The sequence below is a fragment of the Cellulomonas sp. KU4C genome (assembly GCF_056868065.1).
Window position 1 is genome coordinate 2,570,366 of record NZ_CP200322.1, and the last position, 57,671, is coordinate 2,628,036.

Consider the following 57,671-nt stretch of genomic DNA (forward strand, 5'->3'; position numbering starts at 1 on the left):
CGGCTCCGACGCCCAGGAGGGTCCGGCGCTCGCCGGGCTGCGTGCGGCCGGGGTGACGGTGCACGTCGGGCACGACGCCGCGCACGTCGAGGACGTCGACACCCTGGTGGTGTCCAGCGCCATCCGGGAGTCCAACCCGGAGCTGGTGCGGGCGCGCGAGCGCGGGCTCCCGGTGCTGCACCGCTCGGAGGCGCTGGCCGCGCTGATGACCGGCCGGATCGGCATCGCCGTGGCCGGAGCGCACGGCAAGACCACGACGTCCACGATGGTCGCCACCGCGCTGGCGGCCGCGGGCCGCGAGGACAGCGTGCTCGACCCGTCCTACGCGATCGGCGGCACGGTGCTCACCGCCGACGGCGCGACGCCGGGCTTCCGGACCGGTGCGGGCGAGGTGTTCGTCGCCGAGGCGGACGAGTCCGACGGCTCCTTCCTGGCCTACGCCCCGGCGGTCGCGGTCGTCACCAACGTCGAGCCCGACCACCTGGACCACTACGGCACCACCGAGGCGTTCGAGGCGGCGTTCGAGCAGTTCGCCGACCGGGTGCTGGACGGCGGCGCGCTGGTCGCCTGCCTCGACGACCCCGGCGCCGCCCGTCTGGTCGCAGCGGTCCGCGACCGGCTCACCCGCCGGGGCGTGCGGGTCCTGACCTACGGGTCGGACGCGGCCATCGGCGCGGACGCCACGGGCCCGGACCTCGTGCTCGGGCCGCTGCGCGCCCAGGGCGGCGCGTGGCACGTCACGCTGACCTCGCGCACCGCGGAGGTGCCGGGCGCGGACCTGGTGCTGGCCGTCCCCGGGGAGCACAACGCCGCGAACGCCGCGGCCGCGTACCTCGCGGCGTGGGCGGTGGGCGCCGACGCGGCCGCCGTCGCGCGCGGGCTCGGGGAGTTCCGCGGCACGGGCCGCCGGTTCGAGGACCGCGGCACCGTCGCGGGCGTGCGGGTCGTCGACGACTACGCGCACCACCCCACCGAGGTCGCCGCGCTGCTGCGGACCGCCCGCACGGAGGTCGGCGACGGGCGGGTGCACGTGCTGTTCCAGCCGCACCTGTACTCCCGCACGCGCACCTTCGCCGCGGAGTTCGGCGCGGCGCTCGACCTGGCCGACTCGGTCGTGGTCACCGACGTGTACGCGGCGCGGGAGGACCCGGACCCGGAGGTCTCCGGCGACACCATCGTGCAGCGGGTGCCGACTCCGGGACGCGCGCGCTACGTCGCCGACGCGCACGACGCCGCGCGCGCGGTCGCCGAGGCCGCCGGTGCCGGGGACCTCGTGCTCACCGTGGGCGCGGGCGACGTGACGCGGCTCGGCGCGGAGATCCTGACCGCGCTGGGGACCGGGTCCCCGACCGCCGACGGGTCGGAGCCGGGGCCGGCGTGACCCCGCAGCGACCCCGCCCGCCCGCACCCCGCCCGGCACCGCCGCGGCGGGGCCGGGGCGTGCCCGCCGGAGGGCCCCGCACCGCCGAGCAGCCGGTCGCGCCGGCGACCGCCGCGACGCAGACGACCGCCGCCCGGCCGGCGACCTCGCCGACACCACCCGCCACCGCCCCGCGCCGCACCTCCGGGTCCGCGCTCACGCCGCGGACGGGCGCGTTCCCGGTGCGCCCGCCCGTGGTCAGCCAGGGGTCGGCCGCGCGGTTCGCGGAGCGTGCGCGGGCCCGGCGCCGGCTGGCGTGGCGGCAGATCGTCATCGCGGCCGGCTCGGTCGTGGCGGTCGGCGCGCTGGCGTGGCTGCTGCTGCTGTCGCCGGTGCTCGCGCTCGACGCCGAGCAGGTCCGGGTCACCGGGGCCGGCACCGTCGTCGCGGTGGACCAGGTGCGCGCGGTGGTCGACGCCGAGGCGGGCACCCCGCTGACCCGGCTGGACACCACGCGTCTGCGCGGCGCCCTGCTGGACGTCCCGGGCGTGCGGGACGTGGCCGTGCGGCGCGACTGGCCGAACGGCCTGCTCGTGCAGCTCGTCTCCCGCGAGCCCGTGGCCGCCGTGCCGGAGGCCGACGCCGCCCAGCCGGACCGGCCGGACGACGCACCGCGGCCCGACGACGCCGAGGAGCCGGACGGGCAGCCCGCCGGCCCGGGCTACGCCCTGGTCGACCAGGACGGCGTGCAGGTGGGTCGCACCGACGCCGCGCCCGAGGGGCTGCCGGTCGTGCAGGTCCCGGTGGGCGAGGGCCGGATCCTCGCGGCGGCGCTCGGCGTGCTCGAGTCGGTGCCGGAGGCGCTGCGCGCGGACATCGGCCAGGTGTCGGCGGGGACGCAGGACACCGTGCAGTTCGTGCTGCGCGACGGGGCCGTCGTGGAGTGGGGGAGCGCCCAGGAGCCGGACCTGAAGTCGGCCGTGCTCCAGGCCCTGCGGGCCGCGCCCGAGACCGCGGGGTCCGCGCGCTACGACGTGTCCGCGCCGACCATGCCCGTCGTCGGGTGATCCCGTCCGACGCCACACCGACACGCGCGGGCGGGTGTTTGATCGCCCCGACCGCGCGCCTTACCGTCACCCCTAGACAGAACTGACATAACTATAACCCTCTAGTTGAGGGTGAAGGTTCGTCGACATCGCAACGAGAGGCACCCACCGTGGCAGCTCCGCAGAACTACCTGGCGGTCATCAAGGTCGTCGGCATCGGCGGCGGAGGCGTCAACGCCGTGAACCGCATGATCGAGGTCGGCCTCAAGGGTGTCGAGTTCATCGCCATCAACACCGACGCCCAGGCCCTGCTCATGTCCGACGCGGACGTGAAGCTCGACGTCGGCCGCGAGCTCACCCGCGGGCTCGGCGCCGGCGCCGACCCCGAGGTCGGCAAGAAGGCGGCCGAGGACCACGCCGAGGAGATCGAGGACGTCCTGCGCGGCGCGGACATGGTGTTCGTCACCGCCGGCGAGGGCGGCGGCACCGGCACCGGCGGCGCGCCCGTCGTCGCGCGCATCGCGCGGTCGCTCGGCGCCCTGACCATCGGCGTCGTCACCCGCCCGTTCACGTTCGAGGGCCGGCGCCGCACGGTGCAGGCCGACTCGGGCATCGAGGCGCTGCGCAGCGAGGTCGACACGCTCATCGTCATCCCGAACGACCGGCTGCTGTCGATCTCCGACCGCTCGGTCTCGGTGCTCGACGCGTTCCGGTCCGCCGACCAGGTGCTGCTGTCCGGTGTCCAGGGCATCACGGACCTCATCACCACCCCGGGCCTGATCAACCTCGACTTCGCCGACGTGAAGTCCGTCATGCAGGGCGCGGGCTCCGCGCTCATGGGCATCGGCTCGGCCCGCGGCGAGGACCGCGCGGTCCAGGCGGCCGAGCTGGCGATCTCCTCGCCGCTGCTCGAGGCCAGCATCGACGGCGCCCACGGCGTGCTGCTGTCCATCCAGGGTGGGTCCGACCTCGGCCTGTTCGAGATCAACGAGGCCGCGCGCCTGGTCCAGGAGGCCGCGCACGCCGAGGCGAACATCATCTTCGGCGCGGTCATCGACGACGCCCTCGGCGACGAGGTGCGCGTGACGGTCATCGCCGCGGGCTTCGACGGCGGCGCGCCCGCCCAGCGCCGCGACGCCCGGGGCATCGGCCAGGTCAGCGCCGGGGGAGCGGGCCGCGCGCCCGCCGCGATCCCGCCGTCCGCCGCCGTGCCGACCACGACCGCCGCGCACGCCGCGGTGCCGCCGCGCCCGGTCAACCCGGACGAGCAGCACCAGCAGCAGCCCGCGGGGGTGCCCGCGTTCCTCAGCACCGAGCAGCCGACCACGAGCCAGCTCGAGGTCCCGCGGATCTTCGAGGAGGAGGTCGCGCGCCGCAAGGACGACGACCTCGACGTGCCCGACTTCCTCAAGTGACGCCGTGACCCCGTCGGTCCTGGAGGTGGACCTCGGCCCGGGCGTCCGGGCCGGGTTCACCACCCGCGCCGGCGGGGTCAGCGGCCCGCCCTGGGACACGCTCGACCTCGGCCTGCACGTCGGCGACGACCCCGGGCACGTGCGGACGAACCGCGCGCGCGTCGCGGCGTGGGCCGGCGGGCCGGTGGCCTGGGCCACCCAGGTGCACGGCACGCGCGTGCACGTGCTCGACGGGCCCGTCGAGGCCCGGCAGGACACCGTCGGGGAGGCCGACGCGCTCCTGACCGCGCTGCCCGGCACCGGCGTCGGCGTCCTGGTCGCCGACTGCGTGCCGGTGCTGCTCGCCGACCCGGTCGCGCGGGTGGTCGCCGCGGCGCACGCGGGCCGCCGCGGGCTGGCCGGCGGCGTCGTCCAGGCGACGCTCGCCGCGATGGTCGCCCGCGGGGCGGACCCCGCGCGGGTGCGCGCCGCGGTGGGCCCCGCCATCAGCGGACCGCGCTACGAGGTACCCGCGGCGATGCGGGACGAGGTCGAGGCGGCCGTACCCGGCACGGCGTGCACCACCGAGCACGGCACGCCCGGCCTCGACCTGCCCGCGGGTGTCGCCGGGCTGCTGCGGGCCGCGGGCGTCCGCGACGTGCACCTGACGGGGTGGTGCACGGACGCCGACCCGCGGTTCTTCTCCCACCGGCGAGCCCAGCGCGCCGGGACGACCACGGGGCGGTCCGCCGGGGTCGTGGCTCTCATGAATGTCTGATATGTCGTCCGTGGACACCGGAAATGCGGTCGACACGCCGCGTGTCGCGACGCGCGGCTGCCGCCGTGCATTGCTAGCGTGACCGCGCAGGGCATGTGAGTAATTCGGGGATGGAGTGATCGCGATGGCCGGAGCGCTGCGCAAGACCATGTTGTACCTCGGGCTTGCCGACGACCGGGGCGAGCACGACCAGTACGTCGACGAGTACGACGAGCCGGAGGCGACGGTGGCACAGGACTACGAGGCCGAGGTCACGCCGCTGCACCGCACGGCGGCGCCCGTGGAGCGGGAGCGCCCCGTGGCGCCGGCACCGCGGCACGACGGCGAGGTGCGCCGGATCACCACGATCCACCCGCGCTCGTACAACGACGCGCGCAAGATCGGGGAGGCGTTCCGCGAGAACACCCCCGTCATCATGAACCTCTCGGACATGGACGACTCGGACGCCAAGCGCCTCGTCGACTTCGCCGCGGGCCTGATCTTCGGCCTGCACGGCGCCATCGAGCGGGTCACCAACAAGGTGTTCCTGCTGTCGCCGTCCTCGGTGGAGATCACCGGCGACGGCCGCCCGACCGGCGAGGGATCCCGTGCGGGCTTCTTCAACCAGTCCTGACCGCGGATCTCGGGGAGACTGGGGCACGTGACCTTCGTCCTCGGACTGCTGCAGCTCGCCGTCGTCGTCTTCGTCCTCATCCTGCTCGTGCGCCTGGTCCTGGACCTGGTGCAGAACTTCGCGCGGGACTGGCGCCCCACCGGCGCCGCGCTCGTGGTGGCGGAGATCGCCTACTCGGTGACCGACCCGCCGCTGCGCGCCCTGCGCCGCGTGATCCCGCCGCTGACCCTCGGTCCGGTGCGCCTCGACCTGGCGTTCCTCGTGCTGATGCTCGGCTGCTCCTTCCTGATCTCCCTGCTCGGCTGGCTCGCCGCATGACGCGCGCCGGCGGGCACCGGAGCGACCCGCACCCCGTGTCGGCCACCGGCCGCACCGGGCGGGTCGCGTGCACAACCCGCAATGTCCGCTACGGTGGCCCGAGGTGGTCGGCGGACAGCCACCGGCTCGACCCAGTACGACCGAAGAGGTGACGACGATGGCACTGCTCACAGCAGACGACGTCCTGAACAAGAAGTTCCAGGCGACCAAGTTCCGCGAGGGGTACGACCAGGACGAGGTCGACGACTTCCTCGACGAGGTCGTGAACACCCTCCGGGAGACCCAGAGCGAGAACGAGGACCTCAAGGCGAAGCTCGCCGCGGCCGAGCGCCGCATCGCGAAGCTGAGCCGCCAGGGCGCCCAGGCCGCGCCGGCCCCGAAGCCGGAGCCCGTGGTCGAGAAGCCGGCGCCCGCGCCGGTGCCCGCCGCGGCCCCTGCGCCCGCCCCGGTCGCGACCGCCCCCGTGGCGCCGCAGCGCCAGAGCGAGCCCGAGTCGGCGACCGGCATGCTCGCCCTGGCCCAGAAGCTGCACGACGACTACGTGCGCAGCGGCCAGGAGGAGGGCGACCGCATCGTGAACGAGGCGAAGGGCCAGGCCCAGCGCATCGTCCGCGAGGCCGAGGAGACCTCCGCCCGCACGCTCAGCGAGCTCGAGCAGGAGCGCTCGATCCTCGAGCGCAAGATCGACGAGCTGCGCGTCTTCGAGCGGGACTACCGCACGCGGCTCAAGAGCTACCTCGAGAACCTGCTCGGGGACCTCGACAACCGGGCGAGCGCGCTGCCGCAGCGTGGCACCCCCGGCGCGGCGCCCACCGGCGACCGCATCTGACGCACCGGCACCACCGGCGCGCCGCCAGTCGTCACCCACAGCACACCACGCCCGCACGGTCGGGCGTGGTGTGTTGTGCGTCCGGGGCGGGGCGCATAGTCTCTGCGGACTCATGAGGAAAGAGGACCCCGTGGCCATCAACGACTCGCTCAGCGCGCCGACCCCCCGCACGCTCCCCGACCTGACGGACGCGGCCACCCGGTTCCCGGTCCGGCCCGGCGAGGACCCCTGGACCGACCAGGAGGTGCAGGAGATCGCGGCCGAGCTCGTCGCCGAGATCGACCGGCTCACCTCCGAGCTCGCCGCCGCCGACGAGGGGCTGTCCGAGCTGCTGCGCAACTCCGGCGACGGTGCCGGCGACGACCAGGCCGACTCCGGCTCGAGCGCCCTCGAGCGCGAGCACGAGCTGACGCTGGTGAACAACACCCGCGACATGCTCGAGCAGTCCAACCGCGCCCTGGCGCGGATGGACGCCGGCACCTTCGGTCGCTGCGACTCCTGCGGCGAGGCGATCGGCAAGGCCCGCGTGCAGGCCTTCCCGCGCGCGACGCTCTGCGTGGCCTGCAAGCAGCGCGAGGAGCGCCGCTGACGCACGCACCCACCCACGACGACGACCCCCGGCGGCAGGACCGCCGGGGGTCGTCGCGCGTCCGGGGCTGCGTAGACTCCTCCGCGATGTCCGACACCCCCGGGCCCGCGCCCGTCCCCGCCCGCCGCCGACTCGTCGCCGGCCTCGTCGCGCTCGCCGTCGTCACCTACGTGCTCGACCAGGCGACCAAGGTCTGGGCGCTGGCCGCCCTGGACGAGGGGGTGCGGCACCCGGTGCTGGGCGACCTGCTCGGCCTGCAGCTGCTGTTCAACCCCGGCGCCGCCCTCGGGCTCGCCACCGGGACGACCTGGCTGCTCACGCTCGTCGCGATCACCGTCGTGGTCGTCATCATCCGGGTGTCGCGCCGGCTCGGCTCGCGCGGCTGGGCGGTCGCGCTCGGCCTGCTGCTCGGCGGGGCGCTCGGCAACCTCACCGACCGGCTGGTCCGCGAGCCCGGGGTGTTCCGCGGGCACGTCGTCGACTTCATCGCCTACGGGGACCTGTTCGTGGGGAACGTCGCGGACATCGCGATCGTGGCCGCGGCGGGGCTGCTGATGCTGCTGTCGCTGCGCGGGCTGCGGCTGGACGGGACGCGCGAGGGCCGGGCCGCCGCGGGCACAGAGGACGACGGCGGACCCGGCGCCGCACCCACGACCGACGGGGTCGACGTGCCCGCCGAGGGGGTCCGCCACGATGGCTGACGTCCGCACCCTCCCCGTCCCCGACGCGCTCGCCGGCGAGCGCGTCGACGCCGCGCTGTCCCGGATGCTCGGGCTGTCCCGCACCCGCGCGGCCGAGCTCGCCGAGGGCGGGTTCGTGCGCGTCGACGGCGTGCCGGTCGGCAAGTCCGCGCGCCTGCTCCCGGAGTCGTGGCTCGAGGTCGAGATGCCCGCGCCCGAGCCGGTGCGCGCGATCAGCTCCGAGGACGACGTGCCCGCCCTGCGGGTCGCCTACGAGGACGACGACGTCGTGGTCGTCGACAAGCCGGTCGGGGTCGCGGCGCACCCGTCGCCCGGCTGGACCGGGCCCACCGTGGTCGGCGTGCTGGCCTCGCGCGGCTACCGGATCTCCACGTCGGGCGCCGCCGAGCGCCAGGGCGTCGTCCACCGGTTGGACGTCGGCACCTCGGGTCTCATGGTCGTCGCGAAGAGCGAGCACGCCTACACCGAGCTCAAGCGCGCCTTCAAGGAGCGCACGGTCGACAAGATCTACCACGCGCTCGCCCAGGGGCACCCGGACCCGACGACCGGCACCGTCGACGCGCCCATCGGCCGGCACCCGGGCTCGGACTGGAAGTTCGCGGTCGTCGCCGACGGCAAGCCGTCCGTGACGCACTACGAGGTGCTGGAGATGCTGCCCGCGGCGTCGCTCGTCGAGGTGCACCTCGAGACCGGCCGCACCCACCAGATCCGGGTGCACATGGCCGCGCTCCGGCACCCCCTGGTCGGCGACCTCACGTACGGCGCGGACCCCGCGCTCGCGCAGCGCGTCGGGCTGTCGCGGCAGTGGCTGCACGCGATGCGCCTCGGGTTCGCGCACCCCGCGGACGGGCGTCGCCTGGAGGTCACGAGCGAGTACCCGGCGGACCTGGCGCGGTCGCTGGAGAGCCTGCGCGACGGGTACCGCTGACCCCTCGCGTGTGACGTCGGTCGGCACGGGGCGGGGCTGACCGGGAGCGTCGGACGGGCGACCTAGGATGGCTCGCATGGCTTCAGCAGATCCCGGTTTCGTCCACCTGCACGTCCACTCCGAGTACTCGATGCTGGACGGCGCGGCGCGGGTGGGGGAGATGCTGGCGGAGGCCCAGCGGCTGGGCCAGGACGCGATGGCCATCACCGACCACGGGTACCTGTTCGGGGCGTTCGACTTCTACTCCCAGGCCCGCAAGCTCGGCATCAAGCCCATCATCGGCGTCGAGGCCTACGTCACGCCGGGCACCAGCCGGTTCGACCAGACGCGCGTCCGCTGGGGCGAGGCGCACCAGGCGTCCGACGACGTCTCCGCGCGCGGCGCCTACACGCACATGACGCTGCTGTCCCGGACCACCGAGGGCATGCACAACCTGTTCCGGATGGGGTCGCTGGCGTCCCTGGACGGGCAGATGGGCAAGTGGCCCCGGATGGACCGCGAGCTGCTGCAGACCTACAGCGAGGGCCTGATCGCCACGTCCGGCTGCCCGTCGTCCGAGGTGCAGACGCGGCTCCGGCTCGGCCACTGGGACGAGGCGGTGCGCGCGGCGGGCGAGCTGCAGGACATCTTCGGCAAGGAGAACTTCTTCGTCGAGGTGATGGACCACGGCCTCGAGATCGAGCGCCGGACCATCAAGGACCTCATCCGGGTCGCCGAGACCATCGGCGCCCCGCTGGTCGCCACCAACGACCTGCACTACACGACCAAGGACGACGCGCACGCGCACGAGGTGCTGCTCGCGGTGCAGTCCGGGTCGACCCTCGACGAGCCGACGTACGACCAGGGCGGGTCGCGGTTCGCGTTCGGCGGCGACGGGTACTACGTGAAGTCCGCGGCCGAGATGCGCCGCACCTGGGCCGAGCTGCCCGAGGCGTGCGACAACACGCTGCTCATCGCCGAGCGGTGCGAGGTCGAGTTCCCGACCGGCGCGAACTACATGCCCCGGTTCCCCGTGCCCGCGGGCGAGGACGAGAACTCGTGGTTCGTCAAGGAGGTCGAGCGCGGCCTCATGCGGCGGTACGACGGGGTCATCCCCGACGACGTGCGCGCGCAGGCCGAGTACGAGACCGGCGTCATCGTGCAGCTCGGGTTCTCCGGCTACTTCCTCGTCGTCGCGGACTTCATCAGCTGGGCCCGCGAGCAGGGCATCCGCGTGGGACCGGGCCGTGGCTCCGCCGCCGGCTCGATGGCCTCCTACGCCATGGGCATCACCGAGCTCGACCCGCTGCGGCACGGCCTGATCTTCGAGCGGTTCCTCAACCCCGAGCGCGTGTCCTGGCCCGACGTCGACGTCGACTTCGACGAGCGCCGGCGCGGCGAGGTCATCCGGTACGTGACGGAGAAGTACGGCGACGACCGCGTCGCCCAGATCGTCACCTACGGCACCATCAAGGCCAAGCAGGCGCTCAAGGACTCGTCGCGCGTGCTCGGCTTCCCGTTCGCGATGGGGGAGAAGCTCACCAAGGCGATGCCGCCCGCCGTGATGGGCAAGGACATCCCGCTGTCCGGCATGTACGACCCCGAGCACCCGCGGTACGCGGAGGCCGAGGAGTTCCGGCAGGTCGTCGCCGCGGACCCGGAGGCGCAGCGCGTCCTGGAGACCGCGCGCGGCCTGGAGAACCTCAAGCGCCAGTGGGGCGTGCACGCCGCCGGCGTCATCATGTCCAGCGAGCCGCTGATCGACATCATCCCGATCATGAAGCGGCCGCAGGACGGCGCCGTCATCACGCAGTTCGACTACCCGACGTCCGAGGGCCTCGGCCTGATCAAGATGGACTTCCTCGGGCTGCGCAACCTCACGATCCTCGACGACGCCCTGCGCAACATCGTCATGAACGGCAAGCCGCAGATCGAGCTCGAGGACATCGAGCTCGACGACCGGCCCACGTACGAGCTGCTCGGCCGGGGCGACACGCTCGGCGTGTTCCAGCTCGACGGCGGCCCGATGCGCGCCCTGCTGCGCCAGATGCGCCCCGACAACTTCGAGGACATCTCCGCCGTCATCGCCCTGTACCGGCCCGGGCCGATGGGCATGAACTCGCACACGAACTACGCGCTGCGCAAGAACGGCCTGCAGCCCAACACCCCGATCCACCCGGAAGCTCGAGGAGCCCCTGGCGGAGGTCCTCGACGGCACCTACGGCCTCATCGTGTACCAGGAGCAGGTGCAGAAGGCTGCTCAGGTGCTCGCCGGCTACTCGCTCGGCCAGGCCGACCTGCTGCGTCGCGCGATGGGCAAGAAGAAGAAGGAGATCCTCGACAAGGAGTTCGTCCCGTTCGAGGCGGGGATGAAGGAGCGGGGCTACGGCACCGCGGCCATCAAGGCCGTGTGGGACACCCTGGTCCCGTTCGCCGGGTACGCGTTCAACAAGGCGCACTCCGCCGGCTACGGCGTGGTGTCCTACTGGACCGCCTACCTCAAGGCGAACTACCCGACCGAGTACATGGCCGGGCTGCTCACCTCGGTGGGCGACGACAAGGACAAGTCGGCGCTCTACCTCGGCGAGTGCCGCCGCATGGGCATCACGGTGCTCCCGCCGGACGTGAACTCGTCCTCGGCCCTGTTCACCGCCGTCGGCGCCGACATCCGGTTCGGCCTCACCGCCGTGCGCAACGTCGGCGCGAACGTCGTCGACGCGATCGTCCGCACCCGCGAGGAGAAGGGCGATTTCACGTCGTTCACCGACTTCCTCGACAAGGTCCCCGCGGTGGTCTGCAACAAGCGGACCATCGAGTCGCTCATCAAGGCCGGTGCGTTCGACTCGCTCGGCCACGCGCGGCGCGCCCTGCTGCTCGTGCACGAGCAGGCCGTCGAGTCCGTGATCGGCGTCAAGCGCAAGGAGGCGGAGGGCCAGTTCGACCTGTTCGCCGACCTCGGCGGCGACGACGGCCCCGGGTTCTCCGTGCAGGTCCCCGACGTCCCGGACTGGGACAAGAAGCAGCGGCTCCAGTTCGAGCGCGAGATGCTCGGCCTGTACGTCTCGGACCACCCGCTGTCCGGCCTGGAGCACGTGCTGTCCGCGGCGGCCGACGTCTCGATCGCCGCGCTCAACGCCGATGAGGCGCGCCCCGACGGGTCGACCGTGGTGGTCGCGGGCCTGGTCACGTCGCTGCAGCGCAAGATGTCCAAGCAGGGCAACCCGTGGGCCGCCGTCACGCTGGAGGACATGGAGGGCTCGGTCGAGATCATGTTCTTCGGCGAGACCTACCTCGCGTACTCGACGGTGCTCGCCGAGGACGCTGTGATCGTGGTCCGCGGGCGGGTCCGCCGCCGGGACGACCAGATGCAGCTCCAGGCGATGGAGGTGTCGCTGCCCGACCTGTCCGCCGTCGCGGACGCCCCCGTGGTGGTGACGCTCGCCGAGTCCCGGTGCATCCCGCCGGTCGTCGAGCGGCTGCGCGAGGTCATCACCACGCACCCGGGCATCACCGAGCTGCACCTGCGCGTCACCCGCCCCGGCGGCCGCACCACCGTGCTCCGCGCGGGGGAGGCGCTGCGCGTCGAGCGCTCCCCGTCCCTCTACGGCGACCTCAAGGCCCTCCTGGGCCCGGGCTGCCTGGTCTCGGCGACGACCCCGGTCGGCGTCTGACCCGTCGCGACGCGCTCCGCCCCCGCCGCGCGGGCGCCTCGGGCGCACGAGTGGTCACGACACGCTGGTCCGCGCCGCGCGGCGCCCGCGTGTCGTGACCACTCGTCAGCGCCCGGGTGCCTCGGGCGGTGAGGTGGCAGGGCTCGCCTGTCGCGCGGGAGTGCGGCGCAGGCGGGCAGTGCCATCTCGGCGTGCGCCCCGGTGGGGGCGACGGGTGGCGGGTCAGCCGACCTGGGCCTCGTTGGAGCCGCGGGGGTCGTCCACCGCGACCACGTCGCCCTTGTGCAGCTGCCGGCCCCGGCGGGCCTCGGGCTCGCCGTTGACCGTGACCTCGCCCTCCTCGAGCAGGGTGCGCGCGTCCGCGCCCGAGTCGGCCAGCCCCGCGAGCTTGAGGAACTGGCCGAGGCGGATGGAGTCGTCGGAGATCGGCACGATGGTCACGGGCCCATCCTGCCAGCGCCCCGCGCGGCCGGTGGACGCCGGGCGGTCGAGGGCGGCGGACCGCCCTAGACTCGGGGGGTGATCTCCCGCATCGACCTGCGCGGTCGCAGCCTGTCCCGCCGTGAGCTCCTCGAGGTGCTGCCCCGGCCCGAGCTGGACGTCGAGTCCGCGACGGCGGCCGTCGAGCCGATCCTCGCCGACGTCCGCGCCCGCGGTGCCGCGGCGCTGCGCGACCTCGCCGAGCGGTTCGACGGCGTGCGCCCCGAGCACCTGCGCGTGCCCGCCGACGCCGTCGCCGCGTCCGTGGGCGTCCTCGACCCCGAGGTCCGTGCCGCGCTGGACGAGACGATCCGCCGGGTCCGGCTCGTGCACGCCGCCCAGCGCCCCGCCGACCACACCGTGCAGGTCGGCCCGGGCGCGCAGGTCCGGCAGCGCTGGATCCCGGTCCGGCGCGTCGGGTTGTACGTGCCGGGCGGGCTCGCGGTCTACCCGTCGTCGGTCATCATGAACGTCGTCGCCGCTCAGGAGGCCGGTGTCGGCTCCCTGGTCGTGACCTCGCCGCCGCAGCAGAGCAACGGCGGCCTGCCCGACCCGGTGGTGCTCGCCACGTGCGCGCTGCTCGGGGTCGACGAGGTGTACGCGGTCGGCGGCGCCCAGGCGGTCGGGATGCTCGCCTACGGCGCGCAGGGCAGCGACGACGTCGACGGCGAGACGCTGTGCGAGCCGGTCGACGTCATCACCGGCCCCGGGAACGTGTTCGTCGCCGCCGCGAAGCGCCTGGTGCGCGGGGCGGTGGGCATCGACTCGGAGGCCGGCCCGACGGAGATCGCGGTGCTCGCGGACGCGACCGCCGACGCCGACCACGTCGCCGCCGACCTGGTGTCCCAGGCCGAGCACGACCCGCTGGCCGCGTCGGTGCTGGTCACCACGTCGATCGAGCTCGCCGGCGCCGTCGAGTCGAAGCTGGTGCACCGGGTGCAGACCACCCGGCACGCGGAGCGGGTCGCCCAGGCGCTCAACGGCCCGCAGTCGGCGATCGTGCTGGTCGACGACCTGGACGCGGGGCTGGACGTGGTCAACGCCTACGGCGCGGAGCACCTGGAGATCCAGACCGCCGACGCCGCCGCGGTCGCGGAGCGCGTCACCAGCGCCGGCGCGATCTTCGTGGGTGCGTACTCGCCGGTGTCGCTCGGCGACTACATGGCCGGGTCCAACCACGTGCTGCCGACCGGCGGGTGCGCGCACTTCGCGTCCGGGCTCGGGGTGCACTCGTTCGTCCGGGCCGTGCAGGTCATCGAGTACGACGCGGACGCGCTGCGGGAGATCGCCGGGCGGATCGTCGCGCTGGCGGACGCCGAGGGGCTGCCGGCGCACGGCGAGGCGGTCCGCGCCCGGTTCTGACCGCTCGCCGGGTGTGGGGAGGCACCCGGCGCCCGCCTCCGACCGCGGGTGCTCACCGCGAGGCGTGCGCCCCGTCCGGCGGGTCAGCCCACGCCGAGCACGAACGGCAGCACCGCCGAGGCACCCGCCTGCCGGAGCAGGCGCGCCGCGACGGTGAGCGTCCACCCGGAGTCCGTGCGGTCGTCGACGAGCAGTACCGCGCGCCCGGGGAGTCCCGCGGCCGTCGCGGGGTCGAGGTGAAGCTCCAGCCGACGGGCGACGGCCGCCAGCCGGTGCGCGGAGTTGACGTCGTGCCGGGTCGGCGGGCTGTCGGGGCGCGGCGCGACGGCGCCGACCAGCGGGATGCCGAGGTGCCGGGCGACGCCCTGCGCCAGGTGCTCCACGAGGGCGGGACGCGTGCTGGACCGGACGAGCACCACGCCCTCGGGCCGGTGCTCGGGCCGCCACGCGTCCAGCGTCGCGAGCACCGGGTCCCGCAGCGCGGTCGGCAGGCCCGCCGCGGGGTCGGCCTCGCCGCCGAACAGGTCGCGCAGCAGCCCGCCCCAGCCGACGGAGTCGAGGCGCGCGACCGCTCGCCCGGGCTCGGCGTTCTCGTCCGCGGCGATCCGGCCCTTGCAGCTCAACGCCCAGCGTGGCCATGCCGGACGGCCACTGCCGCCGCGGGTCGACGGCCACGCCGGCCGACGTGAGCAGCGCCTGCGCGCCGGCGACGTGCGCGGCATCGGGCGCGGTGCCGACCGACGTGCCGGTGCAACGGTCGCAGCGGCCGCACCGCCAGTCCGCGCCCGCCGGCCCGGTCAGCTCCGGGTCGTCGAGCGCGCGCCGCAGGTGCGCCATCCGGCAGCCCTCGGTCGCCACGTAGTCGACCATCGACTGCTGCTCGGCGCGGCGGGTCGCGGTGACCCGGTCGTAGCGCTCGGCGTCGTACGACCAGTCCGCGCCCGTCGACTCCCAGCCGCCGCGCACCCGACGGACCGCGCCGTCCACGTCGAGCACCTTGAGCATCTGCTCCAGGCGCGACCGGCGCAACGACACGTGGGTCTCGAGCGCGGCCGTGGACAGGGTGCCGCCCGCGCCGAGCGCCCGCAGCGCCGCCCGGACGTCGTCCTCCGGCGGGAACGCCGTCGACGCGAACCACTCCCAGATCGCCCGGTCCTCGCGCCCGGGCAGCAGCACCGCGGTCGCGCGGCCGCCGACGGCCTCCGCGGCGCGGCCCGCGCGGCCGACCTGCTGGTAGTACGCGATGGGGGAGGACGGCGCGCCGACGTGCACGACGAACCCGAGGTCCGGCTTGTCGAAGCCCATACCCAACGCGGACGTCGCGACCAGCGCCTTGACCCGGTTGGCGAGCAGGTCGTTCTCGGCGACCTCGCGCTCGGCCGGGTCGGTCTGGCCGGTGTACGTCCGCACGTCGAGCCCGGCGCCGCGCAGGTGCTCGGTGACCTGCTGGGCCGCGGCGATCGTCAGGCAGTAGATGATCCCGGACCCCTCCAGGGCGGGGAGGTTCTGCGCGAGCCAGGCCAGCTGCCCGGCGGTGTCGGGCAGCCGGACCACGGACAGGTCGAGGCTCGACCGGTCCAGCGGGCCGCGGAGCACGAGCACGTCGTCGTGCACGGCGGAGGCCAGCTGCTCGGCGACGTCGGCGGTGACGCGGGCGTTCGCGGTGGCCGTCGTCGCGAGCACCGGGATGCCGTCCGGCAGCTCGGCCAGCAGGGTCCGGATCCGGCGGTAGTCCGGCCGGAAGTCGTGCCCCCAGTCGGAGATGCAGTGCGCCTCGTCGATCACGACCAGCCCCGCGTCGGCCGCGAGCCGCGGCAGCACCTCGTCCCGGAACGCCGGGTGGGTCAGCCGCTCCGGCGACACCAGCAGCACGTCGACCTCGCCCGCCGCGATCTGCGCGTGCACCTCGTCCCACTCGGTGACGTTCGCGGAGTTGAGGGTCGCCGCACGCACCCCGGCGCGCTGGGCCGACTGCACCTGGTTGCGCATGAGCGCGAGCAGCGGCGACACCAGGACGGTCGGACCGGCACCCCGGGCGCGCAGCAGGGCGGTCGCCACGAAGTACACGGCCGACTTGCCCCACCCGGTGCGCTGCACGACGAGCGCCCGGCGGTGGCCGGTGACGAGCGCGTCGATCGCGAGCCACTGGTCGTCGCGCAGGCGGGCGTCGTCCCGGCCGACGAGGCGGCGCAGGACGGCCTCCGCCTCGTCGCGCAGGGATCCGGTCACGGGGTGCTGCTGGGTCTCGGTCATCGCCCCCGACCCTAGCCACGACCCCCGACACCACCGCATCCCGCCGTGACGCCCTGTGGACGACGACGTCGCGCCCGGGAGTCGCGGATACGATCGCCCGGTGACCGCACCCCCGACGCCACCCGACGCCCCGGCCGCCGCGCCGTCCGCGCGCCCGGCGCTGCCGCTGCGCCCGGAGCTGGCCGGCGACGTCCCCTACGGCGCCCGCAGCTCGACGTGCCGGTGCTGCTCAACGTCAACGAGAACCCGTACCCGCCGTCGCCGCAGGTGGTGGCGGACGTCGCCGCCGCCGTGGCCGAGGCCGCCGCCGGGCTGAACCGCTACCCGGACCGGGAGTTCCTGCCGCTGCGCGCCGACCTCGCGGACTACCTGGCCGTCGAGTCCGGCGTGCGGGTGGCCCCCGAGCAGGTGTGGGCGGCCAACGGGTCGAACGAGGTCATGCTGCACCTGCTGCAGGCGTTCGGCGGGCCGGGCCGCACCGCGCTGTCGTTCGCGCCGACGTACTCGATGTACCCGGAGTACGCCCGCGACACCCACACCCGGTGGGTGGCCGGTCGGCGGACCGAGCAGTTCGACGTCGACCCCGCCGAGGCGCGCGCGCTGATCGCCCGCGAGTCGCCGTCCGTCGTGCTCCTCACCAGCCCGAACAACCCGACCGGCACGGCGCTGGAGCTCGACACGGTGCGCGAGGTCCTCGCCGCGGCCGCCGAGGTGCCCGGCGGCTGCGTGGTGGTGGTCGACGAGGCCTACGGCGAGTTCCGCCGCGAGGGTGTCGAGTCCGCGCTCACCCTGCTCGCGGACCACCCGCACCTCGCCGTGAGCCGGACGATGTCGAAGGCGTTCGGCCTGGCCGGCGCGCGCGTCGGGTACCTGGCGGCGTCGCGCGAGCTCGTCGACGCGCTGCGCGTCGTGCGGCTGCCGTACCACCTGTCCGCGGTGACCCAGGCGGTCGCGCGCGCGGCGCTGCGGCACGCGCCGGAGCTGATGGCCCAGGTCGGCTCGCTGCGGGCCGAGCGGGACCAGCTGGTGCTCGACCTGCGGGACCGCGGCATCCGGGTCGCCGAGTCGGACGCGAACTTCGTGCTGTTCCAGGTCGGCGAGGACCGCCACGCCGTCTGGCAGCAGCTGCTGGACCGCGGGGTGCTGATCCGCGAGGTCGGTCCGGAAGGATGGCTCCGGGTGTCGGTCGGCACCCCGGAGGAGACAGCGGCGTTCACCGCCGCGCTGTGGGAGGTGCTGGGGACTTGAGCGGGACCACGGGCGGGCGCACCGCACGCGTCGAGCGCACGACGAGCGAGTCGAGCGTCGTCGTCGAGGTCGACCTCGACGGGACGGGGCGCACCGAGATCAGCACGTCGGTGCCGTTCTACGACCACATGCTCACGGCGCTCGGCAAGCACTCGCTCATCGACCTCACGGTCCGGGCGACGGGTGACACGCACATCGACGCGCACCACACCGTCGAGGACGTCGCGATCTGCCTGGGTGAGGCCCTCCGCCAGGCGCTGGGCGACAAGCGGGGCATCGCCCGGTTCGGCGACGCGACCGTGCCGCTGGACGAGGCGCTCGCGCAGGCCGTCGTCGACGTGTCCGGCCGTCCGTACCTGGTGCACTCCGGCGAGCCCGAGGGGCAGGAGTACCACCTGATCGGCGGGCACTTCACCGGCTCGCTGACCCGGCACGTGCTGGAGTCGATCGCGCACCACGCCGCGTTCGGGATGCACGTGCGCGTGCTGGCCGGCCGCGACCCGCACCACATCGTCGAGGCGCAGTTCAAGGCGCTGGCCCGTGCCCTGCGCGCCGCGGTCGCGCTCGACCCGCGCGTCGACGGGATCCCGAGCACGAAGGGCGCCCTGTGACCGACGACCGCCGGCCCGACGACGACCTGCCCGACGACCTCGGCTTCGAGATCCCGGACGACCTGTCCGGCCTGGACGCCGCGGCCCCGCCGCCGGACGAGGCGCGTGCGTCCGCCGGGACCGCGACCAGCGGCGTCCCCGACGACCTGTCGGGTCTCGACGCCGCGGCCGCCCAGCCCGACGAGCCGGTCGTCGCCATCGTCGTGACCCAGGTCGCGGGCGCGAAGGCCCTCGCGGCGGCGTGCTCGCTGGCCGGTGTGGCCGTGGACGCGGTGCCGTCGCCCGTCGGGGCGCTCGCGGTCCTGCGGGACGCCGGCGACGCCGCGCGCACCGCGTCCGCCGCGGAGGCGCTGTCGCGCATGCTCCGGACGTCCCCGGTCGTGCTGCTCGACCGCCGGTCGGGCCGGATCTCCGCGAGCCGGTGGTCGGCGGGCGAGCGCGAGGACGACCTCGCCCCCGGGCTGGTGCTGTCCGGCGCCCCCGAGGTGCTCGAGGAGATCCTGGTCGGCGGCACGCCGGTCGCCGACGTCCCCGGCGTGGTCACGAGCGTCGGGATGTCGCGCTGGGCCGCCATGCGGGCGCTGTCGGCGGGCCGGCGCAAGGGCGACTAGCCTGGACCGGTGCCCAGCCAGCCTCGTGTCGTCGTCCTCGACTACGGATTCGGCAACGTCCGCTCCGCCGTGCGCGCCCTCGAGCGGGTCGGTGCCGAGGTCGAGCTGACCGCCGACCCGCAGCACGCCGCCGACGCCGACGGGCTCGTGGTCCCGGGCGTGGGCGCGTTCGCCGCGGTGATGGCCGGGCTGCGTGAGGTCCGCGGCGACCAGATCGTCGACCGGCGCCTCGCCGGCGGTCGTCCCGTGCTCGGCATCTGCGTCGGCATGCAGGTCATGTTCGGCCGCGGCGAGGAGCACGGCGTCCAGACCGACGGCCTCGGCGAGTGGCCCGGCCTGGTCGACCGGCTCGAGGCCGACGTCGTGCCGCACATGGGCTGGTCCACCGTCGACGCCCCCGACGGCACCCGGCTGTTCGCCGGCGTCGAGGAGGAGCGGTTCTATTTCGTGCACTCCTACGCGGCGCGCAGCTTCCCGCTGCTGGACACCGCCGACCCCGAGCGGCTGACCCCGCCGCAGGTGACGTGGTCCGACCACGGCGGCCGGTTCGTCGCCGCGGTCGAGAACGGTCCGCTGTCGGCCACGCAGTTCCACCCCGAGAAGTCCGGCGACGCCGGCGCGCAGCTGCTGGAGAACTGGGTCCGCTCGCTGAGCTGACGCCCGCCCCGGCACCACCACCCGCGGCCCGTGGCCGCACCCCGAACGAGGAGACCCATGTCCGACCGTCTGCAGCTCCTGCCCGCCGTCGACGTCGCCGACGGCCAGGCCGTCCGCCTCGTCCAGGGCGAGGCCGGCTCGGAGACCTCCTACGGCGACCCGCTGGCCGCCGCGCTCGACTGGCACGCCGGCGGCGCGGAGTGGATCCACCTGGTCGACCTGGACGCCGCGTTCGGCCGCGGGTCCAACGCCGACCTGCTCGCGGACGTCGCGCAGGTGCTGTCCGGCAAGGGCGTCAAGGTCGAGCTGTCCGGCGGCATCCGCGACGACGCGTCGCTCGAGCGCGCGCTCGGCACCGGCGCCACGCGGGTCAACCTCGGCACCGCGGCGCTGGAGGACCCGGAGTGGACCGCCGACGTCATCGCCCGGTACGGCGAGGCGATCGCGGTCGGCCTGGACGTGCGCGGGACCACGCTCGCCGCGCGCGGCTGGACCCGTGAGGGCGGCGACCTGTGGGAGGTGCTCGCCCGGCTCGACGCGGCCGGCTGCGCCCGGTACGTCGTCACCGACGTCACCAAGGACGGCACGCTGCGCGGCCCGAACGTCGAGCTGCTGCGCGAGGTCTGCGCCCGCACCGACGCGCCGGTGGTGGCGTCCGGCGGCATCTCCTCGCTGGAGGACCTGCGCGTGCTGCGCGAGCTGGTGCCGGTGGGTGTCGAGGGCACGATCGTCGGCAAGGCCCTGTACGCGGGTGCGTTCACGCTGCCCGAGGCCCTGGACGTCGCCGGGCGCCCGTGACGGGCCGCGAGCTGCCTCCGACGTCCGCGTTCGCGGGCGACGACGGCAGCGCGGACCCCGGGGTCGCCGCGGCGCTGGCGGCGCTGGGCGACGGCACCGGCACGCTCGCCGAGGTCGTCGCCGCGCTGGTGGGGACCCGGGTGCTGGTCCCGGTCCTGGCGGAGCTCGAGGTCGGCGAGACCGTCGACGTCGGCGGGCACGCGCACACGGTCGACAAGGAGGCGTCCGCGGGGATCGTCGCCCTGCAGGCGCCGGACGGCCGCACCGCGCTGCCGGTGTTCTCGTCCGTCGCGGCGATGGCCGCGTGGCGCGCCGACGCGCGCCCGGTGCCGACCGAGGTCGCGCGGGCGGCGTTGTCGGCGGTCGACGAGGGCTGGGAGCTGCTGGTGCTGGACGCCGGCGGGCCCGTCACCGCGCTGCTGCCGCGGCCGGCGGTGTGGGCGCTCGCGCAGCAGGGGACCTGGCGGCCGGCCGTCCCGGGCGCGGGGGAGGCCCGCAGCGTCGACCCCGAGGTGCGGGCCGCGGTCCGCGCCGCCGTCACCGGCGCGCTCGGGGGTGGCGCCGTCGAGCACGCCCCGGCGGCCCGGTCGTGGTTCCGTCGCCGGGCGACCACGACCACGACCGCGACCCCGCCCGGTCCGCTGGTCGACGCCGACGCGCTCCCGGGCGGCCGGGCCGAGGTCGCGGTCGTCCTGACGCTCGTGCCCGGGCTGGACCGCGACGCGGTCGACGCGGTGCTCCAGCGGGTCGGTGCGGCGCTGGCGGCCGACGAGACCGTCGCGCAGCGGGTCGATTCGGTCGAGGTCCGGCTGCGCTGACGGGTCAGCGGCGGCGGTGCCCCCACGCGAGGGCGAGCGCCACCCCGACCGCCGTGCCGACCACGGCGCCGACGGCCTGCCCGCCGAGGATCACCCGGTTGAGGTCGAGCGCCGGCTTCCACGTCACCTCGGTGCCGCTGATCACGTAGACGCCGACCGGCTTCACCCGCACCGCGAACCCGCCGGTGTCGGCGTGCGCGCCGCCGCGACCCGCGGGCCGGCCGGGGCCGAACGGCCACTGCGGGCCGCGGCGCGCGGGTCCGGGCAGGTGCGCCGCGGGCTCGTCCCCGGTCGGGGGCGACGCGTCGGCCGGGCCCGCGGGCTTGCGCACGCCGAGCCGGCCGTCGCCGTGGGCGCCCGCCAGCGCGTGCGAGCCCAGCACCTTCGCCACCGGGACCACCACGGTACCGCCGACCTCGTACGCCTCGCCGAACACGCGGCGCACCGAGAGGGCGTCGCCCGCCGCGCGGGTCAGCGCGGACAGGTCGGGGCGGGCGCCGGTCGCGTCCGGGTTCTCGTCAGGCATCGTCGTCCTCCGCGGGTCGGTCGGCTGGTCCGTCCACCGTGGCACGGCGGCCACGCCCGCACCAGGCCCCGCCCGCACCAGGCCCCGCGAGCAGGTCAGCCCGCGCAGGTCAGCCCGCGCAGGACGTGCTGGGCGTGAACGCGGTGTCGTCCGCGAGCAGCTGGCGCAGGGTGCTGACCGGCACCACGAAGCTCTGCCCGGTGGAGTTCTTCGCGTACACGACCCCGATGACCCGGCCCTCGGTGTCGAGGACCGCGGAGCCGGAGGCTGCCGGGCTCGACCTCGGCGTTCGTGACCAGCACCTCGCCGAGGTTCTCGTTCAGCGGGTCGGTCGTCGCCCCGATCACCTGCCCCGTGGTGACGCTGAGCGCGCCGCCCTGGGGGTAGCCCACGACCGTCACCTCGTCGCCCGGGTCCGGGTCCGCCTCGGCCAGGCCCGGCGCGGACGGCAGCGCGTCGGCGGTGCGCACCACGGCCAGGTCCGCGATCGCCGCGGTCGACGACGCGGTGACCGCGACGTCCCGGCCGTCGTAGGTGCTCAGCTGGAGGTCGGCCGAGTCCGCCACGACGTGCCGGTTCGTGATGAGGGTGGTCTCGTCGATCGCGAAGCCGGAGCCGGTGGACAGCGAGTTGCAGCCGACGTTGCGGATCCGCACGGCCATCCGCTGCGCCGAGTCGAAGCCGTCGGGGGACAGGTTGCCGGTGGACGACGGCGTGGCGACCGGGGCCGACGACGGGACCAGGTCGGTCGGGACGGGTCCGGGCATCGCCGGCAGCACGCCGCAGCCCGCGAGGAGCAGCACGGCCACCGCACCCGCGGCGCCGGCGCGACGTCGCGTCACCCGCGCGTCCCGGCGGCGAGCTGGCGCTGGAGCTCGGTGTTGGCCTCGGTCGCGGTGGCGCAGACCCCCTGGACGTCGCCCTTGAACCGCTCGAGGTCCGCGGGGTCGTACGCGGCGGCGTTGCCGAGGTACGTGATGAGCTGGTTCTGCGCGTCGATGCAGGTGGACAGCGCGGACGCGACGTTCGCGGCGGCCTGCGAGATCCGCGCCTGGTAGTCGACGAGCTGGCGCTGGACCTCGCGGTCGTCGCCGACCTGGGCCTTCTCGTCGGCCAGCTCGGTGATCCGGCCCTGGGCGGTGGTGAGCTGCTCGTTCACGGCGGCGAGCTCCGCGAGGGTGCCCTCGTGCTGGGACCGCAGCGTCGCCAGGTCGGAGCCGATCGCCCGGCCCTGGTCCTCGACGTCCTGCGCGTACTCCTCGTAGCGGACGGTCCGGACCCACAGGTAGGCGCTCAGCGCGGTGACGAGCACCAGCAGCACCGACAGCGCGATGACGGCCCAGGGGCGGCGCCGGTGCCGCGGGGGTGCGGGCGGCGGGGCGACGTGGGCGTGCTCGCCCGGGGTGGCCGGCGGCTCGGCGGGGTGGGTGGTCGTGGCGCCCGACGGAGCCCACGACGAGGACCCGTCCGGCCGCGGCGGGCCGATCGGGTCGTGCGGCCCGGTCGCAGACGTCACGGCACCACCATACGGTCGCCGGTCGCCACCGTGCGCAAGATCACGGCCGCGCGCCCACCCGCTCGGCGCAGCGCGGGCGTCGACGGGTGTCGCCGCACGGGAGAATCCAGGGGTGTCCCTCGCCCCCTACGCCCGGCTGCTGCGGCTGCCCGGCGTGCTGCCCCTCGTCCTGGTCGCGTTCGTCGCGCGCATCCCGCACGCGATGACCGGTGTCGTGCTGACCCTGCACGTCGTGGGCCCGCTCGGCCTCGGGTACGCGAAGGCGGGCCTGGTCGCGGCGGCGATGACGGTCGGCGTCGCGATCGGCTCGCCGTGGCGCGGCCGGCGGGTCGACCGGCTGGGTCTGCGGCGGGCGCTGCTGCCCTCCGTGCTCGTCGAGTCCGCCGTCTGGCTGATCGCGCCCCGGCTCGGCTACGAGGCGCTGCTCGGCGCGGCGGTCGTCGCGGGTGTGTTCCTGGTGCCGGTGTTCTCCGTCGTGCGGCAGTCCCTCGCGGTGCTGGTGCCGCCGGAGCAGCAACGGACCGCGTACGCCCTGGACTCGGTGGGCACCGAGATGACGTTCATGCTCGCGCCGACGCTCGGCGTGCTCGTGGCGACGCAGGTCTCGACGACCGCGGCGCTGACGCTGGTCGGCGCGTCGACGGTCGCGGCGGGGCTGCTGCTCATGTGGTTCGACCCGCCGACGCGGTCCGCCGACGGCGCCGCGGCTCCCGAGCCGGCGGGTCGGCGCCCGCGCCTGCTGACCCCGGGCCTGCTCGTGGTGCTCGCCGCCGCCTCCGCGGCCGCTCTGATCCTCAACGGCACGGACGTCGGCATCGTCGCCGCGCTGGAGGGCTGGGACCGCGAGTCCGCGGTCGGCTGGATGATCGCGCTGTGGTGCGTCGGGTCGGTCGTCGGCGGTCTGGTCTACGGCGCGCAGAAGCGCGAGCTGCACCCGCTCGCCCTCGTCGCGCTGCTGGGTGCGGCGACGCTGCCGGCCGCGCTCGCCCAGACCCAGCTGCAGCTCGCCGTCGCGGTCGTGGTGGCGGGCCTGCCGTGCGCGGCGGCGCTGTCGGCGATCAACGCGTCGCTGGTGCGGATGGTCCCGGAGCACCGGCGCGGGGAGATCATGGGCTGGAGCGGCACCGCCAACACCGTCGGTGCCGCGCTCGGGGCGCCGCTCGTCGGCGCGGTGATCGACGGGACCGGCCCCTGGGGCGGGTTCGCCGCCGCGGGCGGGGCGGGGCTGGTCCTCGCGGTCGCCGGGCTGGTCGTGCTCGCGCTGGTCCGGCGGCGGAGCGCGGCCCGGCGGGCGTCGGCGGGCGGGACCCCGGCGGACGGGACCGCGGCGGACGGGACCGCGGCGGACGTCGCCCCCGAGGCGCTGCACCTGACGGTCCCGCGCGACCCGTCGACCGCGCCGGGCGGGATCGTGCCGAGCCCGGCTCCGGCGGGCGCCGACGACGTCCCGGCCCGCCCGCTGCCGGACGCCGCCTCCCGCACGGTCCACCCGGGCTGACGTGGGGCGCGGGCGCCCGGGCCGACGTGGGGCGCGGGCGCCCGGGCCGACGTGCGGCGCGGGCGCCCGGGCGGACGCCGGGAGCGCCCCGGTGCGGGGTCAGGACACGTAGCCGGTGAACTTCTCGCCCGGGCCCTCGCCCGGCGCGTCGGGGAACGGGCTCGCCTCGCGGAACGCGAGCTGCAGCGACCGCAGCCCGTCGCGCAGGGACCGGGCGTGCTGGTTGCCGATGTCCGGGGCGGAGGCCGTCACCAGCGCGGCGAGCGCGGTGATGAGCTTGCGGGCCTCGTCGAGGTCCAGGTAGTCGGCGCCGGTCGTGTCGTCGGTGTCGGGGGAGAGCCCGCACTTGACGGCGGCGGCGCTCATCAGGTGCACGGCGGCGGTGGTGATGACCTCGACCGCCGCCACGTCGGCGATGTCGCGGGTGGCGGTGGAGGTGTCGGGGGTCTCGCTCATGCGGCCGATCCTCTCACCGGGCGCGCCCGACGCGCGTCCCCGCGCGCGACGGCGCCCGCCGGCCCGACGGCGAGGTCGGGTCGGCGGGCGCGTCGTGCCGGGTGCGGCGGGGTCAGGCGACCGGGGTGCTCGCGGTCGCGGGCTCGCCGTTCTCCTCGGGCAGGTCGGTGCCGGCGATCGCCGCGGCCAGGGCGGCACCGAGGCCGGCGTCGACGTTCGTCCAGTACTGGATCGCCCGGGCGCGGATCACGTCGTTCTTCACGGCGCCCACGTGCCCGGTGATGGTCTCGAGGAACCGGGTGCGCGCGGCGTCGTCGAACACCTCGCGGTACAGGGTGCCGGCCTGGCCCCAGTCGTCGTCCTGCGGGTGCAGGGTCGCGGCCGAGCGCACGAGCTCGCCGTCCGACTCCCAGCCCGGGGACTCGGCGGCGCGGGCCGGGTCGGCCGCGGGTCCGCCGAGGGAGTTCGGCGCGTACACGGGCACCTCGGGGGCGTTGAACGCGTACCGCGCGGCGCCGTCCTTGGAGTACGTGCTCACCTCGGAGCGCGGGGCGTTCACCGGCAGCTGCTGGTGGTTGGTCCCGACGCGGTACCGGTGCGCGTCGGCGTAGGAGAAGATCCGCGCGAGCAGCATCTTGTCCGGGCTGGTCGCGATGCCGGGGACGAAGTTGCTGGGCGCGAACGTCGCCTGCTCGATCTGCGCGAAGTAGTTCTCGGGGTTGCGGTTCAGCTCCATCACGCCGACCTCGATCAGCGGGTAGTCCGCGTGCGGCCAGACCTTCGTCAGGTCGAACGGGTTGAACCGGTAGGTCTTCGCGTCCTCGTACGGCATCACCTGGACCGACAGGGTCCAGCGGGGGAAGTCGCCCGCGGCGATGTGGTCGAACAGGTCGCGGATGTGGTGGTCGGCGTCGGACCCGGCGAGCTGGGCGGCCTCGTCGGCCGTCAGGTTGTCGATGCCCTGCTGCGTCGTGAAGTGGTACTTGACCCAGAACCGCTCGCCGTCGGCGTTGATCCACTGGTAGGTGTGCGAGCCGAAGCCGTCCATCGTCCGCCAGGACCGGGGCAGGCCGCGGTCGCCCATCAGCCAGGTGACCTGGTGAGCGGACTCCGGCGACAGGCTCCAGAAGTCCCACTGCATGTCGTTGTCGCGCAGGTTCGAGCCGGGCAGGCGCTTCTGCGACCGGATGAAGTCGGGGAACTTGATCCCGTCCCGCAGGAAGAACACCGGGGTGTTGTTGCCCACGAGGTCGTAGTTGCCCTCGGAGGTGTAGAACTTCAGCGCGAAGCCGCGCGGGTCGCGCCACGTGTCGGGGGAGCCGTGCTCGCCGGCGACGGAGGAGAACCGCGCGAGCATCTCGGTGGCGACGCCCGGCTGGAACAGCGCGGCGCGGGTGTAGGCGCTGACGTCGCCCGTGGTGGTGAACGTGCCGAAGGCGCCGCCGCCCTTGGCGTGCACGACGCGCTCGGGGACGCGCTCGCGGTTGAACTGCGCGAGCTTCTCGACCAGGTAGTGGTCGTGCAGGACGATCGGGCCGTCGGCGCCGACGGACTGCGAGTGCGCGTCGGACGCGACGGGCGCGCCGGAGTTGGTGGTGGTGGGTCGGACCTGGTTCACAGGGGAGTCCTTCCGGGTCGGTGGCGTGCCGGTCGAGGGCACGCCGGGGACCGGACGGGCGGGGTCGCCCGACCGGGGAGGGTCGGTGGGTCGGTGGTGCGGGACGCGGTCTAGGAGCGGGCGCGGCAGGCGGGGCACAGGCCCCAGAACGTGACCTCGGCGGTCTCGACGGTGAAGCCCGACGTCGAGCTGGGCGTCAGGCACGGCGCGGCGCCCGTGGCGCAGTCGACGTCGTCGACGGCGCCGCAGCCGCGGCACACGACGTGGTGGTGGTTGTCGCCGACGCGGCGCTCGTACCGCGCCGGGTGCCCGGCGGGTTCGATGCGGCGCAGGATGCCGGCGTCGGTCAGGGCGTGCAGCACGTCGTACACCGCCTGCACCGAGACGGTGGGCAGCACGGTGCGCGCGAGCCGGAGCACGGCGTCGGCGTCGGCGTGCGGCACCTGCTCGACGGCCTCGAGGACCGCGAGCCGCGGCGCGGTGACCCGCAGGCCCCGGCCGCGGAGGGTCTCCGCGGGGTCCTGGTGCGCGGTGTGCGCGTGGTCCGGGGGCGCGTCGTGCGCCGGGTGCGGACCAGAGAGGTGCTGGTCGACGGGCATGTCATCAGCCTGGCATGCTTTCTGGAACTGTTCAAGCATGGATCTGACGGCGTGTCACGTCCCGGGGGCGCCGGGGAGGTCCGGCTCGAGCTTCTGGTACTGTGGTCCCCGACTGGCCTGGGTTGACGTGTGTCCGCAAGGAGACGTGCCGACCCGGGTGCACAAGTGGAGTCGATCCCACCTGAGTCCCGACCGCCCGGTTCGCCGGCAGCAGGGTCCAGGTCCCGGTCCTCGGTCGTTCCCCTCGTGGGGGAGCGGCCGGTACGGCGCACCGTTCACGCGGCGCACCGTGGATCCGTCGGCCCCCGCCTGTGCCCAGGTTCGGGGGCCTTCCTCGTTCCAGGCGGTCGTCACGACGACTACCGAGGAGCACCACATCAGCGAGCCCCGCATCAACGATCGGATCCGCGTCGCCGAGGTCCGCCTGGTCGGCCCGAACGGCGAGCAGGTCGGCATCGTCCGCGTGGAGGACGCACTGCGCCTGGCCCAGGACGCCGACCTCGACCTCGTCGAGGTCGCCCCGGACGCCCGGCCGCCGGTCTGCAAGATCATGGACTACGGCAAGTTCAAGTACGAAGCAGACATGAAGGCCCGCGAGGCCCGGCGCAACCAGAGCAACACGGTTCTCAAGGAGATCCGCTTCCGGCTCAAGATCGACCCGCACGACTACGGCACCAAGAAGGGCCACGTCGAGCGGTTCCTCGCGGCCGGCGACAAGGTCAAGGTCATGATCATGTTCCGTGGCCGCGAGCAGTCGCGCCCGGAGATGGGCGTGCGCCTGCTGCAGCGGCTCGCGGCCGACGTCGCGGAGCTCGGCTTCATCGAGAGCATGCCGAAGCAGGACGGCCGCAACATGATCATGGTGCTGGGCCCGACCAAGAAGAAGGCCGAGCAGCGCCAGGAGCAGCGTCGTGCCCGCCCCGCCCGCGAGGAGCGCCCCGCGGACGAGCAGGCCCAGGACGCCGCGACCGAGGCACCCGTGACCGAGGCGACCGAGGCCCCGGCCCCGGTCGAGACCGCTCCCGCAGCGGCCGCCCCGGCCGCCGAGCCGACCCCGGCCGCGGAGCCCGCCGCGACGACGACCGAGGACGCCCCGGCGCCCGCGGCCGCTCCCGCACCGAAGGCTGCTCCGGCACCCAAGGCGGCACCGGCCCCGAAGGCCGCTCCGGCTCCGAAGGCTGCTCCGGCCGCCCCGAAGCCCGCCGCAGCGCCCGCCCCGGCCCCCAAGCCGGCGGCAGCCCCGAAGCCCGCCGCGGCCCCCAAGCCGTCGGCGACGCCGACCCCGCGGCCCGCGCCGCGCCCGGCACCGAGCCCGCGCCCCTCGGCACGACCGGCCCCCCGGGGCCAGTCCGCCGGCGGGACGCCGACAGCCTGACCCGCACCACCACGCCCGGACCCCACCGGGACCGGACGGACGAGTCGCGCCCCGGCGCGATGCGACGACAAGGAGAGACGGCAGCCATGCCGAAGAACAAGACGCACTCCGGTGCGAAGAAGCGCTTCCGGATCACCGGGAGCGGCAAGGTCATGCGCGAGCAGGCGAACGCCCGCCACCTGCTCGAGCACAAGTCGAGCCGCCGCACGCGCCGTCTCGCCAGCGACCAGGTCGTCACCCCGGCCGACGCCCCCCGTATCAAGAAGCTGCTCGGCAAGTGACCCGTCGGCGCGCGAGCGCCACGGCAGCACACCGACCTGAGAACAACGCAAGGAGCATCACGTGGCACGCGTGAAGCGGGCGGTCAACGCCCAGAAGAAGCGCCGGGCAACTCTCGAGCGCGCCTCCGGCTACCGCGGTCAGCGTTCGCGCCTGTACCGCAAGGCCAAGGAGCAGGTCACCCACTCGCTCGTGTACGCCTACCGCGACCGCAAGGCGCGCAAGGGCGACTTCCGCAAGCTGTGGATCCAGCGGATCAACGCGGCTGCGCGCGAGCAGGGCATGACCTACAACCGCCTGATCCAGGGCCTGAAGCTCGCGGGCGTGGAGGTCGACCGTCGCGTCCTGGCCGACATGGCCGTGAACGACGCCCCCGCGTTCAACGCGCTGGTGGCGCTCGCCAAGCAGGCGCTGCCGGCCGACGTCAACGCGCCCCGCGCGGCCGCCTGACGTACCGCAGCACCCCGCGCACGCCGGCCTGACCGGCGCCCGCACCGCCGAGACCCCCGGGAGCCACCGCTCCCGGGGGTCTCGCGCGTCTGCCCGCTCGCGCCGGCGGCACGCGGGGCGCCGGGCAGGTGCCGGGCAGGCGTCGGGCAGGGGAGGATGGGGTCGTGCCCCACGCCTCCGCCGACGGTCCCGTCGCCGCCCGCCCTGCCCTCGCCAACCCGCACGCCGACCGGGTGAAGGCCGTGCGCGCGCTCGCCACCCGAGCGGGCCGTCGGCGCGCGGGCCGGTACCTGGTCGAGGGGCCGCAGGCGGTGCGGGAGGTCGTGCACTGGGCGCCGCACCTCGTGCACGACCTCTACCTGACGCCGGGTGCGGCGGACCGGTACGCGGAGATCCTCCGGGACGCCGACGCCGCCGGGGTGCGCGTGCACCCGGCCGAGGACGACGTGCTGGCCGCGATGTCGCCGGACGCGCAGGGTGTGCTCGCGGTGGCGTCCGCCGACGAGCCCGGCGCGCGGCACCCCGGCCTGCTCGGTCCGCTGGAGGCGGACGCGCTGGACGCGGTGCTCGCGACCCGGCCGACGCTCGTCGCGGTGCTCGCGCAGGTCCGGGACCCGGGCAACGCCGGCACGGTCATCCGGGTCGCCGACGCAGCGGGCGCGGACGCCGTGCTCGTGGTGGGGGACAGCGTCGAGACGACCAACCCCAAGGTGGTCCGGTCCACGGCCGGGTCGCTGTTCCACCTCCCGGTGGTCTCGGGCGTGCCGGTGGCGGACGCGGTGACGGCGCTCCGCGGCGCCGGGCTCACGGTGCTGGCGGCGGACGGCGCCGGGGACCTCGACCTGGACGACCTGCAGGACGCCGCGGTCCGCGCGACCGACGGTGCCGGCGTTCCGGGTGCGGACCTGCGGGCGCCCACGGCGTGGCTGTTCGGGAACGAGGCGTGGGGCCTGCCGGCCGAGGACCGCGACCGGGCCGACGCCGTCGTGCGGGTGCCGCTGCGGGGCCGCGCGGAGTCGCTCAACCTCGGCACCGCCGCGGCGGTCTGCCTCTACGCCTCCTCCCGCGCCCACCGCTGACCCCCAACCCGACCCCTGCCCCAGCCCGACCCTCCGCCCCACCCGCCGAGATCGGTCGTCCCGGCCGAGGTCGCCCGTCCCACGGGGCGACCTCGGCCCGGACCACCGACCTCGCGCACCGCACGCGCGCACGCTCTCGCGGGTCGGGCATGCTGGGCGGATGCGGGTGTTCGCGGGGCTGTGGCCCGCTCCTGAGGTCCGGCGGCACCTCGCCGCGTCGCTGCGGACCGCCGTCGGGGTCGACGCCGAGGACGCGCCGGGCCGGGCCGGGTCCGAGGGGGTGCGCTGGACGGCCGCCGAGAACTGGCACGTCACGCTCGCGTTCTACGGGGACGTGGGGGACGGGCGCGCCGAGATCCTGGCCGGGGCGCTGGCCGACGTGGCGGCGACCACCCGGCCGTTCGCGCTGCACCTGTCCGGCGCGGGCGTGTTCGCGCACCGGACGCTGTGGGCGGGAGTCGGGGGCGACCTCGACGCCGTGCACGCGCTGGTCGCGGCCTGCCGGGACGCCGGCGACGACGTGGGGGCACGCCAGGACGACCGGGAGCGCTCGCGCCCGCACGTCACGCTCGGTCGGGTCGCGCCGGTGCGCGGGGGCACCCGCCGGCGGGACCGTGCCACGCCGACGCCGGACGACCTGCTCGTGCACGCGCTGGCCGTCTACCGGGGCCCGCGGTGGCCGGTGACCGAGCTGGTGCTGGCCGAGTCGCTGCCGGGCGAGGGCCGTGCGGGCGGGCCGCTCTACCGGCCGCTGGGCACCTGGCCGCTGGGCGGTGCCGCGGCGACACGACCCACCGAGGCGTGGCCCCGCGACGACCGTCCCCGCGACGACTGACCCCGCGAGGCACGCCTCGCCGAGCCGCGCCCGTGCTGTGGCACCATGGCGGCATGCCGTCCGCAGCGCCCCGCCGCCGATTTCCCGGGCCCGTTCCCGGGCCCGTCGCCGGCTGACCGCCGGCGCGCGACGACGGTCCCGCTCGTCCCACGCGGCGAGCGGTGCCCCGGCCCAGGAGCGGGCGCCACTACACTCGCCCGTTGGTCGGCACGCACGCGCGGCACGCTCGCGCCGGAGTGCGCCCGCCGGCCGCCGCTCCCGCCTGGAAGGTCCGGATGTCCACGCCCGACACACCCCTGTCCCCGCTCGACGCCGACGCGGTCGAGGCCGCCCTGTCCGACGCGCTGGCCGCGTTCGACGCGGCACGCGACCTCGACGAGCTGAAGTCCGCCCGGCTCGCGCACACCGGAGAGCGCAGCCCGATCGCCCTGGCGAACCGCGCGATCGGCGGCCTGGCGCCGGCCGACAAGGCCGTCGCGGGCAAGACGCTCGGCCAGGCCCGCGGCCGCCTGAACGCCGCACTGGCCGCCCGCGAGGAGGTGCTGGCCGCCGAGCGCGACGCCCGCGTCCTCGCCGAGGAGTCGGTCGACGTCACGCTGCCGTCGGACCGCGCGGCCCGCGGCGCCCGGCACCCCCTGGAGCTGCTGCAGGAGCGCGTCGCCGACGTGTTCGTGGCGATGGGCTGGGAGATCGCCGAGGGCCCGCAGGTCGAGGCCGAGTGGTTCAACTTCGACGCGCTGAACTTCGGCCCGGACCACCCCGCGCGCCAGATGCAGGACACGTTCTACGTGGCGGCGCCCGAGGGCGAGCCCGACCCGCACCTGGTGCTGCGCACGCACACGTCGCCCGTGCAGGCGCGGTCGCTGCTGGAGCGGGACCTGCCGGTCTACATCGCGTGCCCGGGCCGGGTGTTCCGCACCGACGAGCTCGACGCGACGCACACCCCGGTGTTCCACCAGGTCGAGGGCCTCGCGGTCGACAAGGGCCTGACGATGGCGCACCTCAAGGGCACCCTGGACCACTTCGCGAAGGCGATGTTCGGCCCGGAGGCCCGGACCCGGCTGCGTCCGTCGTTCTTCCCGTTCACGGAGCCGAGCGCCGAGATGGACCTGTGGTTCCCGCAGAAGAAGGGCGGTCCCGGCTGGATCGAGTGGGGCGGCTGCGGGATGGTCAACCCGAACGTCCTGCTCGCCGCGGGGATCGACCCCGAGGTGTACTCCGGCTTCGCGTTCGGGATGGGCATCGAGCGCACGCTCATGCTCCGCCACGAGATCGCGGACATGCACGACATGGTGGAGGGCGACGTGCGCTTCTCCACCCAGTTCCGGGCGGTGATCTGATGCCTCGCATCCCCCTGACGTGGCTCGCCGAGCACGTCGAGCTCCCTGACGACCTCACGGCCGAGCGGCTGGCGGCGGACCTGGTCCGCGTCGGCCTCGAGGAGGAGGCCGTCCACCCGGCCGCGGTGACGGGTCCGCTGGTCGTCGGCCGCGTGGTCGAGCGCGTGCCGGAGCCGCAGAAGAACGGCAAGACGATCAACTGGTGCCAGGTCGACGTGGGCGACCACAACGGCACGGCCGAGGACGGCACCCGCACCCCGCGGGGCATCGTCTGCGGCGCGCACAACTTCGACGTGGGCGACCACGTCGTGGTGGCGCTGCCGGGCACGGTGCTGCCGGGGCCGTTCGCGATCGCGTCCCGCAAGACCTACGGCCACGTGTCCGACGGGATGATCTGCTCGTCGCGCGAGCTCGGCCTGGGCGACGACCACGACGGCATCATCGTCCTGGCGCAGGTCGGCATCGAGGCGGCGCCGGGGACGGACGCGCGCGCTCTGCTGGGCCTCGGCGACGAGGTCCTCGAGATCAACGTGACGCCGGACCGCGGCTACTGCTTCGCGATGCGCGGCGTCGCCCGCGAGTACTCCCACGCGACCGGCGCGGTGTTCACCGACCGCGGTCTCGCGGCGCCGGGTGCGGACGCGGACGTGGCGACCACGGGCGGGTTCCCCGTCGAGGTCCGCGACGAGGCGCCGATCCACGGCGTGCCCGGCGCGGACCGGTTCGTCGCCCGCGTGGTGCGGGGGATCGACGCGAGCGCCCCGTCGCCGTCGTGGATGCAGCAGCGCCTGACCCAGGCGGGCATGCGGCCGATCTCGCTCGCGGTGGACGTCACGAACTACGTGATGCTCGACCTCGGCCAGCCGCTGCACGCCTACGACCTGGCGTCGCTGACCGCGCCGATCACGGTCCGACGCGCCCGCGCGGGCGAGCGGCTCACGACCCTCGACGGCGTGGACCGCGCGCTCGACGCCGAGGACCTGCTCATCACCGACGGCCCGGACGCCGCGCGCGTCATCGGGCTCGCGGGCGTCATGGGCGGCGCGGACACCGAGGTGTCGGCGACGACCACGGACGTGCTGGTCGAGGCCGCGCACTTCGACCCGGTGACGGTCGCGCGCACGGCCCGTCGGCACAAGCTGCCGAGCGAGGCCGCCAAGCGGTTCGAGCGCGGCGTCGACCCGCAGCTGCCCCGCGTGGCGGTCGCGCGGGTCGTCGAGCTCCTCGTCGAGCACGGCGGCGGCACGCCCGACCCGGTGCTGACGGACGTCGACGCGACCACGCCCGCCCCCGTGCTGCGGCTGCCGCTGGCGCTGCCGTCCCGGCTGATCGGCCTGGACCTGGACGCCGCGACGGTGACCGGGTACCTGCGGGCGATCGGCTGCACCGTGGGCGAGGTCGCGGGCACCGGCGAGGACGCCGTCGTCGCGGTGACCGTGCCGACGTGGCGCCCCGACCTGGCGGCCCCGGTCGACCTGGTCGAGGAGGTCGCGCGCCTGCACGGGTACGACGCGATCCCGTCGGTGGCGCCGCGCTCGCCGGTGGGCCTCGGGCTGACCCCGGCGCAGCGTCGCCGGCGGCGGGTCGCGGACGCCCTCGCGGGGTCCGGCTGGGTGGAGACGCTGTCGTACCCGTTCGTGGGGACCGCGCAGCTCGACGCGCTCGCGCTGCCGGCGGACGACGCCCGCCGGACGATGCTCCGACTCGCGAACCCGATGTCGGCCGAGCAGCCGTACCTGCGCACGTCGCTGCTGGTGACGCTGCTGGAGACGGCCCGCCGGAACGTCGCGCGGGGGGCGTCCGACCTCGCGGTGTTCGAGGTCGGGGCGGTCACGCTGCCCCGCCCGGGGACGCCCGCCGCCCCGGTGCCGCCGGTGGCCGAGCGGCCGTCCGCGGACGTGCTCGACGCGATCCGCGCTGCCGTCCCGGCGCAGCCGCGGCAGGTGGCCGGCGTGCTGACCGGCCAGCGGGAGCCCGCGGGCTGGTGGGGCGCGGGCCGTCCGGCCGACCACGCCGACGCGATCGACGCGGTCCGGCTGCTGGGGGAGACCCTGGGCGTCGAGCTGGTCGTCGAGGCCGACGCGGACCGGGCGCCGTGGCACCCGGGCCGGTGCGCGCGGTTCCGGACGGCGCACGGCGCGCTGGTCGGCCACGCGGGCGAGCTGCACCCGAACGTCGTGCGGGCCCTCGGGCTGCCGGCGCGGGCGTGCGCGTTCGAGGTCGACCTCGACGTGCTGCTGGCCGCGGCGCCCGCGGGGGAGGTCGTCGCCCGCGAGGTGTCGACGTTCCCGGTCGCCAAGGAGGACGTGGCGCTCGTCGTGCCGGCCGACGTGCCGGTCGCGGAGGTGCTCGCCGCCGTGCGGGCCGGTGCTGCCGCGAGCCCGACGGGGGACGTGCTGGAGAGCGCGCGGCTGTTCGACGTCTACACGGGCGAGCAGGTCGGCGAGGGCCACCGGTCGCTGGCGTTCGCGCTGCGGCTGCGTGCCGCGGACCGCACGCTGACGGCGGACGAGACGGCCGCGGTGCGCGCGGCGGTCGTCGAGGAGGCGGAGCGCCGGTTCGGCGCGACCCTGCGCGCCTGACCCGCCCCGACGGCCCCGGCCGGCACCCTCACGGTGCCGCCCGGGGCCGTCGTGCGTCCGCGTGCGCCGCGCCCGTTCACCCGTTCGCAACCTGCGGGTCCCCCGGACGTGGTTGCCTGATCGGACATACCGCCCATACGTTGACTCCGGCTGTGTGACGTCTGTGACACACGCACGAGGCATCGGGCCCGGGGGATCGGAGAACATCGGTGAGCGCTGCACGCGTACGGAGCAGGTGGGCGGCGAGTCTCGTCGCCGTGGGGGCGATGGTGGGGGCGCCGGTGCTGGCGGCTCCGGCCGCGCTCGCCGCGGACGACTCGCACACCATCGCGGAGGTCCAGGGGACGGGCGACGCGTCGCCGCTCGCGGGCCAGCAGGTGACCACGAGCGGCGTGGTGACCGCGGTGTACGCCACCGGCGGCTACCGCGGCTACGTGATCCAGACCCCCGGGACGGGCGGCGAGACCGACCCGACCACCCGGACGGCGTCGGACGCGGTGTTCGTGTTCTCGGCGTCGACCGTCGGCTCGGTCGCGGTCGGCGACCACGTGCAGGTCACCGGCGCCGTGTCCGAGTTCCAGGGGCTGACCGAGATCACCGTGGCGAACGCCGCGGGCCTGGTGCAGCTGGACCCGGCCGCCGAGCCCGTGCAGCCGGTCACCGGCACCTGGCCGGCGGACGCCGCCGACCGCGAGGCGCTCGAGTCGATGCTCTACCTGCCCACCGGCGACCTGACGGTGAGCAACACCTACAGCACCAACCAGTACGGCGAGGTCGGCCTGGCGGTCGGCACCCAGCCGCTCCTGCAGCCCACCGAGGTCGCCGCGCCGGGGACGCCGGAGAACGCGGCGGTCGCCGCGGACAACACCGCCCGCGCGCTCGTGCTCGACGACGGCGCGTCCACCAACTTCCTGTCCGCCGCGAACTCCGGCCTGACGCCGCCGTACGTGTCGCTGACGAACCCGGTCCGGGTCGGCGCTGCCGCGACGTTCACCGCCCCGGTGGTCGTGGACTACCGCAACAACGCGTGGAAGCTCAGCCCGACGGTCCCCGTCGACGCGGCGAACCCCGCGACGTCCCCGGTGACGTTCGAGGACGACCGCACCCCGGCCCCCGAGGACGTCGGCGGGGACGTGACGGTCGCGTCGTTCAACGTGCTCAACTACTTCACGACCCTCGGCGCGGACACCGCGTCCTGCGTGGCGTACAGCGACCGCACGGGTGACCCGGTCACGGTCCGCGAGGGCTGCGCGCAGCGCGGCGCCTGGGACCCGGACGACCTGCAGCGCCAGCAGGACAAGATCGTCGCGGCCGTCAACGCCCTGGACGCGGACGTCGTGGGCCTGATGGAGATCGAGAACTCGGCGACGGTCGACGGCGACCCGGACGAGGCGCTGAACACCCTGGTCGCGGCGCTGAACGCCGCCGCGGGCGCCGGGACCTGGGAGGCCGTGCCGTCCTCGACGGAGCTGCCGGCGGCCGCGGAGCTCGACACGATCACCAACGCGCTGATCTACCGCCCGGCGGCCGTCGAGACCGTGGGCGACGCCCGCGCGCTCGGCACGCAGTCCGGTGACGGCCAGGCGTTCGGCAACGCCCGCGAGCCGATCGGCCAGGCGTTCGTGCCGGTCGGCGGCGGCGAGGGCTGTTCGTCGTCGTCAACCACTTCAAGTCCAAGGGCTCGGCCGGTCCGTGGCCGGGCGACGCCGACACGGGCGACGGCCAGGGCGCGTCGAACGAGTCCCGGGTCCGCCAGGCCGAGGCGCTGCGCGACTGGGTGCCGACCGTGCAGGGCGACGCGGAGTCGGTCGCGCTGGTCGGCGACTTCAACTCGTACACGCAGGAGGACCCGCTGCAGGTGCTGTACGCGGCCGGGTACACCGACGCGACGACGGCGCTGGACGCGGGGGAGTACTCCTACTCGTTCTCCGGCCTGTCGGGCTCGCTCGACCACGTGCTGCTGAACGAGGCGGCGCTGGGCCGGGCCACCGGCGCGGACGTGTGGAACATCAACGCCGGCGAGTCCGTGGCGCTGGAGTACAGCCGCTACAACACGCACGGCTCGCTGTTCTACGCCCCGGACGCGTACCGGTCCTCGGACCACGACCCGGTGCTGGTGGGCCTGTCCGCCGGCGACGCGGGCCCGGCCGGTCCGGTCGACCTGACGCTGCTCAACATCAACGACTTCCACGGCCGGATCGACGCCAACACGGTGGCGTTCGCGGGCACGGTCGAGCAGCAGCGCGCGCAGGCCGAGGCGGAGGGCGGCGCGGCCGTGTTCCTGTCGGCCGGCGACAACATCGGCGCCTCCCTGTTCGCCTCGGCGGTCGCCGACGACCAGCCGACGATCGACGTGCTGAACGCGCTGGACCTGGCCGCCTCGGCGGTCGGCAACCACGAGTTCGACCGCGGCTACGCCGACCTGGTCGACCGCGTCATCGCCGACGGCGGCAACGCGCAGTTCCCGTACCTGGGTGCGAACGTCTACGCCACGGGCACCCAGACCCCGGCGCTCGACGAGTACACCGTCCTCGACGTCGACGGGGTGCAGGTCGCCGTGGTCGGTGTCGTCACCCAGGAGACCCCGACGCTGGTGACCCCCGGCGGCATCGCCGACCTCGACTTCGGCGACCCGGTCGAGGCGGTCAACCGCGTCGCGGCGCAGCTGTCCGACGGCGACCCGGCGAACGGCGAGGCCGACGTGATCGTGGCCGAGTACCACGAGGGCGCCGGCGCCGGCACCCCGGACGGCGCGACGCTGGAGGAGGAGATCGCCGCCGGCGGCGCCTTCGCCGACATCGCGACGACCACCTCGGGCGACGTGGACGTGATCTTCACCGGCCACACCCACAAGCAGTACGCCTGGTACGGCCCGGCGACGCCGGACGCCACCGGCGAGTGGACCCGCCCGATCGTCCAGACCGGCTCCTACGGCGAGAACATCGGCAAGGTCACGCTCACGTACGACCCCGCGACCGACGCGGTGTCGGCGCTGGTCGGCGAGAACGTCAAGCGCCTCGCCCCGGCCGCGGGCCAGACCCCGGCCCAGCTGGACGCCGCCCTGGTGGCGCAGTACCCGCGCGTCGCCGAGGTCAAGTCGATCGTGGACGCGGCGGTCGCCGCGGCCGCGGTGGTCGGCAACCAGCCCAAGGGCTCGGTGACCGCGGACATCACCACCGCCTACGCGGGCGGCGGCTACACGGGCGCCGGCGGCACCTACGCCGGCGGGACCCGCGACGACCGCTCGAAGGAGTCCACGCTCGGCAACCTGGTGGCGGACTCGCTGCTGGAGACCCTGGCGTCCGACGAGCGCGGCGGCGCCGACATCGGCGTGGTCAACCCCGGTGGCCTGCGGGCGGGCTGCTGTACGCGCCCGACGGCACGATCACCTACGCCGAGGCCAACGCGGTCCTGCCGTTCGTGAACAACCTCTGGACCACGACGCTCACGGGCGACCAGGTCGTCACGCTGCTGGAGCAGCAGTGGCAGACCAACGCGGACGGCACCATCCCGTCGCGGCCGTACCTGCAGCTGGGCCTGTCGGACAACGTGTCCTACACGTACGACGAGGCGCAGCCGCTCGGCAGCCGGATCACCTCGGTCACCGTCGAAGGCGCGCCGATCGACCGGGCCGCGGAGTACCGGATTGGCACGTTCTCGTTCCTGGCGCAGGGCGGGGACAACTTCCGGGTCCTCGCCGAGGGCACCGGCACCGCCGACTCGGGTCTGATCGACCGGGACGCGTGGATCGCCTACCTCGAGGCCAACCCGGGCCTGACCCCGGAGTTCGACGAGCGGGCGGTCGGCGTGCCGGCCCTGCCCGAGGAGGTCGTGGCGGGCACCGAGCTGGCGTTCCCGGTGACCGGGCTGAACCTCACCAGCCTGGGCGCCCCGCAGAACACGGCGCTCGACGTGCAGCTCGACGGCGCGTCGATCGGCTCGGCGGCGGTCTCCGCCGGCGCCGCGCAGGTGGCCGTCACGGTCCCGGCCGGCACCACGGCCGGGGTGCACACCCTGACCCTGGTCGCCGCCCCCAGCGGCACCACGGTGACGCTGCCGGTGACGGTCGCGGCCGCCGAGGAGCCCGAGCCGGAGCTCACGCCGTCCACGGTGACCCTGTCCGCGAGCCGGTCCAGCCAGTCGTACGGCACCTGGCTGCCGACGCTGCTGGTCTCGCGGGTGCAGGTCGAGGGCACGTGGTTCCCGTCCGGGACGGTCGAGTTCCGCGAGGGCGACCGCGTGATCGGCCGCTCGCCGGTGGTGCTGGGCCTCGCGCTCGGCACGGTGCCGCGCACCGCCCCGGTGGGGCAGCACCAGTACACGGCGGTGTTCGTGCCGTCGAAGCCGGACGTGGTGGCGGGCAGCACCAGCGCGCCGCTGGGCTTCACCGTCCGGCGGTGACCCCCGGCTGACACGACGCAGGGCCCCGTCCCCGGAGCGATCCGGGGGCGGGGCCCTGCGTCCGTCGGTACGGCGTCAGCAGCCGTCGGGCCCGCAGGCCTCGCCCGCGCCCGCGATCGTCGGGATCGCCAGCGGCGGGTTCGCGTCGCGCCACGCCTGGGCGAGCAGCTGGGCGAACACCTCGACGGGCTGCGCGCCGGACACGCCGAGCCGGCGGCCCGCGACGAAGAACGGCACGCCCTGGACGCCCAGCGCGGCGGCCTCGGCCTCGTCCGCCCGGACGGCGCCCGCGCCCGCGTCGGTCGCCAGCGCGGCCCGCACGGCCGCGGTGTCCAGCCCGGCCTCGCCGGCGACCTCGACGAGCACGTCGACGTCGTCCACGACCCGGCCGTGCTCGAAGTGCGCGCTCATCAGGCGCTCGACCACCTCGGCGGCCGCGTCGGCGCCGCCGAGGTCGCCCGCGACGTGCACCAGCCGGTGCGCGTCGAAGGTGTTGGCGGGGACGACGGTGTCGAAGTCGTAGGCGAGCCCCACCTCGGCGGCGAGGGCCGTCACCTGGGCGAACATCTGCCGGACCTGCTCGACCGGCAGGCCCTTGCGCTCGGACAGCATCGCGAGCTCGGTCAGCCCCGGGTGCGCCGAGGAGTGCTCGGCGTCGGGCTGGAGCTCGAAGGAGCGCCAGGTCACCCGGACCTGGTCGCGGTGCTCGAAGGAGTCCAGCGCCGCGGCGAACCGGCGCTTGCCGATGTAGCACCAGGGGCAGGCGATGTCGGACCAGATCTCGACGTGCAGCTCGGTCATGCGGTCAGGAGCACCTTTCCGGTGGTCGCGCGGCCCTCGAGGGCGCGGTGCGCCTCGGCCGCGTCGGGGAGGGGGAACGTCGCGCCGACGCGGACGTCGAGCGTCCCGGCGGCCACGGCGGCGAACAGCTCGTCCGCGCGCCAGGTGAGCTCCTGGCGGGTGGCGGTGTGGTGGCCCAGGGTGGGCCGGGTGAGGAACACCGACCCGGCGGCGTTCAGCCGCTGGGGGTCGACGGGGGGCACGGGGCCGGAGGAGGCGCCGAACAGGGCGAGGCCGCCGCGGGGGCGCAGCGACGCGAGCGACGCGTCGAAGGTGCTGCGCCCGACGCCGTCGAAGACCGTGTGCACCCCGGCGCCGCCGGTGAGGTCGCGCACGAGGGCGGGCAGCTCGTCGGTGAGGTCGGCGAGCTCGGTGTACCGGATCACCTCGGCGGCGCCGGCGGCGCGGGACAGCGCCTCCTTCTGCGGGGTGCCGACGGTGGTGATGACCCGGGCGCCCCGGGCGGACGCGAGCTGGGTGAGCAGCAGCCCGACGCCGCCGGCCCCGGCGTGCACGAGCACGTCCTGGCCCTCGAGCACCGGGAACGTCGACGTCACGAGGTAGTGCGCGGTCAGGCCCTGCAGCGGCAGCGCGGCGGCGACCTCCTCGGTCACGCCGTCCGGCACGCGCAGCGCGACGAGCTCGGGCACCACCACCAGCTCCGCGTACGACGACGGCGCCGACGCCCACGCCACCAGGTCGCCCACGGCGAACTCCCGCACCTCGCGGCCGACGGCCTCGACCACGCCGGCGCCCTCGGAGCCCGGGACGTGCGGGAACGGCATCGGGTACGTGCCGTTGCGGTGGTAGACGTCGATGAAGTTCACACCGGCCGCGCTGGTCCGCACCAGCAGGTCGCGGGGGCCGGGCAGCGGGTCGTCGATCTCGTCGGGGACCAGGACGTCGGGTCCCCCGGGCGCGGTGGCGATGACGGCGTGCATGCGACCTGCAACGGCGCCGGGGCCGGGCGCATTCCGGCGGCGGCGCGCCCGGTCGCCTGCGGGATGAATCGATGTGCAGTTGAGTGTATGGTCATGCACATGTCCTTCTCCGTCGCGATCGCCGGCGCCTCCGGGTACGCCGGCGGCGAGACCCTCCGGCTCCTGCTCGGTCACCCCGAGGCCCGGATCGGCGCGCTCACCGCGCACGCCAACGCCGGCACCCGCCTCGGGGCGCACCAGCCCCACCTGCGGGCGCTCGCGGACCGCGTGCTCACCCCGACCTCCGTCGACGAGCTCACCGGCCACGACGTCGTCGTGCTCGCGCTGCCGCACGGCGCCTCGGGCGAGATCGCCGCGGCGCTCGCGGACCGCGGCGACGGCGCCGTGCTGGTCGACCTCGGTGCGGACCACCGCCTCACCGACCCCGACGCCTGGCGCCGGTTCTACGGCACCGAGCACGCCGGCACCTGGCCCTACGGCATGCCCGAGCTGCTGCACGCGGGGGAGACCACCCCGGCCGCCCAGCGCGCCGCGCTCGCCGCCGCCCGCCGGATCGCCGTCCCCGGCTGCAACGTCACCGCCGTCACCCTCGCCCTCCAGCCCGGCGTCGCCGCGGGGGTCGTCGACCCGACCGACGTCGTCGCCGTGCTCGCCAACGGGTACTCCGGCGCGGGCCGCTCCCTGAAGCCGCACCTGCTCGCCTCCGAGGCGCTCGGCTCCGCGCAGCCCTACGCCGTGGGCGGCACGCACCGGCACATCCCGGAGATCGCGCAGAACCTCGGCGTCGCCGGGGCCGCCGGCGTCCGGCTGTCGTTCACGCCGGTGCTGGTGCCCATGTCGCGGGGGATCCTCGCCACCGTGACCGCGCCGCTCGCGCCCGGGGCGGACGCCGCGTCGGTGCGCGCCGCCTGGCAGACCGCCTACGCGGGCGAGTCGTTCGTCGAGCTGCTGCCCGAGGGCGAGTGGCCGACCACCGGCGCCACCACCGGCGCGAACACCGCCCTCGTCCAGGTCGCGGTCGACGAGGCAGCGGGTCGCGTCGTGGCGATCTGCGCGATCGACAACCTCGTCAAGGGCACCGCGGGCGCCGCGGTGCAGTCGCTGAACCTCGCGCTCGGGCTGCCCGAGCGCACCGGCCTGTCCACCGAGGGAGTCGCCCCGTGACCGTCACCACCCCCGCCGGCTTCCGCGCCGCGGGCGTCACCGCCGGGCTCAAGGCTTCCGGGAAGCCCGACCTCGCGCTGGTCGTCAACGACGGCCCGCTGCACGTGGCCGCGGGCGTGTTCACGTCCAACCGCGTCGTCGCCGCGCCCGTCGTCTGGTCCCGCCAGGCGGTGTCCGACGGCGTCGCGACCGCGGTGGTGCTGAACTCCGGCGGCGCGAACGCCTGCACCGGGCCCGAGGGCTTCGCGGACACGCACCGCACCGCGGAGCACGTGGCCGAGGTGCTCGGCACCTCCGCGGGCGACGTGCTGGTCTGCTCGACCGGCCTGATCGGCGAGCGGCTGCCGATGGACCTGCTGCTCGGCGGCGTCGACGCCGCGGCGACCGCCCTGACCGCCGACGGCGGCGCGGACGCCGCGACCGCGATCATGACCACCGACACCGTGCCCAAGACGGCGGTGGCCGTCGGCGACGGCTGGTCGGTCGGCGGGATGGCCAAGGGCGCGGGCATGCTCGCGCCGGGCCTCGCCACGATGCTCGTGGTGCTGACCACCGACGCGGTCGTCACCGCGGAGCAGGCGGACGCGGCCCTGCGCGCCGCCACCGGGGCCACCTTCGACCGCGTCGACTCCGACGGCTGCATGTCGACCAACGACACCGTGCTGCTGCTCGCGTCCGGCGCCGGCGGCGTGACCCCCGACCCCGACGCGTTCGCGGCGGCGGTCCGGTCCGTGTCCGCCGACCTGGCCCGCGCCCTGGTCGCCGACGCCGAGGGCGCCTCGCACGACATCGCGGTCACCGTCACCGGCGCCAGCACCGAGGCGGCCGCCGTCGCCGTGGCCCGCGCGGTGACCCGGTCCAACCTGTTCAAGGCCGCCGTGTTCGGCAACGACCCCAACTGGGGCCGGGTGCTCGCCGCCGTCGGCACCGTGCCCGAGGACGTCGCGCCGTTCGACGCCGACCGCCTCGACGTCGCGATCAACGGCGTCCAGGTGTGCCGGGCGGGTGGCGTCGGCGACCCGCGCGACGGCGTCGACCTCGCCGCCGCCCGCGAGGTGCGGGTCGACGTCGACCTGCACGCCGGCGACGCCACCGCGACGGTCTGGACCAACGACCTCACGCACGACTACGTCCACGAGAACAGCGCGTACTCCACATGAGCGACACCCCCGTCGACGACGACTTCGTCTTCAACACCCGCACCGACCTGCGCGCCGACCAGAAGGCCGAGGTGCTGATCGAGGCGCTGCCCTGGCTGCAGCGGTTCGCCGGCGCCCTCGTCGTCGTCAAGTACGGCGGCAACGCGATGGTCGACGACGAGCTCAAGCGCGCCTTCGCGCAGGACATGGTGTTCCTGCGCCAGGTCGGCCTGCGCCCGGTCGTCGTGCACGGCGGCGGCCCGCAGATCAACGCCATGCTCGACCGGCTCGGCATCGAGTCCGAGTTCCGCGGCGGCCTGCGCGTGACCACCCCCGAGGCGATGGACGTCGTCCGGATGGTGCTCACCGGCCAGGTGTCCCGCGAGCTCGTCGGCCTGCTCAACGCGCACGGCCCGTACGCGGTCGGCCTGTCCGGCGAGGACGGCGGCCTGCTGCGGGCCCGCCGGCGCACCGCGACCGTCGACGGCGAGCAGGTGGACGTCGGCCAGGTCGGCGACGTCGTCGAGGTCAACCCCGGCGCCGTGCACGACCTCCTGGACGCCGGCCGGATCCCGGTCGTCTCCACGGTCGCCCCGGACATCGACGACCCCACCCAGGTGCTCAACGTGAACGCCGACACCGCCGCCGCCGCGCTCGCCGTGGCGCTCGGCGCCCGCAAGCTCATCGTCCTGACCGACGTCGAGGGGCTGTACACGAGCTGGCCGGACCGCACCTCGCTGGCCCGCCGGATCCGCGCGGGCGCGCTGGCCGACCTGCTGCCGTCGCTCGACTCGGGCATGCGGCCGAAGATGGAGGCCTGCTGGCGCGCCGTCACCGGCGGCGTCGGCCGCGCCCACGTCATCGACGGCCGGCAGCCGCACTCGATCCTGGTCGAGGTGTTCACCTCGGACGGCGTCGGCACGATGGTCCTGCCCGACGACGAGCCCGTCCCGTCGCCGTTCACCGCGCCGATCCCGCAGGTCGCGAAGGTCGAGCCGCCCGCCCCGCAGATCCAGCTGAACCCGGAGGTGAGCTGCAGTGACCGACCAGCACCTGGTCCCCGAGGACGCGCACACCGACCTGGTGGGCGCCGACTCGGTGGCGCACTGGACCGAGCGCTACGGCCACGCCCTGATGGACACGTTCGGCGCGCCGCAGCGCGTGCTCGTCCGCGGCGAGGGCCCGTACGTGTGGGACGCCGACGGCACCCGGTACCTCGACCTGCTCGGCGGCATCGCGGTCAACGCCCTCGGCCACGCGCACCCGACGCTGACGGCGGCGATCTCCGCGCAGCTCGGCACCCTCGGCCACATCTCCAACTTCTTCGCCAGCCCGACGCAGATCGCGCTGGCCGAGCGCCTGCTGGCGGTGGCGGACGCCCCGGAGGGCTCGCGGGTGTTCCTCACGAACTCCGGCACCGAGGCCAACGAGGCCGCGTTCAAGATGGCCCGCCGGAACGCCGAGGGCCCCGGCGGCGTGCGCCGGACCCGCGTGCTCGCGCTCGAGGGCGCGTTCCACGGCCGGTCGATGGGCGCGCTCGCGCTGACGTCCAAGGCCGCCTACCGCGAGCCGTTCGAGCCGCTGCCCGGCGGCGTCGAGTTCCTGCCGTTCGGGGACACGGCGGCGCTCGAGGCCGCGTTCGACGGCGCGGCGGGCGACCAGGTCGCGGCGCTGTTCCTCGAGCCGATCCAGGGCGAGGCCGGCGTCAAGCCGCTGCCGCCCGGCTACCTGGTCCGGGCGCGCGAGCTCACGCAGGCGCACGGCGCGCTGCTGGTCCTCGACGAGGTCCAGACCGGCATGGGCCGCACCGGCACCTGGCTCGCGCACCAGCACCCGCACCTCGGCGGCGGCATCCGCCCCGACGTCGTCACGCTCGCCAAGGGCCTCGGCGGCGGGTTCCCGGTCGGCGCCGTCGTGGCGTACGGCGAGCGGGCGGCGACGCTGCTCGGCCGCGGCCAGCACGGCACGACGTTCGGCGGCAACCCGGTGGCCTCGGCCGCCGCGCTGGCCACCATCGGCGTGATCGAGCGCGACGGGCTGCTCGCGCACGTGACGGAGCTCGGCTCCTGGTGGCGCGCCGCGATCACCGCGCTCGGGCACCCCCTGGTCGCCGAGGTCCGCGGCGAGGGCCTGCTGATCGCCGTGCAGCTCGCGGCGCCCGTCGCGGCGGACGTCGCGGCGCGCGCCCTGGCGGCGGGGTTCGTGGTGAACCCGTGCACCGCGGACACCATCCGGCTCGCGCCGCCGTACGTGCTGACGCGCGAGCAGGCGGCGACGTTCACGGACTTCCTCGCGGGGCTCCCGCACGACCTGGGCCAGGAGGCGCAGCGGTGACCCGGCACTTCCTGCGGGACGACGACCTGACCGCGGCCGAGCAGGCCGAGGTCCTCGAGCTCGGCCTCGCGCTGCGCGCCGACCGGTTCGCCCGCCGGCCGCTCGACGGGCCGCGCGCGGTCGCGATCATCTTCGACAAGCCCACTCTGCGGACCCAGGTGTCGTTCACCACCGGCGTCGCCGAGCTGGGCGGCTACCCGCTGGCCGTGGACGGCAACCTCGCCCGGATCGGCGTGCGCGAGTCCGTCGCCGACACCGCCCGGGTGCTCGGCCCGCAGGTCGCGGCCGTCGTCTGGCGCACCCACGCGCAGGCCCGCATCGAGGAGATGGCCGCCCACGCCGGCGTGCCCGTCGTGAACGCGCTGACCGACGACTTCCACCCGTGCCAGATCCTCGCGGACCTCCTCACCCTCGCCCAGCACTGGGGGAGCGTGGCGGCGCTGCGCGGCCGGACCCTGGCCTACACCGGCGACGGCTCCAACAACATGGCGCAGTCGTACCTGCTCGGCGGCGCGACCGCCGGGCTGCACGTCCGGATCGCCACACCGGCCGCGTACCTGCCGGCGGCCGACGTCGTCGCGCGGGCCGCCGCCATCGCGGCGACCACCGGCGGCTCCGTCCAGGTGACCGACGACCTCGCCGCGGCCGTCACCGGCGCGGACGCGGTCGCCACGGACACCTGGGTCTCGATGGGCCAGGAGGACGAGGCCGCGGCGCGCGAGCAGCCGTTCGTGCCCTACCGGCTCGACGCCGCCGCCCTCGCCCTCGCCGCCCCGGACGCGCTCGTCCTGCACTGCCTGCCGGCCTACCGCGGCAAGGAGATCACCGCCGAGGTGCTCGACGGCCCGCAGTCGGTGGTCTGGGACGAGGCCGAGAACCGGCTGCACGCCCAGAAGGCGCTGCTCACCTGGCTCCTGGAGCGGTCGTGACCGGCCTGCCCGCCGACGAGGTCGGCACGACGACCGGCCGGATCCCCGCCACCAAGGCCGCCCGGCACGCCCTGATCCGGGACTCGCTGTCCCGGCAGCAGGTGCACTCGCAGTCCGAGCTCGCGGACCTGCTCGCCCACCAGGGCGTCACGGTCACCCAGGCGACGCTGTCCCGGGACCTCGTCGAGCTGAACGCGGTGAAGATCCGCACCCGCGGCGGCGCGCTCGCGTACGCCGTGCCGGGGGAGGGCGGCGACCGCAGCCCCGCCCCCGTCGCCGACGCCGAGGCCCTCGCCACCCGGCTCGCCCGGCTCTGCTCCGAGCTGCTGGTCACCGCCGAGGCGTCCGGCAGCCTGGTCGTGCTGCGCACCCCGCCCGGCGCGGCGCAGTTCCTCGCGTCCGCGATCGACCACTCCGTCCTCCCGAGCGTGCTCGGCACGATCGCCGGGGACGACACCGTCCTCGTCATCGCCCGCGAGGGCACCGACGGCCCCGAGGGGACCGCGCTCGCCGCCCGGTTCCTCGAGCTCGCGACGACCGGCTGAGCCCGGCCGCACCGCCACCCCCGACCTCCCCGCACCACCGGAACGAAAGAGAAGACACATGACTGAGCGCGTCGTCCTCGCCTACTCGGGCGGCCTGGACACCTCCGTGGGCATCGGCTGGATCGCCGAGGCCACCGGCGCCGAGGTGATCGCCGTCGCGGTCGACGTCGGCCAGGGCGGCGAGGACCTCGAGGTCATCCGCCGGCGCGCGCTCGACTGCGGCGCGGTCGAGGCCTACGTGGCCGACGCCCGCGACGAGTTCGCCGCCGAGTACTGCATGCCGGCGCTACGGGCCAACGGCCTGTACCTCGACAAGTACCCGCTGGTCTCCGCCCTGTCCCGCCCGGTCATCGTCAAGCACCTGGTGCGCGCCGCCCGGCAGTTCGGCGCGACGACCGTCGCCCACGGCTGCACCGGCAAGGGCAACGACCAGGTGCGGTTCGAGGTCGGCATCACCTCCCTCGCGCCCGACCTGAAGTGCCTCGCCCCGGTGCGCGACCTCGCGCTGACCCGCGACAAGGCCATCGAGTTCGCCGAGCGCAAGAAGCTGCCGATCGCGACCACCAAGCACAACCCGTTCTCGATCGACCAGAACGTGTGGGGCCGCGCCGTCGAGACCGGGTTCCTCGAGGACATCTGGAACGAGCCGACCAAGGACGTCTACACCTACACCGACGACCCGACGTTCCCCCCGGTCGCCGACGAGGTCGTCATCCGGTTCGAGCAGGGCGTCCCGGTCGCGCTCGACGGGGTGCCCGTCACCCCGCTGCAGGCCATCCAGGAGATGAACCGCCGCGCGGGCGCCCAGGGCGTCGGCCGGATCGACATCGTCGAGGACCGCCTCGTCGGCATCAAGTCCCGCGAGGTCTACGAGGCCCCCGGCGCGATGGCCCTGATCGCCGCGCACCAGGAGCTCGAGAACGTCACCGTCGAGCGCGAGCAGGCCCGGTTCAAGCGCCAGGTCGAGCAGCGCTGGACCGAGCTGGTCTACGACGGCCAGTGGTTCTCCCCGCTGAAGAAGTCGCTCGACACCTTCATCGACGACACCCAGCGCTACGTCTCCGGCGAGATCCGGATGGTGCTGCACGGCGGGCGCGCGACGGTCACGGGCCGCCGCTCCGAGACGTCCCTGTACGACTTCAACCTCGCCACCTACGACTCGGGCGACACGTTCGACCAGTCCGCGGCCCGCGGGTTCATCGAGATCTACGGCCTGTCGTCCAAGCTCGCCGCCGCGCGCGACGTGAAGTTCGGCAACGCCGAGGACCTCGGGCAGCAGGGCGGCATCGGTGGCACGGACGCGGAGGGCACCGGTGCCTGAGCAGGCCGGCGCGCTCTGGGGCGGCCGGTTCGCCGGCGGCCCCGCCGACGCGCTCGCGGCGCTGTCCAAGAGCACCCACTTCGACTGGCGGCTGGCGCCGCAGGACATCGCCGGGTCCCGCGCCCACGCGCGCGTCCTGCACGCCGCCGGGCTGCTGGACGACGCGGGTCTGGCGGGCATGCTCGACGCGCTGGAGCGGCTGCGCGCCGACGTCGCGTCGGGCGCGTTCGTGGCGGCCGACAGCGACGAGGACGTGCACGGCGCCCTGGAGCGGGGACTGATCGAGCGCGCGGGCGCCGACCTCGGCGGTCGGCTGCGCGCCGGCCGGTCGCGCAACGACCAGATCGCCACGCTCGTGCGGATGTACCTGCGGGACGAGGCGCGGGTCATCGTCGGGCTCACGCTCGACGTCGTCGACGCGCTCGTCGCGCAGGCCGCCGCCGCCGGCGACGCGGTCATGCCGGGCCGGACCCACCTGCAGCACGCCCAGCCGGTGCTGCTCGCGCACCACCTGCTGGCGCACGCGTGGCCGTTGCTGCGCGACGTCGACCGGTACGTGGACTGGGACCGCCGCGCGGCCGTCTCCCCGTACGGCTCCGGCGCGCTCGCCGGGTCCTCGCTCGGCCTCGACCCGGCGGCGGTCGCGGCCGACCTCGGGTTCGACGGCCCCGTGGAGAACTCGATCGACGGCACCGCGTCCCGCGACGTCGTGGCCGAGTTCGCCTGGGTGTCCGCGATGCTCGGCGTCGACCTGTCCCGGTTCGCCGAGGAGGTCATCCTCTGGTCCACCCACGAGTTCGGCTTCGTCCGCCTGGACGACGCCTACTCCACGGGGTCGAGCATCATGCCGCAGAAGAAGAACCCCGACGTCGCGGAGCTCGCGCGCGGCAAGGCCGGGCGGCTGGTCGGCGACCTCACCGGCCTGCTGACCACGCTCAAGGGCCTGCCGCTCGCCTACAACCGGGACCTCCAGGAGGACAAGGAGCCGGTGTTCGACCAGGTCGACACCCTCACCGTCCTGCTGCCCGCGTTCGCCGGCATGGTCGCGACGCTCACCTTCGACACCGACCGGATGGCCGCGCTCGCCCCCCAGGGGTTCTCGCTCGCCACCGACGTCGCGGAGTGGCTGGTCCGGCAGGGTGTGCCGTTCCGGGTCGCGCACGAGGTCGCGGGCGCGTGCGTCCGCGCCTGCGAGGAGCACCAGCCGCCCTTCGAGCTTCTGGGACCTCACCGACGACGAGCTCGCCGCGGTCTCCGAGCACCTGACCCCGGACGTGCGGTCCGTGCTGTCCGTCGAGGGCTCGGTCGCGTCGCGGTCCGCCCACGGCGGCACGGCGCCGGTGCGGGTCGCCGAGCAGCTGGAGCGGGCCCGCGCCCGGTCCGCCGAGCTTCCGGGCCGCGGCGTCCTGAGCGGGCCGACGGTGCCGCAGGGGCACGAGGACGCCGCCGGTGTCGTCGTGCCCCTGCTCCTGTCGACCCCGCCGCGGCTCGGGCCCGTCCGGGTCGTCGCGCTCGACGGCCCCGCGGGGTCCGGGAAGACGACGCTGGCCGTCGCCGTCGCGGAGGGGTGCGCGCGGCAGGGCCGGCGCGCCCACGTCGTGCACATGGACGACCTCTACGCCGGCTGGTCCGGGCTGGAGGGCGACATCTGGCCCCGGCTCGCCGCGCAGGTCCTCGAGCCGCTGCGCCGCGGCCGGCCCGGGCGGTACCAGCGCTACGACTGGGTCGCCGGCCGGTTCGCGGACTGGGTCGACGTGCCGGTGCCCGACGTGCTCGTCCTGGAGGGCTGCGGCTCGGGCCGGCGCGCCGGGGCGCGGGACGTCGGCGTCCTCGTCTGGGTCGAGGCCGACGACGCCACCCGCCTCGCCCGCGGCCTGGAGCGCGACGGCGCCGACGCCCGGCCCCAGTGGGAGCGCTGGATGACGGACGAGGCCGCGCACTACGCCCGCGAGGGCACGCGCGGACGCGCCGACGTCCGGGTCGACGCATGGGGCAGGATGGCCCGGTGACCGAGGCCGCGGGCGACAGCGAGACGGACGTGCGGACCCCCGCCGCCCTCGTCGCAGGCGCACCCCGGACCTGGGTGGCCTCCGACGCCGCCGCACCGGGGTTCGTGCCCGCTCGCGTCTGGTACGCCCGGCCCGCGCTGACCCTGGCGCCCGACCTGCTCGGCGCCTACCTCACCGCCCGGTCCGACGACGGCGACGTGACCCTGCGGATCACCGAGGTCGAGGCCTACGCGGGTGCGGACGACCCCGGATCGCACGCCTACCGCGGCCGCACCCCGCGGACCGCCGTGATGTTCGGCGAGCCCGGCCGTCTGTACGTCTACCGGCACCTCGGCCTGCACCACTGCGTGAACGTCGTCGCCGGGCCCGTCGGCACCGCAGCCGCGGTGCTGGTGCGCGCCGGGGAGGTCGTGGACGGCGTCGACCTGGCACGGGAGCGCCGAGCCCGCGCGGGCGTCGTCGACTCCGACCGGCAGATCGCCCGCGGGCCCGCCCGCCTGGCCGTCGCGCTCGGTCTCGACCTGAGCCACAACGGCGCCGACGTCACCGAGCCCGACGGACGGCTCGTCCTGCACCGCCCGCCCGACGCGGTCACCGCCGCGGTCGCCACCGGCCCCCGGGTCGGCGTCGCGGGGCCGGGCGGGGACGCCGCGCAGTTCCCCTGGCGCCTGTGGCTGACCGGGGAGCCCACCGTGTCCGCCTTCCGACCGGCGTATCGCCGGCCGGCGTCGGGAAGCAGCCCGCAGCGCGGGACGACGCCGGCATGACCCGACCCGCCGAGGGCGCGGCCGTCCGCCGCGCGACTGCAAGGAGCCAGCTGTGACCCACATCCTCGACGAGCTCGCCTGGCGCGGCCTCGTCTCCCAGACCACGGACCTCGACGCCCTGCGCGCGGCGCTCGACGAGGGGCCGATCACGTTCTACGCCGGGTTCGACCCGACGGCGCCGAGCCTGCACCACGGCCACCTCGTGCAGCTCGCGCTGATGCGGCACCTGCAGCTCGCGGGCCACCACCCGCTCGCCCTCGTCGGCGGCGCCACGGGCCTGATCGGCGACCCGCGCATGTCCGGCGAGCGCGTCCTCAACACGAAGGACACCGTCGCCGAGTGGGTGCAGCGGCTCCAGACGCAGATCAGCCGGTTCCTCGACTTCGACGGCGACAACCCGGCGCGCATGGTCAACAACCTCGACTGGACCGGCGAGCTCTCGGCCATCGACTTCCTGCGGGAGATCGGCAAGCACTACCGGCTCGGCACGATGCTCGCCAAGGACACCGTCGCCCGGCGCCTCGCCAGCGACGAGGGCATCTCCTTCACCGAGTTCAGCTACCAGATCCTGCAGGGGATGGACTACCTCGAGCTGCACCGCCGGCACGGCTGCGTCCTGCAGACCGGCGGCAACGACCAGTGGGGGAACCTGCTGTCCGGGGTCGAGCTGATCCGCAAGGCCGAGCGCGCCTCGGTGCACGCGCTGACCACCCCGCTCATCACCAAGGCCGACGGCACCAAGTTCGGCAAGTCCGAGGGCGGAGCCATCTGGCTCGACCCCGAGCTGATGAGCCCGTACGCGTTCTACCAGTTCTGGCTCAACGTCGACGACGCCGAGGTGATCGGCTACCTCAAGGTGTTCACGTTCCGCACCCGGGAGCAGATCGCCGAGCTCGATCAGGCCCTGGCCGAGCGGCCGGCGGCCCGTGAGGCGCAGCGCGCCCTGGCGTACGACGTGGCGTCCCTGGTGCACGGCGCCGACGCGATCGACAAGGTCATCGCGGCCAGCCGGGCCCTGTTCGGGGGCGGCGACCTCGCCGACCTCGACGCCGGGACGCTCGGCGCGGCGGTCGCCGAGCTGCCGACGGTCGACGTCCAGGTGGGCGACCCCCTGGTGGACGTGCTCGCCGGATCCGGCCTGGTCGCCTCGAAGGGAGCGGCCCGGCGGGCGATCGCCGAGGGCGGCGCGTCGGTGAACAACCGCAAGATCACCGACGAGGCCGCAGTGGTCGACGCCGCCGACCTGCTGCACGGCCGGTGGCTGGTGCTGCGCCGCGGCAAGCGGACCCTCGCGGTGGCGCGCGTCGCCGGCTGACCGACGGTCACCGCGGGAGAGCGGGCGGGGGAGGGCGGTTCGCGGGTGACGCGAGCCGCCCTCCGCCGTCCCGGGTCCACCGACCGCCAGGTGGTTGCGGTTGCGCGACCGAGCGGGGCGGGGGACGCTGGTGGGACGTGACGGGCGTCGCACCGGCGACCGGCACGCAGCAGCAGGGGACACCCGGGTCGGACCACGCGAAACCGCAGGTCAGACAGGGTGCGGGGAGCGTGCGGGGCCCGTGAGCCCGCCGGCTTGACGCTGGGCGAAACGTGCGCGTAATGTTCTCCAAGCCGCAGGGCAGGAAGTGACGGCCACCGAGGTTCACCTCGGTAGTCGCTCCCACCGGTGGCCACCCCCTCAGCTCGACCTCAGGCGCTTCTGGCGCCCGATCGGTCGTGCGAGGACCGGGTTCGATGTTCGGCACTGTCCGCAAACAACGCGGACAAAGCCGGTCGGAAAGCCTGGTAGGGTTTCGGAGGTCGGAACGGGAAAGAACAGCCCGGAAAGACGGTCTGACAACTCTGGTAGGGTTTGAGGCGAGCGAGTCGCGGGAAACGGCGGCAAAGCGAGCCAGGAACTCTGGTAGATTGGAAGAGAAGCCTCCGGTCGCGGAGCCCGCAAGGGTGAGTGAGGGATGCGCGTCTGTTCTTTGAGAACTCAACAGTGTGCCTAGTAGTTGATGCCAAGATGGTTCATCGGCTCGGGTGGTCGCCTCGTTCGGGGTGGTTGCGTGAGATCGGTGAGTCTTGGTTGACGTGGGATCGGCCCTGCTCCGTCTGGGTCGGACCACAAAGCCAAATTTAACTGATGCCTTGCTCGCCAGCGAGTGGGGTGTCGTTCGTGTGTCGGTGGACTGCTGCTTTCGGGTGGTGGTTGCCATGTAGACATCTACGGAGAGTTTGATTCTGGCTCAGGACGAACGCTGGCGGCGTGCTTAACACATGCAAGTCGAACGGTGAAGCCCAGCTTGCTGGGTGGATCAGTGGCGAACGGGTGAGTAACACGTGAGTAACCTGCCCCTGACTCTGGGATAAGCCTTGGAAACGAGGTCTAATACCGGATACGAGACGCTCGGGCATCCGAAGTGTCTGGAAAGATTTATCGGTCAGGGATGGACTCGCGGCCTATCAGCTTGTTGGTGGGGTAGTGGCCCACCAAGGCGACGACGGGTAGCCGGCCTGAGAGGGCGACCGGCCACACTGGGACTGAGACACGGCCCAGACTCCTACGGGAGGCAGCAGTGGGGAATATTGCACAATGGGCGCAAGCCTGATGCAGCGACGCCGCGTGAGGGATGAAGGCCTTCGGGTTGTAAACCTCTTTCAGCAGGGAAGAAGCGCAAGTGACGGTACCTGCAGAAGAAGCGCCGGCTAACTACGTGCCAGCAGCCGCGGTAATACGTAGGGCGCAAGCGTTGTCCGGAATTATTGGGCGTAAAGAGCTCGTAGGCGGTTTGTCGCGTCTGCTGTGAAAACTCGAGGCTCAACCTCGGGCTTGCAGTGGGTACGGGCAGACTAGAGTGCGGTAGGGGAGACTGGAATTCCTGGTGTAGCGGTGGAATGCGCAGATATCAGGAGGAACACCGATGGCGAAGGCAGGTCTCTGGGCCGCAACTGACGCTGAGGAGCGAAAGCATGGGGAGCGAACAGGATTAGATACCCTGGTAGTCCATGCCGTAAACGTTGGGCACTAGGTGTGGGGCTCATTCCACGAGTTCCGTGCCGCAGCAAACGCATTAAGTGCCCCGCCTGGGGAGTACGGCCGCAAGGCTAAAACTCAAAGAAATTGACGGGGGCCCGCACAAGCGGCGGAGCATGCGGATTAATTCGATGCAACGCGAAGAACCTTACCAAGGCTTGACATACACCGGAAACTTCCAGAGATGGTTGCCCCGCAAGGTCGGTGTACAGGTGGTGCATGGTTGTCGTCAGCTCGTGTCGTGAGATGTTGGGTTAAGTCCCGCAACGAGCGCAACCCTCGTCCTATGTTGCCAGCGGGTCATGCCGGGGACTCATAGGAGACTGCCGGGGTCAACTCGGAGGAAGGTGGGGATGACGTCAAATCATCATGCCCCTTATGTCTTGGGCTTCACGCATGCTACAATGGCCGGTACAAAGGGCTGCGATACCGCGAGGTGGAGCGAATCCCAAAAAGCCGGTCTCAGTTCGGATTGGGGTCTGCAACTCGACCCCATGAAGTCGGAGTCGCTAGTAATCGCAGATCAGCAACGCTGCGGTGAATACGTTCCCGGGCCTTGTACACACCGCCCGTCAAGTCACGAAAGTCGGTAACACCCGAAGCCGGTGGCCCAACCCTTGTGGGGGGAGCCGTCGAAGGTGGGACTGGCGATTGGGACTAAGTCGTAACAAGGTAGCCGTACCGGAAGGTGCGGCTGGATCACCTCCTTTCTAAGGAGCATCTGATGCTCACCGCTTAGCGTGGTGGGTGCAGAGGCCATGCCTGGACCGAACGCGTCCGGGGTGGTGCTCAAGGGTGGAACATCAACTACGGCGGCTCATGCAGCTGGTGCGCGTCAGTACCTCGTCTCCTTCGGGAGCGGGTGGAACCTCGTGTGCCGGCAGGGTGTGGGTCGCTGAGGCACGCTGTTGGGTCCTGAGGGAACAGCCCGCTTTGGGGGTGTTGCTTCATGACGGGTCCGGTCGGTCGGTCGAACCGCCGCTTGCTGGTGTCTTTCGGGGCGCTGGGGGTGGTAGGCGCTGACGTGAGGTCGGGGATCGTTCGTTGTTTGAGAACTGCACAGTGGACGCGAGCATCTTTTATTGTATGTCTTTGTGGTCAAGTTTTTAAGGGCACAGGGTGGATGCCTTGGCACTAGGAGCCGAAGAAGGACGTTGTAGCCTGCGATAAGCCTCGGGGAGTTGGCAAACGAACCGTGATCCGAGGATGTCCGAATGGGGAAACCCCGCACGAGTCATGTCGTGTGACCCGCACCTGAATATATAGGGTGTGTGGAGGGAACGCCGGGAAGTGAAACATCTCAGTACCGGCAGGAAGAGATATTCCGTGAGTAGTGGCGAGCGAAAGCGGATCAGGCCAAACCGTATGCGTGTCAAGCCGGCAGGCGTTGCGTGTACGGGGTTGTGGGACCTTTCAGATGATTCTGCCGAGTCGTCAGGGAGTCAGAAAGTCGCGTGATAGTCGAAGGGCATTGAAAGGCCCGGCACAGAGGGTGGTACCCCCGTAGACGAAATCATGTGGCCTCCCGAAGGGGATCCCAAGTAGCACGGGGCCCGAGAAATCCCGTGTGAATCTGGCAAGACCACTTGCTAAGCCTAAATACTACCTAGTGACCGATAGCGGACAAGTACCGTGAGGGAAAGGTGAAAAGTACCCCGGGAGGGGAGTGAAATAGTACCTGAAACCGTGTGCCTACAATCCGTCGGAGCCTCCCTAGCAGGGGTGACGGCGTGCCTTTTGAAGAATGAGCCTGCGAGTTAGTGGTACGTGGCGAGGTTAACCCGTGTGGGGAAGCCGTAGCGAAAGCGAGTCCGAATAGGGCGACACAGTCGCGTGCTCTAGACCCGAAGCGAAGTGATCTAGCCATGGGCAGGTTGAAGCGCGGGTAAGACCGCGTGGAGGACCGAACCCACCTGGGTTGAAAACCGGGGGGATGACCTGTGGTTAGGGGTGAAAGGCCAATCAAACTTCGTGATAGCTGGTTCTCCCCGAAATGCATTTAGGTGCAGCGTCACGTGTTTCTTGCCGGAGGTAGAGCTACTGGATAGCCGATGGGCCCCACCAGGTTACTGACGTTAGCCAAACTCCGAATGCCGGTAAGTGAGAGCGTGGCAGTGAGACTGCGGGGGATAAGCTCCGTAGTCGAGAGGGAAACAGCCCAGACCACCAGCTAAGGCCCCTAAGCGTATGCTAAGTGGGAAAGGATGTGGAGTTGCACAGACAACCAGGAGGTTGGCTTAGAAGCAGCCACCCTTGAAAGAGTGCGTAATAGCTCACTGGTCAAGTGATTCCGCGCCGACAATGTAGCGGGGCTCAAGTATACCGCCGAAGCTGTGGCATTCACACTTGCGCTAGGCCTTCGTGGTCCAGGCGTGTGGATGGGTAGGGGAGCGTCGTGTGGCGGGTGAAGCTGCGGGGTAACCCAGTGGTGGACGCTACACGAGTGAGAATGCAGGCATGAGTAGCGAAAGACGGGTGAGAAACCCGTCCGCCGAATGAACAAGGGTTCCAGGGCCAGGCTAATCCGCCCTGGGTAAGTCGGGACCTAAGGCGAGGCCGACAGGCGTAGTCGATGGACAACGGGTTGATATTCCCGTACCGGCGAAGAACCGCCCATACCGAGCCCGGTGATGCTCAGCGCCCGAGTCGTAGCACCGATTCCTTCGGGAGTCACCGCTACGAGGAGCGCGCGACCCGATCCGGTAGTAGGTAAGCGTATTAACAGGAGTGACGCAGGAAGGTAGCCCAGCGTGGCGATGGTTGTCCACGTCCAAGGCCGTAGGGCGAGTGGTAGGCAAATCCGCCACTCATCAAGCCTGAGAACCGATGGTGACAGCGTATGCTGGATGATTGGGTGATCCTATGCTGCCGAGAAAAGCTTCGACGCGAGGTTCTAGCCGCCCGTACCCCAAACCGACTCAGGTGTTCAGGTAGAGAATACTAAGGCGATCGAGAGAATCGTGGTTAAGGAACTCGGCAAAATGCCCCCGTAACTTCGGGAGAAGGGGGGCCTGAAGCGTGTACCGGTTCGCCCGGGAAGCGTGGAGGGCCGCAGAGACCAGGGGGAA

General features: G+C 74.0%; 41 protein-coding genes, 2 rRNA genes and 6 pseudogenes (2 of these 49 running past the window's edge). 39 read left to right on the forward strand and 10 right to left on the reverse strand.

The genetic code is table 11. The annotated features are described in order from the left end of the window. The 11 genes and pseudogenes from murC to dnaE all read left to right on the forward strand — a co-directional run. Positions 1 to 1,381 carry the end of a UDP-N-acetylmuramate--L-alanine ligase gene (gene murC / locus AC1VL8_RS12180; protein ID WP_483075336.1) on the forward strand. The gene continues 1,508 nt to the left of window position 1, outside the view, so the window shows 1,381 of its 2,889 coding nt (coding positions 1,509-2,889); the start codon falls outside the window, past its left edge; it ends in the stop codon at positions 1,379 to 1,381. A 59-nt stretch (positions 1,382 to 1,440) separates the two neighbouring features. Continuing rightward, entirely contained in the window at positions 1,441 to 2,427 is a 987-nt protein-coding gene (locus AC1VL8_RS12185) for a cell division protein FtsQ/DivIB (RefSeq protein ID WP_483075337.1), read from the forward strand. 149 nt (positions 2,428 to 2,576) lie between these two features. Continuing rightward, positions 2,577 to 3,821 carry a cell division protein FtsZ gene (gene ftsZ, locus AC1VL8_RS12190; RefSeq protein WP_389227659.1) on the forward strand — a complete coding sequence of 415 codons (1,245 nt, stop codon included), beginning with the start codon at positions 2,577 to 2,579 and terminating at the stop codon, positions 3,819 to 3,821. 4 nt (positions 3,822 to 3,825) lie between these two features. After that, positions 3,826 to 4,578, forward strand: coding sequence for a peptidoglycan editing factor PgeF (gene pgeF, locus AC1VL8_RS12195; RefSeq protein ID WP_483075338.1), 753 nt, complete (start codon positions 3,826 to 3,828; stop codon positions 4,576 to 4,578). Positions 4,579 to 4,702: 124 nt separating this feature from the next. Further along, positions 4,703 to 5,191, forward strand: coding sequence for a cell division protein SepF (locus tag AC1VL8_RS12200; protein WP_389227665.1), 489 nt, complete (start codon positions 4,703 to 4,705; stop codon positions 5,189 to 5,191). Between the two features lie 27 nt (positions 5,192 to 5,218). Continuing rightward, on the forward strand, positions 5,219 to 5,509 hold the full coding sequence (locus AC1VL8_RS12205; RefSeq protein WP_389227668.1) for a YggT family protein: 291 nt from the start codon (positions 5,219 to 5,221) through the stop codon (positions 5,507 to 5,509). A gap of 157 nt (positions 5,510 to 5,666) precedes the next feature. Next, positions 5,667 to 6,338, forward strand: a complete 672-nt coding sequence (locus AC1VL8_RS12210; protein ID WP_483075339.1) for a DivIVA domain-containing protein — start codon at positions 5,667 to 5,669, stop codon at positions 6,336 to 6,338. A 130-nt stretch (positions 6,339 to 6,468) separates the two neighbouring features. Beyond that, positions 6,469 to 6,927, forward strand: coding sequence for a TraR/DksA family transcriptional regulator (locus AC1VL8_RS12215; RefSeq protein WP_483075340.1), 459 nt, complete (start codon positions 6,469 to 6,471; stop codon positions 6,925 to 6,927). A gap of 86 nt (positions 6,928 to 7,013) precedes the next feature. Beyond that, positions 7,014 to 7,628, forward strand: coding sequence for a signal peptidase II (locus tag AC1VL8_RS12220; protein WP_483075341.1), 615 nt, complete (start codon positions 7,014 to 7,016; stop codon positions 7,626 to 7,628). Further along, positions 7,621 to 8,556, forward strand: coding sequence for an RluA family pseudouridine synthase (locus tag AC1VL8_RS12225; protein ID WP_389227680.1), 936 nt, complete (start codon positions 7,621 to 7,623; stop codon positions 8,554 to 8,556). The genes AC1VL8_RS12220 and AC1VL8_RS12225 overlap by 8 nt, the downstream gene beginning before the upstream one ends. Before the next feature lie 76 nt (positions 8,557 to 8,632). Continuing rightward, positions 8,633 to 12,206 (forward strand): annotated as a pseudogene (dnaE, locus tag AC1VL8_RS12230) (DNA polymerase III subunit alpha). A gap of 222 nt (positions 12,207 to 12,428) precedes the next feature. Here the strand turns inward: dnaE and AC1VL8_RS12235 are convergent. After that, positions 12,429 to 12,647, reverse strand: a complete 219-nt coding sequence (locus tag AC1VL8_RS12235) for an RNA-binding S4 domain-containing protein (protein WP_389227686.1) — start codon at positions 12,645 to 12,647, stop codon at positions 12,429 to 12,431. 78 nt (positions 12,648 to 12,725) lie between these two features. Between AC1VL8_RS12235 and hisD the strand changes: the two genes are divergently transcribed. After that, positions 12,726 to 14,048: a histidinol dehydrogenase gene (gene hisD / locus AC1VL8_RS12240; RefSeq protein ID WP_483075342.1), complete on the forward strand. Its 1,323-nt coding sequence runs from the start codon at positions 12,726 to 12,728 to the stop codon at positions 14,046 to 14,048. Between the two features lie 83 nt (positions 14,049 to 14,131). On the opposite strand, the pseudogene AC1VL8_RS12245 reads toward hisD, so the two are convergent. Next, positions 14,132 to 16,301: pseudogene (locus AC1VL8_RS12245) on the reverse strand (RecQ family ATP-dependent DNA helicase). Between the two features lie 100 nt (positions 16,302 to 16,401). On the opposite strand from AC1VL8_RS12245, the pseudogene AC1VL8_RS12250 reads away from it, so the two are divergent. From AC1VL8_RS12250 to AC1VL8_RS12275, 6 genes and pseudogenes are all read left to right on the forward strand, one after another. Further along, positions 16,402 to 17,549 (forward strand): annotated as a pseudogene (locus tag AC1VL8_RS12250) (histidinol-phosphate transaminase). Next, positions 17,546 to 18,160 (forward strand): imidazoleglycerol-phosphate dehydratase HisB, encoded by a 615-nt coding sequence (hisB, locus tag AC1VL8_RS12255; protein ID WP_389227695.1) that lies wholly within the window; start codon positions 17,546 to 17,548, stop codon positions 18,158 to 18,160. Before AC1VL8_RS12250 ends, hisB begins: the two are co-directional and overlap by 4 nt. Next, positions 18,157 to 18,771, forward strand: a complete 615-nt coding sequence (locus AC1VL8_RS12260; RefSeq protein ID WP_483075343.1) for a hypothetical protein — start codon at positions 18,157 to 18,159, stop codon at positions 18,769 to 18,771. Before hisB ends, AC1VL8_RS12260 begins: the two co-directional genes overlap by 4 nt. Positions 18,772 to 18,780: 9 nt before the next feature. Further along, complete coding sequence (gene hisH / locus AC1VL8_RS12265) at positions 18,781 to 19,428, forward strand: imidazole glycerol phosphate synthase subunit HisH (RefSeq protein ID WP_389227701.1); 648 nt, start codon at positions 18,781 to 18,783, stop codon at positions 19,426 to 19,428. A gap of 57 nt (positions 19,429 to 19,485) precedes the next feature. Further along, positions 19,486 to 20,226, forward strand: coding sequence for a bifunctional 1-(5-phosphoribosyl)-5-((5-phosphoribosylamino)methylideneamino)imidazole-4-carboxamide isomerase/phosphoribosylanthranilate isomerase PriA (gene priA / locus AC1VL8_RS12270; protein ID WP_389227704.1), 741 nt, complete (start codon positions 19,486 to 19,488; stop codon positions 20,224 to 20,226). Continuing rightward, positions 20,223 to 21,044 carry an SseB family protein gene (locus tag AC1VL8_RS12275; protein WP_483075344.1) on the forward strand — a complete coding sequence of 274 codons (822 nt, stop codon included), beginning with the start codon at positions 20,223 to 20,225 and terminating at the stop codon, positions 21,042 to 21,044. Before priA ends, AC1VL8_RS12275 begins: the two co-directional genes overlap by 4 nt. Positions 21,045 to 21,048: 4 nt before the next feature. Here AC1VL8_RS12275 and AC1VL8_RS12280 read toward each other — a convergent pair whose 3' ends face one another. From AC1VL8_RS12280 to AC1VL8_RS12290, 3 genes are all read right to left on the reverse strand, one after another. Then, positions 21,049 to 21,570 carry a hypothetical protein gene (locus tag AC1VL8_RS12280; RefSeq protein WP_483075345.1) on the reverse strand — a complete coding sequence of 174 codons (522 nt, stop codon included), beginning with the start codon at positions 21,568 to 21,570 and terminating at the stop codon, positions 21,049 to 21,051. Between the two features lie 95 nt (positions 21,571 to 21,665). After that, positions 21,666 to 22,412 carry a trypsin-like peptidase domain-containing protein gene (locus AC1VL8_RS12285; protein ID WP_483075346.1) on the reverse strand — a complete coding sequence of 249 codons (747 nt, stop codon included), beginning with the start codon at positions 22,410 to 22,412 and terminating at the stop codon, positions 21,666 to 21,668. Continuing rightward, complete coding sequence (locus AC1VL8_RS12290; RefSeq protein WP_483075347.1) at positions 22,409 to 23,086, reverse strand: hypothetical protein; 678 nt, start codon at positions 23,084 to 23,086, stop codon at positions 22,409 to 22,411. The genes AC1VL8_RS12285 and AC1VL8_RS12290 overlap by 4 nt, the downstream gene beginning before the upstream one ends. A gap of 112 nt (positions 23,087 to 23,198) precedes the next feature. On the opposite strand from AC1VL8_RS12290, the gene AC1VL8_RS12295 reads away from it, so the two are divergent. Then, the gene (locus tag AC1VL8_RS12295; protein WP_483075348.1) at positions 23,199 to 24,584 is read left to right on the forward strand and encodes an MFS transporter; all 1,386 of its coding nucleotides are present in this window, start codon (positions 23,199 to 23,201) and stop codon (positions 24,582 to 24,584) included. A gap of 99 nt (positions 24,585 to 24,683) precedes the next feature. Here the strand turns inward: AC1VL8_RS12295 and AC1VL8_RS12300 are convergent, their stop codons facing one another. The 3 genes from AC1VL8_RS12300 to AC1VL8_RS12310 all read right to left on the reverse strand — a co-directional run bounded on the left by AC1VL8_RS12300 (position 24,684) and on the right by AC1VL8_RS12310 (position 27,257). Beyond that, positions 24,684 to 25,040, reverse strand: a complete 357-nt coding sequence (locus AC1VL8_RS12300; RefSeq protein WP_389227722.1) for a DUF1844 domain-containing protein — start codon at positions 25,038 to 25,040, stop codon at positions 24,684 to 24,686. Positions 25,041 to 25,152: 112 nt separating this feature from the next. Beyond that, positions 25,153 to 26,658: a catalase gene (locus tag AC1VL8_RS12305; protein ID WP_483075349.1), complete on the reverse strand. Its 1,506-nt coding sequence runs from the start codon at positions 26,656 to 26,658 to the stop codon at positions 25,153 to 25,155. A 110-nt stretch (positions 26,659 to 26,768) separates the two neighbouring features. Next, on the reverse strand, positions 26,769 to 27,257 hold the full coding sequence (locus AC1VL8_RS12310; RefSeq protein ID WP_483075350.1) for a Fur family transcriptional regulator: 489 nt from the start codon (positions 27,255 to 27,257) through the stop codon (positions 26,769 to 26,771). Positions 27,258 to 27,546: 289 nt separating this feature from the next. Here AC1VL8_RS12310 and infC point away from each other — a divergent pair, with 289 nt between their 5' ends. The 8 genes and pseudogenes from infC (at position 27,547) to AC1VL8_RS12350 (ending at position 39,598) form a co-directional block, all read left to right on the forward strand. After that, the gene (gene infC / locus AC1VL8_RS12315) at positions 27,547 to 28,632 is read left to right on the forward strand and encodes a translation initiation factor IF-3 (RefSeq protein WP_483075351.1); all 1,086 of its coding nucleotides are present in this window, start codon (positions 27,547 to 27,549) and stop codon (positions 28,630 to 28,632) included. 86 nt (positions 28,633 to 28,718) lie between these two features. Further along, entirely contained in the window at positions 28,719 to 28,913 is a 195-nt protein-coding gene (gene rpmI, locus AC1VL8_RS12320) for a 50S ribosomal protein L35 (protein WP_389227734.1), read from the forward strand. A 61-nt stretch (positions 28,914 to 28,974) separates the two neighbouring features. Then, entirely contained in the window at positions 28,975 to 29,361 is a 387-nt protein-coding gene (rplT, locus tag AC1VL8_RS12325; protein WP_389227737.1) for a 50S ribosomal protein L20, read from the forward strand. A gap of 164 nt (positions 29,362 to 29,525) precedes the next feature. Next, a complete protein-coding gene (locus AC1VL8_RS12330; RefSeq protein ID WP_483075352.1) occupies positions 29,526 to 30,440 on the forward strand; it encodes a TrmH family RNA methyltransferase in 915 nt (304 codons plus the stop codon). Positions 30,441 to 30,600: 160 nt separating this feature from the next. Then, positions 30,601 to 31,275 (forward strand): RNA 2',3'-cyclic phosphodiesterase, encoded by a 675-nt coding sequence (thpR, locus tag AC1VL8_RS12335; RefSeq protein ID WP_483075353.1) that lies wholly within the window; start codon positions 30,601 to 30,603, stop codon positions 31,273 to 31,275. A 275-nt stretch (positions 31,276 to 31,550) separates the two neighbouring features. Further along, entirely contained in the window at positions 31,551 to 32,615 is a 1,065-nt protein-coding gene (gene pheS, locus AC1VL8_RS12340) for a phenylalanine--tRNA ligase subunit alpha (protein ID WP_483075354.1), read from the forward strand. Next, positions 32,615 to 35,197 (forward strand): phenylalanine--tRNA ligase subunit beta, encoded by a 2,583-nt coding sequence (gene pheT, locus AC1VL8_RS12345; RefSeq protein WP_483075355.1) that lies wholly within the window; start codon positions 32,615 to 32,617, stop codon positions 35,195 to 35,197. The genes pheS and pheT overlap by 1 nt, the downstream gene beginning before the upstream one ends. Positions 35,198 to 35,463: 266 nt before the next feature. Next, a pseudogene (locus AC1VL8_RS12350) lies at positions 35,464 to 39,598 on the forward strand (ExeM/NucH family extracellular endonuclease). Positions 39,599 to 39,673: 75 nt separating this feature from the next. On the opposite strand, the gene AC1VL8_RS12355 reads toward AC1VL8_RS12350, so the two are convergent. Together AC1VL8_RS12355 and AC1VL8_RS12360 are read right to left on the reverse strand one after the other, a co-directional pair. Next, positions 39,674 to 40,399, reverse strand: coding sequence for a DsbA family oxidoreductase (locus AC1VL8_RS12355; RefSeq protein WP_483075356.1), 726 nt, complete (start codon positions 40,397 to 40,399; stop codon positions 39,674 to 39,676). Continuing rightward, complete coding sequence (locus AC1VL8_RS12360) at positions 40,396 to 41,379, reverse strand: quinone oxidoreductase family protein (RefSeq protein WP_389227756.1); 984 nt, start codon at positions 41,377 to 41,379, stop codon at positions 40,396 to 40,398. The genes AC1VL8_RS12355 and AC1VL8_RS12360 overlap by 4 nt, the downstream gene beginning before the upstream one ends. A gap of 93 nt (positions 41,380 to 41,472) precedes the next feature. Between AC1VL8_RS12360 and argC the strand changes: the two genes are divergently transcribed. From argC to AC1VL8_RS12420, 12 genes and pseudogenes are all read left to right on the forward strand, one after another. Beyond that, positions 41,473 to 42,543: an N-acetyl-gamma-glutamyl-phosphate reductase gene (gene argC / locus AC1VL8_RS12365; protein WP_483075357.1), complete on the forward strand. Its 1,071-nt coding sequence runs from the start codon at positions 41,473 to 41,475 to the stop codon at positions 42,541 to 42,543. Next, positions 42,540 to 43,703: a bifunctional glutamate N-acetyltransferase/amino-acid acetyltransferase ArgJ gene (argJ, locus tag AC1VL8_RS12370; protein WP_483075358.1), complete on the forward strand. Its 1,164-nt coding sequence runs from the start codon at positions 42,540 to 42,542 to the stop codon at positions 43,701 to 43,703. The genes argC and argJ overlap by 4 nt, the downstream gene beginning before the upstream one ends. Next, positions 43,700 to 44,629, forward strand: a pseudogene (gene argB, locus AC1VL8_RS12375) (acetylglutamate kinase); the annotation flags it as partial. The gene argJ and the pseudogene argB, both read left to right, overlap by 4 nt. A gap of 91 nt (positions 44,630 to 44,720) precedes the next feature. Next, entirely contained in the window at positions 44,721 to 46,016 is a 1,296-nt protein-coding gene (locus tag AC1VL8_RS12380) for an acetylornithine transaminase (RefSeq protein ID WP_483075359.1), read from the forward strand. Beyond that, entirely contained in the window at positions 46,013 to 46,945 is a 933-nt protein-coding gene (gene argF / locus AC1VL8_RS12385; RefSeq protein WP_483076245.1) for an ornithine carbamoyltransferase, read from the forward strand. Before AC1VL8_RS12380 ends, argF begins: the two co-directional genes overlap by 4 nt. Beyond that, positions 46,942 to 47,490: an arginine repressor gene (locus AC1VL8_RS12390; protein ID WP_389227774.1), complete on the forward strand. Its 549-nt coding sequence runs from the start codon at positions 46,942 to 46,944 to the stop codon at positions 47,488 to 47,490. The genes argF and AC1VL8_RS12390 overlap by 4 nt, the downstream gene beginning before the upstream one ends. 58 nt (positions 47,491 to 47,548) lie before the next feature. Next, a complete protein-coding gene (locus AC1VL8_RS12395; protein WP_389227777.1) occupies positions 47,549 to 48,811 on the forward strand; it encodes an argininosuccinate synthase in 1,263 nt (420 codons plus the stop codon). Then, positions 48,804 to 50,199 (forward strand): annotated as a pseudogene (gene argH / locus AC1VL8_RS12400) (argininosuccinate lyase); the annotation flags it as partial. The gene AC1VL8_RS12395 and the pseudogene argH, both read left to right, overlap by 8 nt. Before the next feature lie 179 nt (positions 50,200 to 50,378). Further along, the gene (locus AC1VL8_RS12405) at positions 50,379 to 51,587 is read left to right on the forward strand and encodes a DNA-3-methyladenine glycosylase (RefSeq protein ID WP_483075360.1); all 1,209 of its coding nucleotides are present in this window, start codon (positions 50,379 to 50,381) and stop codon (positions 51,585 to 51,587) included. Positions 51,588 to 51,639: 52 nt separating this feature from the next. Then, on the forward strand, positions 51,640 to 52,902 hold the full coding sequence (gene tyrS, locus AC1VL8_RS12410) for a tyrosine--tRNA ligase (protein WP_483075361.1): 1,263 nt from the start codon (positions 51,640 to 51,642) through the stop codon (positions 52,900 to 52,902). An 890-nt stretch (positions 52,903 to 53,792) separates the two neighbouring features. Next, positions 53,793 to 55,313, forward strand: a 16S ribosomal RNA gene (locus tag AC1VL8_RS12415). Positions 55,314 to 55,699: 386 nt separating this feature from the next. Next, positions 55,700 to 57,671: ribosomal RNA gene (locus tag AC1VL8_RS12420) — 23S ribosomal RNA — on the forward strand; it runs 1,140 nt beyond the window's last position. Together the 16S and 23S rRNA genes form the textbook arrangement of a ribosomal RNA operon.

Bases quoted from the DNA above. Each gene is read 5' to 3' on its own strand.
- AC1VL8_RS12355 (WP_483075356.1), bottom strand. From the start codon at position 40,399: ATGACCGAGCTGCACGTCGAGATCTGGTCCGACATCGCCTGCCCCTGG.
- AC1VL8_RS12220 (WP_483075341.1), top strand. From the start codon at position 7,014: ATGTCCGACACCCCCGGGCCCGCGCCCGTCCCCGCCCGCCGCCGACTC.
- thpR (WP_483075353.1), top strand. From the start codon at position 30,601: ATGCGGGTGTTCGCGGGGCTGTGGCCCGCTCCTGAGGTCCGGCGGCAC.
- AC1VL8_RS12200 (WP_389227665.1), top strand. From the start codon at position 4,703: ATGGCCGGAGCGCTGCGCAAGACCATGTTGTACCTCGGGCTTGCCGAC.
- priA (WP_389227704.1), top strand. From the start codon at position 19,486: ATGTCCGACCGTCTGCAGCTCCTGCCCGCCGTCGACGTCGCCGACGGC.
- argC (WP_483075357.1), top strand. From the start codon at position 41,473: ATGCACATGTCCTTCTCCGTCGCGATCGCCGGCGCCTCCGGGTACGCC.
- pheT (WP_483075355.1), top strand. From the start codon at position 32,615: ATGCCTCGCATCCCCCTGACGTGGCTCGCCGAGCACGTCGAGCTCCCT.
- AC1VL8_RS12210 (WP_483075339.1), top strand. From the start codon at position 5,667: ATGGCACTGCTCACAGCAGACGACGTCCTGAACAAGAAGTTCCAGGCG.
- AC1VL8_RS12395 (WP_389227777.1), top strand. From the start codon at position 47,549: ATGACTGAGCGCGTCGTCCTCGCCTACTCGGGCGGCCTGGACACCTCC.
- AC1VL8_RS12360 (WP_389227756.1), bottom strand. From the start codon at position 41,379: ATGCACGCCGTCATCGCCACCGCGCCCGGGGGACCCGACGTCCTGGTC.
- AC1VL8_RS12310 (WP_483075350.1), bottom strand. From the start codon at position 27,257: ATGCCCGTCGACCAGCACCTCTCTGGTCCGCACCCGGCGCACGACGCG.
- pheS (WP_483075354.1), top strand. From the start codon at position 31,551: ATGTCCACGCCCGACACACCCCTGTCCCCGCTCGACGCCGACGCGGTC.
- AC1VL8_RS12300 (WP_389227722.1), bottom strand. From the start codon at position 25,040: ATGAGCGAGACCCCCGACACCTCCACCGCCACCCGCGACATCGCCGAC.
- AC1VL8_RS12225 (WP_389227680.1), top strand. From the start codon at position 7,621: ATGGCTGACGTCCGCACCCTCCCCGTCCCCGACGCGCTCGCCGGCGAG.
- rpmI (WP_389227734.1), top strand. From the start codon at position 28,719: ATGCCGAAGAACAAGACGCACTCCGGTGCGAAGAAGCGCTTCCGGATC.
- AC1VL8_RS12280 (WP_483075345.1), bottom strand. From the start codon at position 21,570: ATGCCTGACGAGAACCCGGACGCGACCGGCGCCCGCCCCGACCTGTCC.